This window comes from Acinetobacter sp. 766875 (assembly GCF_000582055.1).
In the GTDB taxonomy this organism is placed as follows: domain Bacteria; phylum Pseudomonadota; class Gammaproteobacteria; order Pseudomonadales; family Moraxellaceae; genus Acinetobacter; species Acinetobacter nosocomialis.
The window spans coordinates 115,344-173,014 of sequence record NZ_JEXX01000004.1; the positions used below are offsets into that span (position 1 = coordinate 115,344).

The 57,671-nt window shown below is 37.5% G+C and carries 45 protein-coding genes, 1 other RNA gene and 2 pseudogenes (2 of these 48 cut by a window edge); 9 read left to right on the forward strand and 39 right to left on the reverse strand.

Translation table 11 applies throughout. The features are described 5' to 3' along the window. The 3 genes from J576_RS05810 to J576_RS05820 all read left to right on the forward strand — a co-directional run. Window position 1 carries a 1-nt sliver of a hypothetical protein gene (locus tag J576_RS05810; RefSeq protein WP_031951337.1) on the forward strand. The gene continues 470 nt to the left of window position 1, outside the view, so a 1-nt sliver of its 471-nt coding sequence is all that appears in the window; the start codon falls outside the window, past its left edge; only part of the stop codon is in view: it crosses the left edge, with 1 base visible at window position 1. Window positions 2-214: 213 nt separating this feature from the next. After that, window positions 215-1,093: a homocysteine S-methyltransferase family protein gene (locus J576_RS05815; protein ID WP_000696108.1), complete on the forward strand. Its 879-nt coding sequence runs from the start codon at window positions 215-217 to the stop codon at window positions 1,091-1,093. Window positions 1,094-1,098: 5 nt separating this feature from the next. Further along, the gene (locus J576_RS05820) at window positions 1,099-2,433 is read left to right on the forward strand and encodes a basic amino acid/polyamine antiporter (RefSeq protein WP_002054440.1); all 1,335 of its coding nucleotides are present in this window, start codon (window positions 1,099-1,101) and stop codon (window positions 2,431-2,433) included. 51 nt (window positions 2,434-2,484) lie between these two features. Here J576_RS05820 and J576_RS05825 read toward each other — a convergent pair whose 3' ends face one another. The 3 genes from J576_RS05825 to J576_RS05835 form a co-directional block, all read right to left on the reverse strand. Continuing rightward, complete coding sequence (locus tag J576_RS05825) at window positions 2,485-4,398, reverse strand: lipase family alpha/beta hydrolase (protein WP_002054326.1); 1,914 nt, start codon at window positions 4,396-4,398, stop codon at window positions 2,485-2,487. Between the two features lie 148 nt (window positions 4,399-4,546). After that, window positions 4,547-5,254, reverse strand: coding sequence for a YoaK family protein (locus J576_RS05830; RefSeq protein ID WP_002054459.1), 708 nt, complete (start codon window positions 5,252-5,254; stop codon window positions 4,547-4,549). A gap of 208 nt (window positions 5,255-5,462) precedes the next feature. Continuing rightward, on the reverse strand, window positions 5,463-6,353 hold the full coding sequence (locus J576_RS05835; RefSeq protein ID WP_002054446.1) for a LysR family transcriptional regulator: 891 nt from the start codon (window positions 6,351-6,353) through the stop codon (window positions 5,463-5,465). 187 nt (window positions 6,354-6,540) lie between these two features. Between J576_RS05835 and J576_RS05840 the strand changes: the two genes are divergently transcribed. The 3 genes from J576_RS05840 to J576_RS05850 all read left to right on the forward strand — a co-directional run bounded on the left by J576_RS05840 (window position 6,541) and on the right by J576_RS05850 (window position 10,467). After that, window positions 6,541-7,485, forward strand: a complete 945-nt coding sequence (locus tag J576_RS05840; RefSeq protein ID WP_002054347.1) for a dihydrodipicolinate synthase family protein — start codon at window positions 6,541-6,543, stop codon at window positions 7,483-7,485. Between the two features lie 172 nt (window positions 7,486-7,657). Then, window positions 7,658-9,043, forward strand: coding sequence for an MFS transporter (locus tag J576_RS05845; protein ID WP_002054372.1), 1,386 nt, complete (start codon window positions 7,658-7,660; stop codon window positions 9,041-9,043). A gap of 77 nt (window positions 9,044-9,120) precedes the next feature. Further along, window positions 9,121-10,467, forward strand: coding sequence for an OprD family outer membrane porin (locus J576_RS05850; RefSeq protein WP_002054292.1), 1,347 nt, complete (start codon window positions 9,121-9,123; stop codon window positions 10,465-10,467). Between the two features lie 59 nt (window positions 10,468-10,526). Here J576_RS05850 and J576_RS05855 read toward each other — a convergent pair whose 3' ends face one another. Next, on the reverse strand, window positions 10,527-11,351 hold the full coding sequence (locus J576_RS05855) for a hypothetical protein (RefSeq protein WP_002054423.1): 825 nt from the start codon (window positions 11,349-11,351) through the stop codon (window positions 10,527-10,529). A gap of 766 nt (window positions 11,352-12,117) precedes the next feature. Between J576_RS05855 and J576_RS19590 the strand changes: the two genes are divergently transcribed. Beyond that, window positions 12,118-12,402, forward strand: coding sequence for a hypothetical protein (locus J576_RS19590; protein WP_025468011.1), 285 nt, complete (start codon window positions 12,118-12,120; stop codon window positions 12,400-12,402). A 272-nt stretch (window positions 12,403-12,674) separates the two neighbouring features. On the opposite strand, the pseudogene J576_RS05865 reads toward J576_RS19590, so the two are convergent. From J576_RS05865 to J576_RS06025, 34 genes and pseudogenes are all read right to left on the reverse strand, one after another. Then, window positions 12,675-13,159 (reverse strand): annotated as a pseudogene (locus J576_RS05865) (NF045616 family extracytoplasmic (lipo)protein). Between the two features lie 31 nt (window positions 13,160-13,190). After that, entirely contained in the window at window positions 13,191-13,646 is a 456-nt protein-coding gene (locus tag J576_RS05870) for an NF045616 family extracytoplasmic (lipo)protein (protein ID WP_025468012.1), read from the reverse strand. Between the two features lies 1 nt (window position 13,647). Then, window positions 13,648-14,313: a hypothetical protein gene (locus J576_RS05875; RefSeq protein ID WP_002054432.1), complete on the reverse strand. Its 666-nt coding sequence runs from the start codon at window positions 14,311-14,313 to the stop codon at window positions 13,648-13,650. Further along, a complete protein-coding gene (locus J576_RS05880; RefSeq protein WP_002054342.1) occupies window positions 14,291-14,833 on the reverse strand; it encodes a PAAR domain-containing protein in 543 nt (180 codons plus the stop codon). Before J576_RS05880 ends, J576_RS05875 begins: the two co-directional genes overlap by 23 nt. 16 nt (window positions 14,834-14,849) lie before the next feature. Further along, on the reverse strand, window positions 14,850-15,278 hold the full coding sequence (locus J576_RS05885; RefSeq protein WP_002054452.1) for a PAAR domain-containing protein: 429 nt from the start codon (window positions 15,276-15,278) through the stop codon (window positions 14,850-14,852). A gap of 219 nt (window positions 15,279-15,497) precedes the next feature. Then, a complete protein-coding gene (locus tag J576_RS05890; RefSeq protein WP_002054394.1) occupies window positions 15,498-16,448 on the reverse strand; it encodes a hypothetical protein in 951 nt (316 codons plus the stop codon). Window positions 16,449-16,694: 246 nt separating this feature from the next. Continuing rightward, complete coding sequence (locus tag J576_RS05895; protein ID WP_031951342.1) at window positions 16,695-21,236, reverse strand: PDDEXK-like endonuclease domain-containing protein; 4,542 nt, start codon at window positions 21,234-21,236, stop codon at window positions 16,695-16,697. A gap of 175 nt (window positions 21,237-21,411) precedes the next feature. After that, a complete protein-coding gene (locus J576_RS05900; RefSeq protein ID WP_002054333.1) occupies window positions 21,412-21,702 on the reverse strand; it encodes a hypothetical protein in 291 nt (96 codons plus the stop codon). A 241-nt stretch (window positions 21,703-21,943) separates the two neighbouring features. After that, window positions 21,944-23,245, reverse strand: a complete 1,302-nt coding sequence (locus tag J576_RS05905) for an McrC family protein (protein WP_002049498.1) — start codon at window positions 23,243-23,245, stop codon at window positions 21,944-21,946. A gap of 11 nt (window positions 23,246-23,256) precedes the next feature. Then, window positions 23,257-25,395, reverse strand: coding sequence for an McrB family protein (locus J576_RS20400; RefSeq protein ID WP_002049509.1), 2,139 nt, complete (start codon window positions 25,393-25,395; stop codon window positions 23,257-23,259). Window positions 25,396-25,425: 30 nt separating this feature from the next. Next, window positions 25,426-28,680: a type I restriction endonuclease subunit R gene (locus J576_RS05915; protein WP_002049506.1), complete on the reverse strand. Its 3,255-nt coding sequence runs from the start codon at window positions 28,678-28,680 to the stop codon at window positions 25,426-25,428. Beyond that, the gene (locus tag J576_RS05920; RefSeq protein ID WP_002049502.1) at window positions 28,677-30,056 is read right to left on the reverse strand and encodes a restriction endonuclease subunit S; all 1,380 of its coding nucleotides are present in this window, start codon (window positions 30,054-30,056) and stop codon (window positions 28,677-28,679) included. The genes J576_RS05915 and J576_RS05920 overlap by 4 nt, the downstream gene beginning before the upstream one ends. Then, window positions 30,056-32,332 (reverse strand): type I restriction-modification system subunit M, encoded by a 2,277-nt coding sequence (locus tag J576_RS05925; protein ID WP_002049489.1) that lies wholly within the window; start codon window positions 32,330-32,332, stop codon window positions 30,056-30,058. Before J576_RS05925 ends, J576_RS05920 begins: the two co-directional genes overlap by 1 nt. Before the next feature lie 1,887 nt (window positions 32,333-34,219). After that, on the reverse strand, window positions 34,220-35,425 hold the full coding sequence (locus J576_RS05930) for a hypothetical protein (RefSeq protein WP_024432374.1): 1,206 nt from the start codon (window positions 35,423-35,425) through the stop codon (window positions 34,220-34,222). A 2-nt stretch (window positions 35,426-35,427) separates the two neighbouring features. Beyond that, a complete protein-coding gene (locus J576_RS05935) occupies window positions 35,428-36,474 on the reverse strand; it encodes a nucleoid-associated protein (protein ID WP_000027065.1) in 1,047 nt (348 codons plus the stop codon). Window positions 36,475-37,447: 973 nt separating this feature from the next. Then, window positions 37,448-38,113, reverse strand: coding sequence for a hypothetical protein (locus tag J576_RS05940; RefSeq protein WP_000515964.1), 666 nt, complete (start codon window positions 38,111-38,113; stop codon window positions 37,448-37,450). Window positions 38,114-38,168: 55 nt separating this feature from the next. Beyond that, entirely contained in the window at window positions 38,169-38,357 is a 189-nt protein-coding gene (locus tag J576_RS05945; RefSeq protein WP_000642900.1) for a hypothetical protein, read from the reverse strand. After that, on the reverse strand, window positions 38,357-39,031 hold the full coding sequence (locus J576_RS05950; RefSeq protein WP_000560650.1) for a DUF3800 domain-containing protein: 675 nt from the start codon (window positions 39,029-39,031) through the stop codon (window positions 38,357-38,359). The genes J576_RS05945 and J576_RS05950 overlap by 1 nt, the downstream gene beginning before the upstream one ends. A gap of 342 nt (window positions 39,032-39,373) precedes the next feature. Next, complete coding sequence (locus J576_RS05955; protein WP_000003532.1) at window positions 39,374-40,816, reverse strand: hypothetical protein; 1,443 nt, start codon at window positions 40,814-40,816, stop codon at window positions 39,374-39,376. A 136-nt stretch (window positions 40,817-40,952) separates the two neighbouring features. Further along, entirely contained in the window at window positions 40,953-41,156 is a 204-nt protein-coding gene (locus J576_RS05960) for a single-stranded DNA-binding protein (RefSeq protein ID WP_001984265.1), read from the reverse strand. A 332-nt stretch (window positions 41,157-41,488) separates the two neighbouring features. Further along, window positions 41,489-43,954, reverse strand: a complete 2,466-nt coding sequence (locus J576_RS05965; protein WP_001022399.1) for a DUF927 domain-containing protein — start codon at window positions 43,952-43,954, stop codon at window positions 41,489-41,491. Window positions 43,955-43,965: 11 nt separating this feature from the next. After that, window positions 43,966-44,244, reverse strand: coding sequence for a hypothetical protein (locus J576_RS05970; RefSeq protein ID WP_001064707.1), 279 nt, complete (start codon window positions 44,242-44,244; stop codon window positions 43,966-43,968). A gap of 114 nt (window positions 44,245-44,358) precedes the next feature. Then, window positions 44,359-44,661 carry a hypothetical protein gene (locus tag J576_RS05975; protein WP_000787402.1) on the reverse strand — a complete coding sequence of 101 codons (303 nt, stop codon included), beginning with the start codon at window positions 44,659-44,661 and terminating at the stop codon, window positions 44,359-44,361. 12 nt (window positions 44,662-44,673) lie between these two features. Next, on the reverse strand, window positions 44,674-45,039 hold the full coding sequence (locus tag J576_RS05980; protein ID WP_001046482.1) for a hypothetical protein: 366 nt from the start codon (window positions 45,037-45,039) through the stop codon (window positions 44,674-44,676). Further along, window positions 45,032-45,586: a BRO-N domain-containing protein gene (locus J576_RS05985; protein ID WP_002003158.1), complete on the reverse strand. Its 555-nt coding sequence runs from the start codon at window positions 45,584-45,586 to the stop codon at window positions 45,032-45,034. The genes J576_RS05980 and J576_RS05985 overlap by 8 nt, the downstream gene beginning before the upstream one ends. Beyond that, on the reverse strand, window positions 45,583-45,792 hold the full coding sequence (locus tag J576_RS05990) for a helix-turn-helix domain-containing protein (protein WP_001016479.1): 210 nt from the start codon (window positions 45,790-45,792) through the stop codon (window positions 45,583-45,585). Before J576_RS05990 ends, J576_RS05985 begins: the two co-directional genes overlap by 4 nt. Window positions 45,793-45,794: 2 nt before the next feature. Next, entirely contained in the window at window positions 45,795-46,010 is a 216-nt protein-coding gene (locus J576_RS05995) for a hypothetical protein (protein WP_000153154.1), read from the reverse strand. Between the two features lie 127 nt (window positions 46,011-46,137). Next, on the reverse strand, window positions 46,138-46,764 hold the full coding sequence (locus J576_RS06000) for a hypothetical protein (protein ID WP_000151566.1): 627 nt from the start codon (window positions 46,762-46,764) through the stop codon (window positions 46,138-46,140). 149 nt (window positions 46,765-46,913) lie between these two features. Further along, a complete protein-coding gene (locus tag J576_RS06005) occupies window positions 46,914-48,143 on the reverse strand; it encodes a tyrosine-type recombinase/integrase (protein WP_032071232.1) in 1,230 nt (409 codons plus the stop codon). Window positions 48,144-48,322: 179 nt separating this feature from the next. After that, window positions 48,323-48,682: a transfer-messenger RNA gene (gene ssrA / locus J576_RS19365) on the reverse strand. A 160-nt stretch (window positions 48,683-48,842) separates the two neighbouring features. Further along, entirely contained in the window at window positions 48,843-50,828 is a 1,986-nt protein-coding gene (ggt, locus tag J576_RS06010; protein WP_002051992.1) for a gamma-glutamyltransferase, read from the reverse strand. A 303-nt stretch (window positions 50,829-51,131) separates the two neighbouring features. After that, entirely contained in the window at window positions 51,132-52,655 is a 1,524-nt protein-coding gene (locus J576_RS06015) for a DHA2 family efflux MFS transporter permease subunit (protein WP_002051997.1), read from the reverse strand. A 6-nt stretch (window positions 52,656-52,661) separates the two neighbouring features. Continuing rightward, window positions 52,662-53,813 (reverse strand): annotated as a pseudogene (locus J576_RS06020) (EmrA/EmrK family multidrug efflux transporter periplasmic adaptor subunit). A 267-nt stretch (window positions 53,814-54,080) separates the two neighbouring features. Continuing rightward, complete coding sequence (locus J576_RS06025) at window positions 54,081-54,578, reverse strand: thioesterase family protein (protein WP_031951233.1); 498 nt, start codon at window positions 54,576-54,578, stop codon at window positions 54,081-54,083. Window positions 54,579-54,720: 142 nt separating this feature from the next. On the opposite strand from J576_RS06025, the gene hemB reads away from it, so the two are divergent. After that, entirely contained in the window at window positions 54,721-55,734 is a 1,014-nt protein-coding gene (gene hemB / locus J576_RS06030; protein WP_002052046.1) for a porphobilinogen synthase, read from the forward strand. A 25-nt stretch (window positions 55,735-55,759) separates the two neighbouring features. After that, window positions 55,760-56,875: an NAD(P)/FAD-dependent oxidoreductase gene (locus tag J576_RS06035; protein ID WP_002052038.1), complete on the forward strand. Its 1,116-nt coding sequence runs from the start codon at window positions 55,760-55,762 to the stop codon at window positions 56,873-56,875. Here the strand turns inward: J576_RS06035 and J576_RS06040 are convergent. Continuing rightward, window positions 56,867-57,671, reverse strand: partial view of a TIGR01777 family oxidoreductase gene (locus J576_RS06040; protein WP_002052044.1) — the 3' portion only. It continues 101 nt past the right edge of the window; 805 of the gene's 906 nt are visible here — the last part of the coding sequence; its start codon lies beyond the right edge, outside the window; the stop codon is at window positions 56,867-56,869. The genes J576_RS06035 and J576_RS06040 overlap by 9 nt on opposite strands.

Below are 57,671 nucleotides of genomic sequence, written 5' to 3' on the forward strand. Positions count from 1 at the left end.
AAATTATTTGGTTCTATATTTCTAAATGAAAATATTTCCATTTTCACATGAAGTTCATCAGTAAAACTGAACAGCATTTACAGAATTCCTTTTAAGAAAAAATATTCATAACAATCTAATTTATTTAGAAATATATCGAGCATATTAGCGATTGAATAGCATTTATCTACACGCTAGATTAGCTGAATTATTTTTCTCCCTTTACGTTATATTTATGAAAATTTTAGATGGCGGTTTAGGCCGTGAATTGGCCCGCCGTGGCGCTCCATTTCGTCAACCAGAATGGTCTGCGCTTGCACTCATTGAAGCACCTGAAACAGTAAAAGAAGTCCACCTTGACTTTATCAACGCTGGTGCAGAAGTCATTACCACCAATAACTATGCAGTTGTGCCATTTCATATTGGGCAAGAACGCTTTGAAACTGACGGCGTACGTTTAATTAAAGTTGCCATCGAACAAGCAAAAAATGCAGTTAAAGAAAGCGGCAAAAATGTCAAAATCGCAGGCTGCCTACCACCGTTATTTGGTTCTTACCGCGCTGACTTGTTCCAGCCAGAACAGGCTAAAAACCTTGCTGAGCCAATCATTAACACATTAGCACCAGAAGTTGATTTTTGGCTCGCTGAAACTCAATCTTGCTTAAAAGAAGTTGAAACAGTACACGCGTTATTGCCACAAGATGGTAAAGACTATTGGGTGTCATTTACGCTGCAAGATGAAATTAAACAAGAACAAGCGTTACTTCGTTCTGGTGAAAACATGCAACAAGTGGCTGACTTTATAAAGCAGTCAAATGCTAAAGCAGTATTGTTTAACTGCTGCCAACCTGAAGTGATCTTACAAGCCATTAATGAAATTAAAGGACTTATTCCTGAGTCTGTACAAATTGGTGCTTATGCCAACGCTTTTCCACCGCAAGATGAAAGCGCAACTGCTAACGATGGTCTGGATGAAATTCGTAAAGACCTAGATGCTCCAGCTTATTTAGGTTTTGCCAAGCAATGGCAGCAAGCAGGTGCAAGTTTAGTGGGCGGTTGCTGCGGTATTGGACCAGAACATATTGCTGAACTTTCTCAATTTTTTAAAGAATAAATACCATGTCTGCTGCCAAAATCGGATTACTGTCTCTTACAGCGCTGGTATTTAGTTCTATGGTGGGGTCAGGCGTATTTAGTCTTCCCCAAAATATGGCTCAAGTTGCCAACGGCTCTGCCCTTCTTGTTGCATGGCTCATTACCGGAGTCGGCATTATTTTCTTGGCTCTCTCATTGTTGCATTTAACCCGTCAACGACCAGATCTAGATGGCGGTATTTATAACTATGCACGCGAAGGCTTTGGAGACCTCATCGGGTTTTGCTCGGCGTGGGGCTATTGGTTGTGTACTACCATTGGTATTGTCGGTTATGTAGTGATTGCCTTTTCAGGCGTCGGCATGTTTACCGACAGCAAAGACCACGTTATTTTTGGTGAAGGTAATACACTCTACTCTCTGATTGGCTCAAGCATTTTTGTATGGCTGGTACATTGGTTAGTCAGCCGAGGTATTAAGGAAGCAGCCATTGTGAATTTACTGGCGACCATTGCCAAAATTATTCCAATGGTGGTCTTTATCTTCTTTACCTTTATTGCCTTTAAGTTTGATTTATTCAAACTCAACTTAAATGACTTTTCTTTAAAAGTTCCCCTTTGGCAGCAAGTAAAAGACCTGATGCTCATTACCCTTTGGGTATTTACCGGTATTGAAGGTGCGGTGGTTTTATCATCACGTGCCAAAAACCGTCATGACATTGGTAAAGCGACCATTTTAGGTGTGTTGCTGGCGTTAAGTTTTTACGTGATGGTCACGGTATTGGCTTATGGTGTGGTGAGCCGTGAAGTGCTTGCTGGCATGCATAACCCATCTATGGCGACCATTTTGCAGCAACTGATTGGTCTACCAGGTACAATCATTATTACCATTGGGCTTATTATTTCAGTTTCATCGTCTTATTTAAGCTGGACGTTATTTGCGACCGAAATTCCATATCTAGCTGCAAAAAATGGTGCATTCCCAAAACTATTTTTAAAGAATAACCAAAATAATGTGCCCATTTCATCACTATGGCTGACCACTATTGTGGTGCAAGGTTCACTCATTGCCGTGTATTTTTTCAATAAAAACTACACTCAGCTTTTATTAATTTCATCGGTGATGATTTTGCTGCCTTATTTTCTGGTATCGGCGTTTTATCTTAAAGAATCGATTCGCCATAAACGCACGCCGCATATTGCCATTGCAAGTGTCGCTTCAATTTATGCACTTTGGTTGCTCTATGCAGCAGGTTTAGACTTGCTGCTGTTGTCTGGCGTGTTGTATTTGGTCGGCTTGGTTATTTTTTCAATCAGCTACTTTGAGCATAAAAAATCGCTCAAACAAAACCAGCTTAATTAATCACTTCAACCACTGTTGAGCCATTTTCAGCAGTGGTTTTCTAAAAAAATTCTATTTTGAAAGCTGCGACTGCTTTAAATGCAACCTTAAAATACGACGTAATTCTAAAATTGCCTCAGGGCTAGTTTGAATTGAATGCCCACCTTTAATAATCAGCTCCGACTGCTCCTCACCCAAATGCGAACTTTGATACGGCACAATCCCATCACTCATTTTTGACTTATCTGTGGTGCCATTTATATTACCCATAATCGAGTGATAGACCACGTTGGAAGATGGCTGAATGGCTTGGGTCAACTGCATAAAGTTAGAAGAACGACTTAAATTACTTGCTCCGTTTTCAATTAAGCCTTTTCTGAGTTTTGTATTTTTCTCATCTCTCATTTCAACCGCAATAAAAAAGTCGGCGGGTAAACGAATAATACGGCGAGCAATTTGGGTAAACCATCGGTCAGCGTAGTCAGTACCATGATGCGGCGCCGAAACAAAAACAACCCGCTTAAAATAGGGCAAAGTTTTGAACTCAAAGCGTTCTCGAATAACAGGATTTTCTTTTAAACGCTTTAGCTGTGCTTCATTCATTTTTTGTATGGCTTGCTCTGAAACATCAGCATCGCTTACCAATAAACGGCTAATCACTCCGCCCATACTATGCCCAACCAACACTGCATCGTGCGCAGCGTAACTGTCTTTGGCGACGTTTTGAAAAGCTTGATTCAGCAAAGAGTAAATCTGAAAACGACTTTCAAAAATCGGCATATTGGTTGAATAAAACACCTGCCAAACTTGGTAGTTTTGTCTTAATTCGGCATCGCCCATAATGTCATTGGTTAGGCTCACCCACGCCTCTGGGCTGCTTGCCAGACCATGTATAAACACAATAATTTTCTTATTGGGGTTAAAGGGTTCCAGCATATATAAATGCGGCATGATTAAATTGGCTTCTTTATTAATTAAAGACCAATAACCTGCTGCCCCTAAATTATATTTCGATAACCATAGCCCATAAGGTGCCGAATAGTTGGCAGTGAGCGGATAGTCCACACCTTCAACTTTTACACGGTCCTGCCGATAAGGGTCGAACATGGAAATTTCCAAATCTGCCCCAGCAATGATCTGATCGGCTGTGGCCTTTTGTTTTGGGTAGGCAATGGCTGTGACTGGAAAGAAGCGTGGTAAATGTATATTGGGATTACTCTGGTGAGCGTAAAAAGCGTCGGGGTCTAAAATGAAACCATGATTTACATCATGCTCCTTACGCCCCACAATAAATTCAGCGCCTAACCCATCCTTACGGTTGACGGTATTAAACCCTGAAAAGTTCATGTTATAGCTAGAGCGAAAAGTATCGACTTCAATGTTTTGTACATCTACGGCATGATCAAAGTTGACTTGGTACTCATGCCCATCTGCTTTTAGTAAAGGTGGAAAATGAAGCGTATTTAAATGATTAAAATACGTGGTCATGAGCTTTGACAAAGCCACATTATAAAAAATACGCACCTGATTTTGGCGATGATCAAACACCCGATCGAATGGCGACTCCTCAGAGTCAAACAAATAAACATAGCTATAACGCAAGCTTTTATCAAACAGTGCTAACTCTTGCTCGACACAGCTATTATTTTTACTGCCAACATTACACTGACTGCTACGTCCAACATCTAAAGCTTTTGCCAAATAAATTTCGCTGAGCGCAGCATAGCGTTCTTCTCGGCTGCTATTTTCAGACAACCCCTGAATTTTATTTAAACAGACATTAAAATTTTGCAGGCAAGACGTCTCATTTTCTTTGACCAAATACAGCAGGTTTTGGGTTTGATGACTTAAAGTATTGTCAGTCAAAATACTTTCATTTTTACTTTTTAAAGCACTGCTTAAGTTACTTTCTTTTAAATGAATGACCTGACAACCGCTGAGCAGTCCCATTATAGTAAGCACTAAATAATGGCCGGATTTTGTCATTGTGCATTCCTTTCGCGAATGTATTTCCCCATTCGTCATTATGCCTGTAAAGCTGTGAACGAACAATTTCAGCTCAGCTTCAATGGTGCTTTATTGAAAAAATAAAAGCCCGAATTTATTTAAATTCAGGCTCTTTCAATCGCACTGTTTAAGCTTGTTTAAACTTCTGCTGTGAAGCCAAATAAGAAAAATAAAGGATGGGTAAAATAAACGGCGCTACACTCCAAAAGTCAAAATAGACATACAGTACCGCCCCCATCAAAGCGCCTATAACAAAGCCAATGACAATACTGGCACTTTTAAGCAAACTTGCCCGATTGGCGGCATTATTGTTTTTTAGCAAGTTAGCAATATCAATCCCAAGCTGGGTGGTGTTGCCTGTCATCATAGTACTTGGGCTAATATTTTTAATGAGTGTTTTACTTGAAGTATTACGAATAGCTAAGGCAATTAAACCGAGACCACCTGTGATTGCAACCGTAATCGCATCGGCATTTTTAAATGGCTCGAAATAAAGCCCAGCAACCATAAAGGCAAAGAGAAAAATAGCCTCAAATAAAAACAAATAAGACAGCGTTTTGTGTTTAGCCTGACTACGGTCAATTAACAGTTTGGTAATCACCACCGTCACAATAAACAATGGAATAGCCGCAAGTTTAATCCAGACACCTGTACCGCCTTTCACTAAAGCCGCTCCTGCCAGTACCAAGTTACCCGTTACGTGCGCGGTAAAAAAACCAAATAACGCAATAAAGCCAATGGTATCAATTGCCCCGCCTACCATAGTCAGTAAAACAGGATCTCGACATAGCGCCCATGTGCTTTGTGGTTCTTGTTGAATTGAGGTCTCTGGCATAAGCAGCATCCTGTTATTTTAAAGTCATTAAATTCAGTACAAAGATGTTTTAAATATTTAAAAACAAATCAAAGCTAAAGTATTTATCAAAACAAAAAAGCATGTAAAAACATAGAGTGTTTAATGTCGCAACACTGTCTTCAAAATAGCAACAATTATGATGCGCGCCATGCCATGCAACAGTATCAGTCATAAAGTTACGATTTGATTAAAGTAAATCGGCGAGATTTCTAATTTCTTCCATCACCGCCTTACACGCAGGCGTTAAATAGCCATGTTTAGAAATAGACAAAGAAATATAACGCTTGAGCGCGGGGTTAATAATTTTTGCAGCTTGAATGGGAGTGTATTGGCTAGCTTTCTTTAAGGCTTGCGGCCCCAGCATGGTATACATGCGAGACTCGGAAACCAAATGAGTTTGTAAACTAATCGAGTCGGCTTCAAACACAATATTTAGCTCTACCCCATTTTCATAAGCCATGTGGTCTAAAAAATTGCGCCAGTTACTTGGCCTGCAAAACGTGACCAACGGTAACTGACTTATCATTTTAAAGTCGACTTCATTTTCACGAGTTAACTCATCTCCTTCACAGCCGACCAAATAGGTATCGGCTTGGGTAAGGTAAACATCGCCTTGTTTAGGCGTCGGGTTAAAGCGATAAAGAATAGCTAAATCAACACTGCCATCTTCAAGCCATTTTTCTAAATGTACCCCTTGCCCTTCACGCACCGACAGTTTAATTAAGGGATATTTTTCTTGAAGCACTTTATAGAGAGTCGATAACAACGGATGTGCAGTAGACGGTAAACTGGCTATGCGCACCGTACCAATCGGAGTATCGGTCGAATGCAAAATTTCATTATTGAGTTGGTCGGTTACGTTCAGCCATGAACGAATTTTAGGAAGTAAATGCTGACCTAAATCGGTGAGTTCGACACCGCGGCCAGTTCGGTTAAATAAACGACCACCACACTGCGCTTCAAGCTCGTTCATTTGCCGACTGATTTGCGGTTGGTTGGTGTTATGCAGCATGGCGACTTTGCTTAAGCTACCTAGCTCCACCGCGTCTAAAAATATTTTCCATAATTCATAATTCATCGATTCTTCCTAAATCGTAAATAGGCAGCATTTTGAGCTATACATTTTCAGTATAACTGAAATTCAAGAATTGGTAATTCCTACATAGCTCACCTATTTCTATACTCCAATCATGTTCTCTACAACACGATTTAAGTCAGATTAAGAACCAGAGAATATTTAATTACACTGTATAGGAAGTACGATTATGAGTTTAGATTTACGTGGATTAACCCCAGCACCTGTGACTCCTTTTACCCGTGACGGACAAGTAGACCATAATGCAATTCAACGTTTAGGTTCATGGTTAGGCAGTATTGATGGTGTGAAAGGCTTGGTTGTTCTTGGGCATGCAGGTGAAGGAACATTCTTGTCGCAAAAAGAACAAATGCAGGTCATCGAAAGCTTTGTTAAATCGGTAGATGACAAAATTCCGGTAATTGCAGGGATTACGCTCGAAGGTACTTCAGTTGCAGCAGAAGAAGCAAAACGTGCAGTGAGCGCTGGTGCTTCGGCAGGTTTGATTTACCCTTCACATGGCTGGTTGCGTTTTGGCTATCAAAAAGGCGCACCACAAGACCGCTATAAAGCGATTTATGAAGAAAGTGGTTTGCCATCTATTTTATTCCAATATCCAGATGCAACGAAGGCCACTTACGACCTAGACACTCTACTCGATATTTCTGCCCAGCCAGGCGTGTTTGCCATGAAAAATGGTGTACGTAACATGCGCCGCTGGGATGTCGAAATTCCGATTATTCGCCGTGAACGCCCAGACTTACAGGTGTTGACTTGCCACGATGAATATTTGCTTCACACCATGTTTGATGTAGACGGCGCTTTGGTTGGCTATGGCAACATTGCCCCTGAACTGTTAATTGAAATGATTAAGGCAGGTAAAGCTAAAGATTACGCTAAAGCTCGTGCACTTCACGACCAATTATTACCAGTGACTCGCAATGTTTATCACCGCGGTTCACACATGGAAGGCACCGTCGCGCTTAAACATGCATTGGTTGCTCGCGGAATTTTGGACCATGCCACTGTGCGTTCGCCACTGCTTCCACTGGCAGATGGTGCTGAGCAAGAAATTCATGATGCAATGCGTCAAGCCGGAATTGGCAAGGTCGATTTAACCCAAGCCGTTGCTTAAATTCTATTCGGGCTAGCATGTACGCTAGCCTTTTTTTCCTGTACGCTGCCTGAGGCCAAACATCGGGCATGTTTCTTAAAAACAATAATAAAAAGCATGCAAACTGTGGTGAACAGGTAGTGCGAAATAGAACAACAAAACTACGAGGAATGTAGTGATAAGGAGATAGAAGATGACAAATCTAGCGGATGTAGAACAAATTAGTCATCATCAAAAAAATGCGGAAATTATTGCAAGACTTGAACGGCTACCCGTCACTGGTCGATTGCAATTTATGCGTATTACCATTGGTATAGCGACCTTTTTTGACGCTTATACTGTTCTAGCAATTGCCTTTGCTTTACCCCAACTCATTACCGAATGGCACCTGACGCCTGCCTATGTCGGTGCGATCATTGCCGCGGGCTATGTCGGGCAACTGGTCGGTGCAATCTTCTTTGGTTCTCTTGCCGAAAAAGTCGGTCGTTTAAAAGTGCTGTCTTTTACCATTTTACTGTTTGTGGCAATGGACATTTCTTGTTTGTTTGCGTGGAGCGGAATGTCGCTGTTAATTTTCCGTTTCTTACAAGGTGTTGGTACAGGTGGCGAAGTGCCTGTTGCGAGTGCCTATATTAATGAGTTTATTGGTGCAGAAAAGCGTGGTAAGTTTTTCTTGCTCTATGAAGTTTTGTTCCCACTCGGTCTTATGTTTGCAGGCATGGCGGCATTTTTCCTGATGCCAATTTACGGCTGGAAAGTCATGTTTATTGTGGGACTAATTCCATCTTTACTGGTCATTCCTTTACGGTTTTTCTTGCCTGAGTCACCACGTTGGCTTGCTTCCAAAGGCCGCTTTAAAGAAGCCGATCAAGTCGTCAAAAGCTTTGAAGACGGTGCCATCAAAAACGGTAAAACTTTGGCTGAACCTGTGGTTAAAGAAATTAACCCGCAAGGCATGGCAAAAACCGACTGGCGCGAGCTGTTCCGTGGTATTTACCGTAAACGTACTTTTACCCTGTGGGGCATGTGGTTTTGCGTTTATATGGTGAACAATGCCATGGTGACTTGGCTGCCATCTCTTTACAAACAACACTTTGGTCTGTCACTTCAAACCAGTTTAGGTTATGGCTGGATTACCTCGGGTGTGGGTGTGATTGCCTCTATTATCTGTGCGTTAATGATTGATAAAGTCGGCCGCCGCCCTTGGTACAGTGCAGCGTTTTTCTTGGCGATCATTCCACTCATGAGCCTCTCGGTTTTAGGCGCAAAATCGGCGATGGAAGTTGTAATTTTCGCAACGATTAGCTATGCCATTTTGCAAACCATTTCATTCTCTTTATACCTTTACGCTGCCGAACTTTACCCTACTCGCCTACGTGCAATGGGCATTGGTTTTAGTACTGCTTGGCTACGTGCTGGCTCTGCAATTGGACCAGTTATGGTCGGCCTCGTGGTTGGTGGCTATGGCATTCAATATGTGTTTAGTGTGCTTGCCGTTGTGGCGCTTATTGGTGGTCTAGTGACCTTCTTGTTTGCCATTGAAACCAAAGGCCAAGTGCTCGAAAAACTCTCTCCCTAATTCATCCATTTCATAAAAAGCTTGCCTAACCCAGCGTTAGGCAAAGGGCTTATTCATGCTTAAAAAAGGAATTTAAAATGAATAAATATTTGCTATGGGGCTGTATTAGTTTAGGCAGCGTGAGCAATGCGTATGCAGAGCTTCCTCTAGAATTTGGCAAGTTAGAATTAAAACTTAACACCCGTTACTGGAACGATGAAGGCACTGCCCACCCCACGCTTGCCAATCCTTCACCTTCGTCGAGTGAATATGAACAAAGTGCCTTAGGGCTTGAGTTAAATTATCAGTCACCTTACTTGTGGGACTGGCTTGGAGTAGATGGTTCACTCTATGCAGTCACCAAGTTATTTGACTCTGGCAAACCGAGTTCCCAGCTTTTAGAGGTCGAAAATAACGGCAAGCTCGATCAAAACTTTGCAACTTTAGGACAGCTCTACCTCAAAGCAAAACTCGGCGATAAAGGCGAAATTAAGTTAGGCCGTCAGTTGCAAGACTCTCTGTTACTCAAAAGTACCAATAACCGTGCGGTGCCGGATACATTTTCGGGTGCGAGTGGGCAGTTTCAACTGAATGATCAGCTACAGACTTATATTGCCTACTATGACCGCTGGAAACCGCGCAGCATGGACAGTTTTGAAAAGTTCGTGACTGAAAATGACGAACACATTGATTATGTCGGTGTGCTGGGTGCCAAGTATCAGTACAAAAACTGGAGCGTGAATGCAGAATATTTAAATAGCAAAGATTATTTAAAAAAGTATGGGGCGATTGCTCAATATAAATTGCCCCTGCACGGCCTTGTATGGACATTCAACACAGGTGCTTTTTTCTCGCGTGATGATGGCAAGCTATTTAAATGCGGTGCCGAAACCGAGCTGGACTGTGTCAAAGGTCAAGACATTAACAACCGTGGCAATGGTTATTTTGTAGATGTAAATGTGGCCAAGAATAACCTCGAAGGCGGCATTGCCGTTTCAAAGTTTGATGGTTTTTGGATAGAAGATAACTTTGCCGTACACTCCGACCGCAACTCGGTTTTGACGCAAGACCACGGCACCAATCCATTTCCAACCTCGTCGACTATTGGCCCTGACTTTACCAATAACGATGAAACTGCCATTGCCCTTCGCTTGAAATATAACTGGAAAGACTACGTGAAAGGTTTAAAAACCGAGGCGAAGTATATCTATGGCTTTGGGGCTCACCAAAGTAATATCAGTAGTGATGTTGAAGGTAAAGAGCGTTACTTTGACTTTACGGTGAGTTATGCCTTGCCGTGGGTAAAAAACTTAGATGTGCGTTATTCATTTTTGCATTATGAGTCAAAGTTTGAAAATGCAAACCTAGGTGAAAAGATAAATGGCATGACCCGTAAAGATTGGGATCAGCACCGTGTATTAATTAATTACCGATATACGTTTTAAGTTCAAGCTAAGCTCAACGCTTAGCTTTAAAACAGCCTTTCAGCTTATGGAATTAAGCTCTATACTCTTTTTTTGCATTCAAAAAATGATTTATAGGCAAATCCCTTACTAACAGCATATTTATCTATAGAGTTTTCATAAATGGGTTCATCATAGGCCTTATTTATTAAATCCATTTTATATTTTGAGTACTCAGGATATCTATAAAGATTCTGCTCATTTGAGTCTAACTGCATTGTTTTACTCACTCCAGCTTGACGTGCTTTCATAATATTTTCAGCCATCTCAAAACCAGCTTTACACAATAAATCTTTTTTTTCGATCTGGTATTTTTCTTCCTGCATTTGAAGTAGATCATCTTTAGTAGGAATTACATTGTTTGGTCCAAGATCTCTAAAAGATCTAGTAGAACTCCAGTTAATACGACTAAAAGCTACATCACTTGGGTCTCTACTGTTCTTTAATGCATCGATAAGATATTGGTCGCGGTTACCTAAGATATAAGTGTTTAAATCATTATCTAATAAAATAACTAAGATATTTTTATTAGAACTGTCATAGGCAACGTAACTTTTAAGATTTTGTCCTACAAATTTTTGATTCTTTTGCCAAAAATAGGTCGTTATCACATTGTTCTGTAAATTTCTCTTTGTTAGACAAGCGCTCATATCAAAATCCCCAGGTTTTAAAACGCCAAAGGGATGTAACCTTGCAATAAGGCCAATTGTTAAATCCTTATCTAACTTAAGCAAACTAAAACCATTGACCTCACATTCTTCAAATTGTTTATCTTTTAATTTATAGATTTCATTAATTGAAGTTAAATTTTTAGCATGTAATGTAGTACAAAACGCTATTACCCCACATAAAAGTAATCTTTTCATATCATCAAGTCCTTTAATTTCGAAATAGAATACTCATTTTTACAGAAAAAATACATGGTAAGCCTCTTAAAGGCTAAGACCAGCACCGTGTATTTATTAATTACCGTTATACATTTTAAGAGCAGGTTAAACGTTTAGTTTAACTTTATTATATTTATTAATTCACCGATTTAAATCGATAAACTTTTGAGTTTAATTAAAATATAAATTTATATTTTAATTTTTTATAATATTTTATTTAAATTGAATTGACCTGTTAAAAACTTATGATTATTATGGTCTCGCTGGCCTACATTGCCAGTCGGTTTTGACAGACCGTTTTACATACAGCACATCAGATTTATCCTTCTGAGGGAGAAATCTGTGTGAAAACCACCGTCCCCCTAATGTTACGGTAGGGCGGAAGGGGGACACCTTCGGGTGTGCTGGTTCTGTATGTCCGGTCTGTCAACCCTCTTTCGTTCTACCACCCTAATCAATTGACGGTGATTTTCGGTGGTAGGACTCCATACATTCTAAGGAGTTGACCATGCCACTATATAAACTTATCCCCTCTCCCCTATAAACTTTTTATTTATTTAAAACTTAGGTTTTCTATTATCTAATCTTTTAAATCTATAAATTATTTTTATTTTAAAATTTTAATCATTTTATTTTCCTTATTTTATAGGCGGATTAATTACATCCTAAAAAAATGATTTTAAAACTTTAAATATAACGATTTATTTTTTCTCATTGATATATCCCCAAGCATCACGAGAATAATATGAACTTTTATAAAACTATTTTGGTTTTAGGCCTTATTATAGGTGATTACAGTGTTTCAGGTTGTGATATACACACTCAGATCGAGTTTGAAAAAATTTGCCTGTCGGGTGGACACACCCAAACCAGTTGCGAGTGTATATACCAACGGCTTGAACAAATGTATTCGTCTAAGCTTATGCAAGGTCTAGAACATGTCAGTTTGCAAAGTCCTGCTCTCCCACAGGACTTTGCCCCTACTTTTTTTAATGTTATACGGCGGTGCGATAAAAACGACATGGGCTAAGCGTTTGGCTTAGCTCCCTTATCTCTGTGCCGCAATGGTGGATGACTTTAAATCAGCGCAAAAAATTAAAGTTCTGTTGTGGCACGGGGGCCTGCTTATAAGAGAGTTTAGTGCAATTGTATCTGTCTCCCATTTCGACTACTCGAAATGAACTAGATTCGATCAATTGTGTCAGACTATAGAATAAAAAAACTCTTCACTTGTGGAAATGAAGAGCTATAACTGAATCCATGTATCGTATATAAAGTATACATGACCTCTTTAAAAGTGTTTTAATTAAAAAAATTAATGAACCAATAATAGAGATTTTTTAATTTAGTCCAAAGACCATTACTAGAGTAATCATATTGATTAGTGCCACAATATATACCTTTAACAAGGTCTGCTTTAGCTTCTAATAATACAGTTTTTCCTTCATTAGTCCTATTTACGCAAATGCTTTGCGCATATGATCGGCCTGTTTCAAGAACAATATCATATGGAAAAGGCTCTTTAAATTCAGAAGATTTAATTTAATGCAGTTTTCTTCAGTAATAGGCATTTTAAGATTCAAATAAGTTTTTGAATATGAAGAATGAAAGGCATTAATTCCATCTACTTTACCCATATAAATTAAGGTCTGATTCTCATATGCTTTGTCATAGTCTACTTTTGTAAATACACACACATCATTGTCTTTAATTTTTACATATAGGCTGGCATATGGAGAGGCGTTAACAGCACTACTAATAAAAAGTAATAAATATAATAATTTCATGGCATTTCTATCTCATTTTAATAAAAACTTATTAAAAGCCAAGTAAATTAAGAATTTTTTCCCACCAAGATAAGTTTTTTACTTTACAGGTGTCTGTGAAATCTTGAATAGTTTTAGTTGCTGAATCAACACAAAAATTTTTACCAAAGCTAAACCTATTGGTTTCTAAAACCACCAAATATGGAGTGTTATTTTTATACTTAAAATTATCTTTTATTTCATTTGTTGTAATACATTTTTCTTTGTCTGGATATCTTTTCGAGGCTAATATTGATGAAATACTATTAACTTTATAAAGACCCGAATTGATATTTCGTTCATAAAGTGTAATGTCATAATCTCCGCTTATGTTTTTATTATTTATATAAAAACAAGGAGAATTATCTTTTATTGTTATGTAGACTTCTCCACCTGAATATTCTTTGCTCATTGCAAAAATTTGCTGCGAAAAGCATAAGCTAATGAGTATAAAAAGAGATTTATTCATATTATTTAAACCAGTAGTTTTCCTGACCTCTAGATAATGAAACTAATTGTTTATTATCTGGATTGATTAAAAATTCAGATAAAACTTGCCGAAGATTAGGTAGATTCATAACATTTTGTTTATGAAGACGTGGACTATTGTGAATAGTTTGGTATGTATGCGTAGCATCAAAATAGTGTGAAACTATTTCAGCTTGTTGCTCCATATTGTATTCATTAAACTTTTTACTTTTGTCAGCTAAGCTATACTCATAAGCTAAACTTCTCTGTGTATAGCCTCCATTAATTCCTGTGTTAATTCCTGCACGTGCATTATTAAAACCATGTTGGTATTGCCATACATGTGTCATTTCATGAATAAACCAAATTTTTAGTGTTGCATCAACATTATCCAACCCAAAATCTTTTGTGGCATTGTAATCTTCACTAGGTAGATGAATACTTCCAAAAGGAGTCATAGCATTCTTACTAGCATTTGGCATTCCTAATAGACCACCATTAATAATTTTTACTTTTGAATAGTCAATGGAATCTTTAAAGACTTCCCGTGCAAGTGTAATTTCACGAGCAGTTAAAGAACGTTGAGAACTAACTTTAACTTGTTTGACCTGATACTCATCTCCTATTTTTCTTGGCAATTTGCTTTTATCCTTTGCAACAATAGCCATTATGGTCTCCTTCTTCAGAATGTATAACTATTTCAATTTCTTCTTCATTTTTACTTGTAACTATTTCTGTATATCCTTGATCATCAGTTTTACCGTGAGTACAAAGAGCACCTGATTTATAAATTTCATAGCATACATTGCTTAGAGGAGTTTCTGTTATTTCATCAATCAGTAAATATCTTTGACCATAGTCGTGTAAGTCAACAAAATTATCCTTATTATTAGGTTGTGAGGTTACGCGAGAATAAGGACTACCACTCTCTCCTACAACATGAGACTGTTGTGGTTGAATCGTTGCGCCACATGATAATTTATCACCCACATATGCTACTGGTTTACCATCAAAAATCACATGGTCATGACTTTTAATAACTACCGACCAACACCTGCATTTAGGGCACATATGACCATCACCAGCTCTAACAAACAAATTCCCCATTTGAGAGCTTATTGCTTGCGTAGATGGAATAACTCCACCATGATCTGTAATAGCATTATGAATTGCAAAACCTTTAGCCATGATTTACTCCTTAAAATTAGTCATGACTTAAAAAGTTTTTAGGCTTTGGTTGATCTTTGTAAATTCTAATCGCAATAGTATTATTCGGACTCTCAATAATTTCATCCCCATTTTCTAAGCGACTGCCCACTAGAGCTACTGGTGCCCCATCAACAATACATGCTGTACCAGCACCAGAGATGATTTTGGAGGTTGTACCATCTGCATAAATAACATCATCTCCAACACGGGCAATAGATAATCCTTTTATTTCCGTGTTAGTAGAAGATGAATTAACTAAGCCATCATTCTGAGTTTTAGCTCCATGTACAGCTACGTAGTAGATAGCATGTGGTTTATTATTCCAATAAAGTTTTTCAGCATTAGAAATTCGTTGAATATCATTTTCTGACAGCTTTTCTAATTGTTCAATAGGAAGGTCTTGTATAAAAATAGGACTTGTCATTATGTTTCCTGTTCTAATTTTCAATACATGATATCAAAATCCTCTTAAACTAAAAAATAAGTTATATGTAATCATCTAAGATTATTAGACTAGAAGATTAATTAAAATTTCAAAAGTAAAACACTTGTATGTCAATAGAAAATTTCTTTATAAAAGACTCTCCTTCTAAGAGATATCTTTTAATTAGTTTAATTCTATTCATGTTAATAATAACTTTAATCACTCTTTAATTTTCATACTTCGCTCCACAGTAATATATTCATTAGGAATCACAATTTGTTTTTCAACATCTTTCAACTTGTAAGAAATTAAAGTATTTTTACCAATTCCTTGAAATGGAACTTCCATACCCCTAAAAATAAAAATTTGGTCTTGGCTTAGTTTTTTAGTGGTCAGTTTTGGCAATTCAATTAGATTGGCATAAGGTTCTTTGATGTATAAATTCGCTTTTTCTATTCTTACACCAGTTTTTTGCATTGTGTAATGTAAAAAAATTTTGCCCACATCTCCAATCAAAAACATAAAGATTAGTGGAGTAAGAATAAGAAATAGAGCTGATTGTATAGAGTTTTTAATCCATATTTCTAATTGCTTTAACTTTGTTTCTGCAAAAGTTTTTAGATTTTCACTTGCTTTAGGATCATCCATAATATCTCTTAAATTTTCAAACTTTAAACGATATTCTTTGACTCTCTTCTGATTAACGTAAAAAGCATAATAAAATAAAGAAATTAGACTTACTGTAATACCGATATAAGCATTAATTTTCCAATCTAATAAAAATAAAGCACGAATAATATATAGAAGGTAAATAGATACTCCCAATGTGATAATACTAATCTTTGGAAAAGGAAGTTTTTGTCCAATTCTTACATGAGATGGCAAATATTTATCAACTACACTTAAGATGAACCAAGTTACTGGCATTAAAGAGATACCAAAGAAAAATAGCATCATGCAGAACGCAGTATAGACAATAGAAAATGCTGCAAAAATCAGTAAAAAAATGAGCGTATCACCAAAGCTAATTTCCGAAGGGATGTAGCTAATTGTTAAAAGATAAGCAACCAAGCACAACACCCCTATTGCAACTATCGCTTTAGTAATCGTCAATGCTACGTCATGCCACTGCCCCAGATTATTTAAAAATCTCGTTATTAAGTCATTCATTTGATCTAACCAAATCTTATAAATTATTTAAAAATCGATGATTACCCTTTCTTAAACCGCTCCCCAGCGGAGTAATCATCTTTTGACATTTCCCCAAATTTCAGAGTATGTTTTCACATACTGTTCAATAATGTTCTCTCTTTAGTACACTTATCCCTGCTATATAATGCTTTGGGTAAAAAAAATAAATAAAATAAAAGTGGTTACTTTGATGAACCACTTTTATTGAATAATACTATGAAAAACTTATTCCATTACTAACTCATTTTCCTGAGTATCAATCATAGGGGTACATTCTAATTCTGAATCTAGCCAAACTTTATACTCAACATCCTGAATCAAACTACTCATTCCATGTGTAGGTTTTATACCCATTGAACCAAGCTTTTCCTTTAATGAAATAACCATGTTCTCACGCTCAATTGACCAACTCGATGCAAAACATCTCCAGAACGTCCAACCTGCTCGTTCTAATGCCCTTTGACGCGTCATATCATCATGCCATTGTTCTGGTCCATGATAGCTATCTCCATCACATTCAACAGCTAAACGCTGATCACCATCAGATTCAACGACCAAATCGATTCGATAGCTACCAACTTTAACTTGAGGAGTAACGGTGTATCCCATTTCATGCAATACATTAAATACAGATTTTTCAAACTCCGATTCACATAACTCTAACTTTTCTTCGAGTGATACTTTTTGATCTTCTTGCACATCATAAAAATGGTTAAGTAAATTCAATCTTAAATCTTTTGGAGATATATGATCACGACTTACAGAGTGTACAAGATACATACGTTCACGTGCACGGCTCGCAGCAACATTAAATCTCTGTTCATGATCAGATCGACTTAAAGCATGACAATTCTCAGGATCAGCTACCATAGATAAGAAAATAATATCTCTTTCTGCACCTTGAAATGCTGATGCATCTCCACATGCAAACTGTACTTGCGTAAGAACACCTGCACCAAATTCATTCAAAGCTTCTAATTGAATAAATTCAGCTTGTGCTGGTCCTAATAAAGAAATGACACCAATGGATCGGTTAACATATCTTTCATCTTTCAGAATTAGCTTCATCTCTTCAATAATTGCTTTCGCTTCTATCCGATTAATATGTTTACTATTCTTGGACTCTCTGCATCCTTGTGGCGTATAAATTGCAACAAGAGCTGGGTTTAATTGCTCAGACTTCTTTGATAATCGCATTGGCTTAATACGGTTATCATAAAAGTTCTTATTACTATAGCTAATGATTGCAGGATGACAACGAAAATGCTCAAGTAGCATTACACTTGACTCATAAATCGAAGAAGCCATATCGTACAATGACATATCTGGTGTTAAATATGCTGCATGTGGCTGGCCATGTAGATAACGATTACGCAGTACATCAATTTGAGCACTTGCAAGACCTACATTGCTTGGAGAAACTTGCTTATTATCTCCTACAACTAATAACTTTTTAGCGCGCATTAAAACAGGTAATACGTCAATTGATGACTGTGATGCCTCATCTACAATAACTAAATCGAAAAGTCCCAATTCAGCGGGCATAGACTCTGATACCTGAAGATGTGACATTACCCAACAAGGAATAGCTGCTGTTGCCTCTTTCAAAGCCACTTGTGCATCTTTTCTATAGCGTGGAGCATTCTTACCAGTTCCTTTGCCATAGTGCTGAACAGCAATTTTATAGCGCTGTAATGCAACTAATATCTTATCTGAAGCATTTTCCTTTAGCGCTAACCATGTTCTATTTGCTGACAATTGTGCATAATTTTGAGAAAGATTCTTCTCGTAAATACGACGACGCGTGTAAAAATTTTCAATTCGACTTGTATTACTAATTGTAATTACATAAGTCTCAAGACGCTTCCACTCCCAAGCCTCAATTAATGTATTACGTAATACAGGATCCTCTATTTCTTCAACATAAGGAACTTCTAGAATATCTTTACTAAGGATCACAGCATTTGTTTGACTAAGTTTAATACTCGCAGATTTAAGTCGATCAAAATCCTCACCTAGATCTTTTAAATGTGCCAATTGCTTTAATAAATCTGCATAATTTTTCAGTTCATTTTCACTTAATGAACCTGTATTAATCTGTGATATAAGACTTTTTAAATGAACCGATATTTTATTATCGAACTCTGTTAGATAGAGAATTTGATCAGACAACTGTATTTGATAAATCTCTAAATTAAATATTATTAGCTTCTGATCCAACAACTGTATCAAGTCATCAATATTTTTAGATAATCCATAAAAATCAAAAGTTTTAGCCCTATTAAAAACTTTTAGATAGTTAGTATTAAATACATCTAAATACTTGTGTTTCAGATCTAAGCATTTTTGAGTTCTATTAATAAGATGCGTAAATTCTTTTAATATTTCATCTATACCACGATTATTTAATTCAATTAAAGGAATGTCTAATTGAGCAGCAATACTATTCCATTTGCTCATAAAAATATTAAGGGTCTGCTTTCTATCAACATAATCCTTAATTTTTTTCCATTCTTCTGACGTATCAGGATATTTTCCAGAAACTTTAACTGACTTAAACAAGTTTTGTAATTCAGAAGTTCCAAAATGATACCAACTAAATGGCTTTCCTGTCTCAACAGCGCGTTGAACAGCTTCGTATTCTTTAGAGTTTGGCTGTATTTCGAACTTTAACTCTATAGGGTCTATTAATAGAGTTTTTCGGTATTCCAATAAAGGTTGAACTTCTTTGATAAGGTTTGTATAGATATCTAACTCCATACCCTTATCTTCTAAATTTATTTTCTTAAAATAACCCAATAGCCATGCTTCTGCATGATCCAAAATGAGGTTGAAATCTTCCAAATAAATTCTTAACCAATCTTTCAGAGCAGTAATTTCTGTTTCAGAAATATTATCCTTAAAACGATGTTGGTCGTTTTGTTTTAAAAACTCTTCAATCGTATCTTTCTCTTTTAAAGACTCATTTAGTTTTTTGAGACTGGTCGAATCTAACAACTTTTCAGGAGCAGGTAGAGGACCATAATTTATATATATTAAGTCTTTACCTATTTTCTTTCTTGAATCTCTCAATTGAATCAGTTCAACTTGAGAAAAAGGAAATCTATCTTTTTCCTCCAGAGTTAATTGATCTGTAAACCATGAGTAGGATCTTCTACTATCTAATACCTTCTGTACGATATCCATAGGTAATTTTTTATTACCATCTACTTCAATATTCTGATAATGCTTCTCAGCAAAGTTATATATTTCTCTATCAATCAGAGCCATTTCGTGATGATTTTGATCTATTTGTTGTTTTAGAGCTTCAATTGTTTTCCGTACTTCTGAAACATTCATTTGGGTAATTTTTTGCACAATTAAATCGATAGAAGATTCAAGCTGATTTTTACTTTCTTTACTTGAACCTATTCGACTAACCACCAAAGGTTTTAACTCATCAGGAATTTTTTCATGTACTGTTTTTAGAACATGGGATTGTTGTGCCGTTACTAGTACCTTTTTACCATTAGCCAAATAGTGACAGATAATATTAGCAATGCTATGTGTTTTACCTGTGCCTGGAGGACCTTGTACTACAACACCACTACTTGTTAGCAAATTTTGAACAATAGTGATTTGCTCTTTATTGTAAGGAAGAGGGAAATAAAGTTCTTCAACTTTTGATCCAAATCCTTCTACGCCAGAACGTCCCCTAAAACTGTAAATCTCTTTTTCAGTGCTCTCGTTATTTAACTCAGTTACTAATGATAAAGGTTGCTCAGGTATTGCTACTAAAGGATCACTGAGTTTAGTTTTTAATAGTTCAATATCATCACTTAAAATGGAATTCCTTTTAGGACGACTAAACAATACGGATGTTAAGTTGACTACTAAATTCTTAGAAGGTATCGCTCTATTTTCCGGCTCAACAATTATTCCTTTTGAGTATATATTTGTAGTAAAAGCTTCAACTAGATCAGAGTAAGTCTCACTTGCAAATAGTTGCAATGAGCGGCCATTATTTAAATTTTCTTTTAAAGCTAATTTCACCTTTCCTGAGGTAGGCAAATCATCTTCTAACAGGATGGCATCCATTTCTATATTAGCTTGTGTATCTTTAGCGCCTACACGTATCAATCCGTTTTTTTCTATTTCCATTTCTAATGGAATAGTAATTAATGGATATGAGTAAGATTTATGAGTAGTTGGAAGCACCCAATCAACTAAACCAAAGCCTGCAACAATTTCTTCACTATCGGCTGTACCACCTAAGTTAATCGCGGTATTCCATGAGAATAATTTATCATAAACAAGAATAGATTTTTTAATTTCATCATTGTCTTGTTTCCATTGTTTCCAAGTATTTTTATAGTCTTCGAATTCCTTGAATAGCTTATGAATTATTTCAATTTTAATAACTAAATCATGTGCCACAAGGTGATATGGCAATGGGAATTGATGAACTTTTTTAAGTAATAGTATTTTGTTTATATTATAAAAATTAAGAGTTGGCTCAGCTTCGATATCAACTAAAAGGTGGGAAGTTAACAATTCAGAGGGAATAGGCATAACCGAGAGCTGCAAACGTTCAATTTGGAACCACCAATCGTCGTCATTTAGTACTTTCAAACCACGTAACTGTTTTAACTCATGAGAATAAAATTTACTGCCATTAACTTCATATTGGATTTTTTGTGTATCTTTAGCTTGATGAGATACGTAATCTAACAACTGAACCAGTTTGTTTTTAGCAATATTGTTCAATTCACTTTCACAGTTCATCATTGATCTTTCTGAATTATGATTTGAAGATATTATAGCCAAAGAATAAAAATGTTTTTAATATTTTAGAAATTAAATTTATATTGATTAAATAATAAAAGCTTTTTTGTGAATAAATTATTAATTAAAAGAGTATAACGTTAACACAGCCCATGCCAACGTTATTTTTAACTTCAAATTAATTGGTATACTGCCATCTAACAACTTGATCAAACTCATCTTTATCTTGATAGTCTTCACGATCGGTGAGCGTTTTAGTAGTGTTAAATGGAACCTTTCCAGACAAATAAATTGAAATTATTTCGAAACCATCAGCATCAACGCCTTGTATTTCAACAGTGACATCTTCATCGGAATATTCACTATCTTTAAAATTAGTAATATCAGCTTTGATCGCAAATGAAACTTCATTATCCTCAAGATTAACTTTTAAAACCTTAGTAGCAATGTTATCAACCTTTACAGACATACTCCCTCCAATTTAGATAGTATTGATTAAAATTCATATTTTACCATCCATTTATCATTTTAATATAATAAGTTTTTCGCTTCTTTTTATAGATAGATAGTTTTTTTCATATTTAACACTTATAGAATTTACAAAATATATTTCACAAAGTTCAAACCACAGTATAAAGCAAGCCAACTATTAATAAATACTAAATGTTCATAAATATCTAAAACTACCCCTCCTATTTTATAAACTAAACTTAAGTCAAAATAGAAAATAATTTATTCCATTGATAGCCCTTATCCAGATCAAAAGGGATAACTCTCAATGATGCTGGTGTATCTTTTAGATTAAAACTGAAGGATAGTTCCTCTGAGAATTTCCGCTCTTGTCTTGGATAAACTAAAATCACTTCACTTGCATGATCTAAATAATAATAGCTATAGGCAAACATCTGTTGTATATCACTATCTTTCAACCCGAAACGGCGAGTTTGATTATTTTGATCTAATAATTTCCATTTAGTATCTAAAATAATTTTTTTTCTAGTTTTCTTATGTTGAATTTGGATATCAGGTTTTAATCTAAAAATTGGCCTACTCTCATAAAGACAAATATGCTGACTTGATAGCTGTGTTTTTACTTCCCAATCGTTTAATTCTCGACATAAATGATAAGCAACATAATGTTCAAAAAGTTTTTCCATAGGAAATAGTAAGCTCATTCCACGCCAACCACCATGAGTAGATACAGGCATATATTCACTTAAAATCAACTCAGTCCATGGTTTTATCTCTGCATATAGTGCGAGTAAACGCCCAGACTGCCACTGCTTGAAATCTTGAACTATATTTCGACTCTTTGGAATTTCTCCAGTCATTAAGCGAAGCTCTTGCGCAAGTTTCCAGTTTGTAGAACTTCGTGTTTTTTTACAAACGACTTCTAATGCTGTTTTGATTAATCTATTTTCAGGGCGATCAACTTCATAGATGTCATGCTCAATCGGGAAAATATGCTTTCTTGCTGGGGATTGTCGCATATGTTTGACATGGTGTAATTGCCCTCTCAAGTACTTTTGTTCTTCCTGAACGCGTTGATAATCAAAGCGTAAACCGCGTTGAATTAGTTTTTCAAAATTACAAAGAAACTGATCTATGATCCACTCATGTATAGGTTGTTTAAAACGACTTAGGTTAGCCTCCCCAGCATCACGATATGGTAAATGTAAAGATACTTTGAGCATCTTTTTTAAGAGCTCACGTTCTTTTTCAATCGCAGTTTCATTGGATTCATTAAGATTGATATCAACATGCTTGGGCAATATTTCAATACGCGTACCACATTTGGTTTCGATGACTCCAACATATTGATCTAGTCTGAGCTTTCTACGCCCAGCTAATTCAAATACTTTTGCACCATGTTTAGAAAATGAAGCCGAAAGTTCACATAAATGGTCAAAAGCAGATGCTGAAATATAAGCATGGTCTATCGTTGATTCAGGACATCCAGTACGTGCAATGCTAATGTATGCATATTCTCTGACAGTTATCAGATCAGACATTTTCGCCCCTATCAGTACTGAATAATCTTTTTGAAACTTTCAATAGAGTTAAATGAAGTCGGTACCAATTCCCAAATTTTTTTATCTTCAAAGTACCCTAATTCTTCAGAATCTACATTTGGGAATATTGCTGATGTTTCCACAGGCTTTGGCTTAAGCATTCCATTACCATTTAAAACTAAATTAATCTTTGCCCAATCATCAAAAAAATATTCTTGAAGCTGTGGAATAACTTTCTGCTTAAAAATGTTTGAGAGATTTTCTAAAGTTGGCTGTTGCTCTAGGCTCATAAAATTAGCGTGACCTAGGCAATGATCCCGATCAAGTAATATTTCAATACGTTGATTGATAACGGTTAATAATTTTTGGATATTAACCTCATCAACCGTTACTTTTGCTAATAACTCTGGTTTCGGCGGCATTTCAATGAAGGTAAAACGACGACGTAAGGCAATATCAAGACCTGTCAACGAACGATCTGAACTATTCATTGTTCCTATAATATAAAGATTTTTTGGTACACTAAAGGGCTTCCTAGAATATGGTAAAATTATAGAAAGAGACTCTTTTGCCCCTTGTCGTTTGGAGTCTTCAATTAAAGTAATTAGTTCACCAAAAATACGTGAAATATTACCACGGTTAATTTCATCAATAATCAAAACGTGATTCTGATCATTTTTATTGATTTGGACTGGTTTTATTTTAGGTTTTAAAAACTCAGCAACTGCTTTTATATAACTTCTATTATAGGCATTCTCAATTTGCTCACCTGAAAGCAAACTTTTAATTTTACTTATATTTGCATAATAAGTAGCCTTCATTTCGGAAGCTAATGGTTGACATTGGAGGGTTACACCACTACCAACATAACTTACTTTGAACTTTTTATTTTGTTGAGTATAGAGTTCTAATGGAGTTTCAGTAATCTCATCGAGAAATTTTTCTACTATTTCATCTATAGATTCTGCTTGTTGAGAAACCCCTGTAGCATTTTTACATATATCTTTAAAAACTCCAGATTTTTCGTTGTATGTTAAATTCCCTTGATCATCATTTTTAGCTTGAATTCCTTCCACAAAATCTTCATAACTAAAACTTTGATGAAAAGTGACAAACTTTATTTGCCCTTGGTTTTTATAATTATCAAACCGATTCTTTAACTCTTCACGGGTCTCAGCTTCTAGCTCTTCCAATGATTTATCTTCAATAATCGAAAGTGCATGATTGATTGTATTAAAAGTTTTCCCCGTCCCAGCAGCACCAAATAAGATACGATTTAATGGTTGTACCATCTTATTCGACATTTCTTTATCTTCCCTTGAATTACTGTTGTCTAATGATCGATGTGTATCTAATTCATACCATTCACAAAATTTTTCTAAATCATTTAAATTATTTATCTCAATGTAATATGCTTTATTACCCTTATACAAACTAGGAGCATGAGACTTCAAACCATTATGACGCCCTTCGTTTTCATCATATTTACCGAATATTTTCGAATTATTATCAATAAAATTAAATTTAAAGTATTGGTTGTCTTCTGGATCTACACCTATAAACAAAGAAGGTCTAGAGTTTTCTAAAATCAAAGTTAACTCTCGATTAGAATTATTTCTAAATCCAACTATTTTTCTGGTTGCTTCCTTAGTTTTCTGATACTTTGTTTTTAAAAAATTGTAAGCTTCTAAAGTTGTAAAATAGTCTTCTACTTCATAATTTACAGGGTATAAATCTTCACCTGAGTAGTCTAAGTCAAACTCCTCTGTGAATGTCTTTACCTTATCTAACCAGCCTTTTAAATTTAATTCTTTTTGTATAGATTGAACATAAGCTTGTGGTAGTACGCCCTCATCAACACGTAATAATCTATATGTTTGATCTGTAATGTACGGCATAAAACTTCCATTCTTTTCCAAATGAAGTACAAATAAGAAATCTTCTACTCTCTTCGCTTGAACTTTCTTTCTTCCAAACCCTAAATATCCATATTTAGACGAACCTGCATGATAAATATCTATTTCAGGAAATACTTGCTTAATTTCCGATAATAATTCCCAGAACCATTTTTTTTGTTCTTGAGATAAAAGTGCAACATATTCACTAATACGAGGCAAATTAAATTTTTGCTTAAACTCTTCTAATTCCATGAATTAAATAACCTTATGCCTTATCTATTGTCATCTTGTTTTTTGCTGACTCACTAAAACATCATAAATAATATTTGCAAACTGGCGCATCTTAGCTGGATCACTCATTAACTGTATAGTCTGCTCATTATGTGCAGTATTACTATCTAAAACAGCATCATCTAAAGCACTATCAAACTCACCCAACATTGCTTGTTCACGAGTATTATTTTCAATTTGCTTCATCATTTTAGTGTTTTCAGACATCTTGTCTGCTACCGTATATACATAATTAAGCATGTCCTGATCTGTCAGTTTATCGGTAATAAATACTTCATTTACACGCTGCAAGATGACTGATAAAAATTCTTCATTTTTATTTTTTGGCTTTGCCGTACCCAAATCATTAGCTGGTTCTAATTTATGTTCAGTACTATTGGCTTTAAGTTGGATATCCTGCTGCCGAATCTTAGAGAGTCGATAATGACTCATAGCAACATTACTTAAGTCAATCACATCTTCATCAGCTACTTGCTCACGCAATAACGGTCGTAAGTTACGAGCAAACAAACTGATTTTTTCGAGCTCTTTATCGTTATATTCTACAATCTGTGACATAAATTCATAAAAGCGCGTAAAACTACCTAAATCCTTTTTAAAGATTTCGAGTGCATCACGCGCTTTTTTCGCTTCGGCAAATTCATTTTCAGCATTGGCAATTAAAACGGGTTCGCCTGTTCGCTTAGTAATTTCCAAACGATTTTTTGTCACATCATAATCATTGATTGCTTTCGTATAACTTTGCTGCCAACGTTGCATTGCAGGTTTACAAATATTGGCGAGTGCAGCATTGGATTTATTTTTGCTATAGAAAGCATCAACAAATTGTTCAACTTCGGTCATTAAGAAAATACGTGCTGCTTTAAGTTTTTCAGCTAAGTCATAGACAATATCAGGGTTTGAGACATCTGCTAGTTCAGCTGTTTGGTAGTAGGGTTGGAACGCATCCAAAATATCCTGCGGATCGTTAAAAAAATCCAGTACAAATGTGCCGGACTCTGCCTTACCAGGATAGATACGATTTAAGCGTGATAAGGTTTGTACGCATTCCACACCACCTAATTTTTTATCGACGTACATCGCACAAAGTTTTGGTTGATCAAAACCTGTTTGGAACTTATTTGCCACAATCATTACTTGAAAGTCATCACTGTCAAATGCCTTACGCATTTCACGGCCTTTCAAGTTCAAATTCATATTGCTTTCAGTAAATTTTTGCCCAAGTAAATGACGGCTGTCCGCATCATTTTCAGCAAATTCTACTTCACCTGAAAATGCCACCATCGCTTGAATATTGGCATAATTTTGTTCAGCCACATATTTATCAAAGGCTTGCTTATAGCGTACAGCTTCTTTACGTGAACTCGTTACCACCATCGCCTTTGCTTGGCCACCCAATAGGCCCATTACATTCTTTTTAAAATGCTCAATGATCACACGTACTTTTTGAGAAATATTATGGTCATGTAAACGTACCCATTGATTTAGTTTAATCTTGGCTTTTTTTGCATCGACCTGATCGTCTTTTTCTTCAATTTTCTGCTTTAACTTATATATGACTTTATAGTTTGTATAGTTTTTTAAGACATCCAAAATAAAGCCTTCCTCAATTGCTTGGCGCATTGAATAGACATGATAAGCTTCAGGTTTATTGGTTTTAGATGGTGGTAAACTTGGATTGGGCAAACGTCCAAATAGCTGTAGCGTTTTATCTTTTGGCGTTGCAGTAAAGGCATAATAACTTAAATTATAATTACCAATTCGAGCTGCCATTGTTTCTGAAATTTTTTCATTTGTAGATTTATCTTCATCAAATTCATCAGACATTAATACTTTTTTTAGTTCAACTGATGTCTTACCACTTTGAGAAGAATGTGCCTCATCAGCAATTACAGCATATTTGCGTTCTTTTAAACTAGTACTATTTTCAATTGCATCAAGTACGAAAGGGAAAGTTTGAATAGTCACAATAATAATTGGCTGCGCCATTTCCAATGCTTTTGCCAATTTCTCAGATTTGGAACCATCACCCTCTTTATTGTTGATTCGTCCGACCACACCGTCAGCATGTTCAAACTGATAAATCGTATCTTGTAACTGCGCATCGAGAATAGTTCGGTCAGTCACTACAATCACTGAATCGAACATCTTTTTATTGTTAGCATCATATAGGCTAGACAGTTGATGTGCGGTCCATGCAATTGAATTAGATTTACCTGAACCTGCACTATGCTGGATCAGATATTTTTGTCCTGTGCCTTTTGCCAAGGAGTCTTCGATTAATTTCGTCACAACTTTCCACTGGTGATAACGTGGAAAAATCAGGCTTTCTTTTTTATATTTACGTCCTTCCCAATCTTCTTTTTCTTCAATCTGTAAATGAATAAAGTTACCAATAATATTAAGCAAGCTATCTGGGGTTAGAACTTCATTCCACAGATAACCTGTGGCATATTCACTCACATCTTCAGGTACGTCATTACCTGCCCCCTGTTCTTTGGTGCCTTTGTTAAATGGCAAGAAATAGGTATTGTCACCATTGAGGTGAGTTGCCATATAGACTTCATACTGGCTCACCGCAAAATGTACCAATGCGCCTCGTTTAAAGGTCAATAACGGTTCTGGTTTATTGGTTTCAGGGTCTTTTGGCAGACGTGTTTTTTTATACTGTGCCATGGCATTTTGCACGGCTTGTTTAAATTCTGACTTAAGTTCTAGCGTTGCGACTGGAAAACCATTAATAAACAGGACTAAATCGATGCGCCATTTTTTTGCTTGTTTACCTGTCGCTTCGAGTTCGGCTTTGTTGGCATATGGGCTATATACTAATTCAGGTACAACACGACAAATATTCTGTTTATAAATTTCATTTAAGTGTGGGTTTAAACCATGTTCAGGTTTAAACTGGCAAAATGAAAAGCGTGTACCTCGGGTTTTCAGTCCATGACGCAATACGCCCAAAGTCCCGTAACTGCGGGATTCAATATCGGTGGCGTTAATATCCGCTTTCTTAAGCTGTGCCACTACGGTATCTAAAAAATGACGCTCCGTATCATTGGGAAAAATACTTTTAAATTTTTGCCATTCGAAGTCTTGGGTCTTTTGTACAAAGTCTAAAACATCTTGTTCGTATATGGCTTTTTCACGGTTGTAGCCCTGCGCTGAACCCACCAGCCAACCGTGGCTTTGCATTTGTTCAATAATGTCTTTCTGAAAAATCGTTTCTAAAGTTGCATCCGATCTCATGCACTTAACTCCATGTTATCTTGATTATTATTTTTATTTGGGCTTTGCCAATGACGAACGTCAATTTTTCCTGTTACGGCTGCGGAAATAAGCGCTGTACGGCGTTCTTGCATCAATTGAATTGCGGATTCAGCTTTTAAAATTAATGTGTCAATTTTAGCGGTTTCTTGGTCTAGGAATTTGACGATTTCAAACTGCTCAGCAAGCTCAGGAATAGGAATATAAAATTTATTCAAATCAGCTTGGAATAAATGAGGCACTCCCATTCCTCCCTTAATTCTTTGAATGGTATTTACCATAAAACTACTTGTAAGTAGATAAAGTAAGAATTCACTTGTTAAATTTTTATAAGGCGTAATTACCGCAATAGAACTATTGACAGTAGCAGGTTTTGGCAAATCACGGACGATATTAACTGTGCCCAATGTAGAGCCATCTTTTGTTAATAATATATCTCCAATATTTAATTTTATTTCTGGTGACTCCTCATAACGTTGCTTATTAATATAGTTAACATTATTAAAGTCTATCTGTTTTCCTTTTATATTAGGTGTAGCAAGGAATATATAGCCATCATCTACATATTCATCAGCTTTCAAGCCTTTCCAACCAAGTCTTGCTCTAATCCACGTTTCATATCCCAAGCGAGAAACCATCCACTCCAGAGGTACTTGCCCTAACCACTCTACACCTGAATCTTTCATGGCTACTTTGGGGTTTAAACCTTTAGTCACGGCATGGCTAATCACCGTCTGACGTTTTTCTTTTAGCAGTTCAATCAGCTTTTCTTGCTTGGCAATGAGGTTGTCGATTTTTGTGGTTTCATGGTCGAGGAAATTTGCAATTTTTTTAATTTCTTCATCATTAGGTAATGGACAATCCATATCTCCAAGATGCTCTAAATTAAGACCATCTCTTAAATCTCCCCCAGCCATATTTCGGATGTTTTGATAGTTTGAGGTTATCCACCAAAATAAATAACGGGCGTAACTTAAATCATTAGGAATAATCGCTCCCATTGATTGATTACAAGTAGTATTTATACCCAGTTGAGCAACCATACCTTTAGTTTTTCCTTGCCCAGCCAATGCCATGACTAAAGCTTTTTGAGGAATCCATTTAGCACTGCTATTCTCATAAGCAGTTTGAGTAATATATGTTGACGGTTCTAAAATATACGTCTGATTTACTGCCCCTGAATTAATCCAAGGTATTGTTCCATTTTCCCAATAGCTTTCGATAGTTTTAGATGGTGTTCCACCTGCATAAATTGTCGATATCCATTTCAAATGAACACTATTCCAATGTATAGGTAATTTATCCGTCCATTCACAGCCTGAATCTTTATATTCAACATATTTCTGATACTTTGCCATTATGAATGCACCTCTTGGAGAAGCGCCATAATTTCACGGCTCACTGCATCCAAATCTGCATCAATTTCGGCTAAATCACGTGGCGGTTGATATACATAAAAATGACGATTAAACGGAATCTCATAACCGACTATGCCAATCTCGCCATCCTGTGCATCACGCTTATCGGCATTAATCCATGCATCAGACACATGCGGTTGTACTTCGCGTTTAAAGTAAGACTCAATTAAATCAGTTGTACTTTGACTTGGATCCAGTGCAATATTTTCCGCATCACGCAAATCACCATCCTGTACAAACTCAACTATTTTGCCTTTATAGCTAAACTGACCATATAGCGGATTTTCTTTCGCTTTAACAACTTTATTAATTACAGGTTCAGCTTCAGGATTTTTCCAAGTGATGGCATCCAAGAACTGCTTTTTCTCTTTCGCTTCGAGTTTAATACTGGTGTCTTTTAAAGCCTGTTTGAGCAGCTCATCAAAGGCATTAAAATCGTTATGCTGCGCTATACCTATCTTGGTTTGTAAGCTTTGTACTTTACGCATTAAAGCCCGTTGCTCTAACCAGAGTTTTGGCTCAAGTACAGTTTTAATATCTTTTTCCTTCAATTCGCTAAATTCAGCTTTGATCAATGTACGAATTTCAACGTGTTGATCTTCACTCAACTGTCCATAGCTTGTTTCATTCCAATCTTTGCCATAGCTTTCATAGACTTTTTGCATCACGGCATTAAATGGCTTAGGTGCAAAACGTAAAGTTGCAATTCGGTCATCAGACAGTTGCGCTGATAAACGTAACGGACGTTCAATGGTCACACGGCGATAGCCAAACTCATAGCTGTTAAAAATTTTGCTTGAGAATGGTTTTTGCTGTTCACCTTCACCATCTAAAGTCAGTGTATCTACCGCTTCAAACGCTCCATAGTTTTGGGTAATTGTCTTAATTTCTGATTCTGTTAGATAGTTACGCTTTGAACCAAGTGACTTACGCATTTTCGAGCTGAGGTTCGATGCATTAATTAAATGCACTTTGCCTTTACGTTCAATATCTTTCTTATTGCTGAGTACCCAAACATAGGTCGCAATGCCTGTGTTATAGAACATGTCTGTAGGTAAGGCGATAATTGCTTCAAGCAAATCCGCTTCTAAAATATAACGGCGGATTTCACTTTCACCACTGCCTGCACTACCTGTAAACAAAGGTGAACCATTTAAGATGATACCAATTCGACTGCCTTGACCAGTGCTATCCACATCACGCATCTTGCTAATCAAATGCATCAAGAATAACAGTGAACCATCAGACACACGGGGTAAACCAGCTCCAAAACGACCATTAAAGCCTTTTTGTTCGTGCTCATCTTTAATTTCATCTTCGATCTTTTTCCAGTCCACACCAAATGGCGGATTTGACAGCATATAGTCAAATTTTTCATAAGTGAGCTGATCGTTAGATAATGTATTTCCTAGCTTAATATTACGGACATCTTGTCCTTTAATTAGCATATCTGCTTTACAAATAGCATAGGACTCTGGATTAAGTTCCTGACCAAAAACACGCATCACTGCTTCAGGATTATGCTCATAAACATATTCCGTACCCGAAGATAAGAAACCACCTGTCCCAGCAGTTGGGTCATAAATGGTCCGAATCACTCCTTCTTTATTTAAGGCATCATCATCTTGGCTAAAAATGAGGCCAGTGGTGAGTCGTACAATATCTCGTGGAGTAAAGTGCTCCCCTGCGGTTTCATTCGAACTTTCAGCAAAACGTCGAATAAGCTCTTCAAATACTAAGCCCATATCATGATTAGAAATATTTTCTGGACTTAAATCGGTTGAAGCAAATTTCTGAATGACTTTATAAAGTAAGTTTGCATCATCCAATAAACCCGTAAATTCATCAAACTTAAAATGTTCAAAGATTTCACGCGCATCTTTTGAAAAGTGTTGGATGTAATTACCGAGATTTACCCGAATATTCTTTTGCCCTAAACTACTCAAATCAAGCTCTGAGGTATTAAAAAATGACAGGCCCTTTGTTGCCTTTAATAACATTTTTTCTTTTGCTTCTTCTGGTAAAGGCATCGCCTTCACTTTCTCATTTGTCTCTAAGACACTGGTTTTACTACTCTCAAACACACATTCTAAACGACGTAGTAATGTAAAAGGTAAAATTACTCTCCCATATTGGGACTGCTTAAAATCTCCTCGTAATAGGTCAGCAACAGACCAAATAAAAGCAGCAACCTGAGAAAAGTTCGTATTTGTCATGTTTACTAAAACCTTGTGTACAACTGTTAATTTTAATTCGTCAATAAAAAAGCCCCAAATAATTAATATTTGGGGCTTTTCGAATCTTGGTGGGATGGCGTCAATTGAACAAATATAATAATATACTGATTTATATTAATTAATTTTTATAAAAAAATCCCAGTGTACATAATAGTGTACAAATTATATGTTGCTGGCCTATTTCCTTCGGGTTTGGTTGCTATATACGGAGTACAACTCATGTATTAAACACCTTACTGGCAATCCAGTAACACTACCCTACTCCACCACTTACACGGCATCACTTCGACATCTCGTCAACGCAATTTTGCGTTCGGCTTTGTTTTCAAAGGTTTATCCAGAATTGGACGCACCTAAAACCCGATAAAACCCTATCAACTCTTAGCATTAGCTCTTAATAAAACGTAGTCTTTTATCCAGGTAGCTACTACGAATTTCTCGTAGTAAGGCACTGTATTTGAAACGTGGAATTGTTTTTTAACTTTTGCCAGTGATGAAGCTTAATAGACATGTTTCCCTTGATGTACCTTGATGAAATGAGATTCCTTAAAATAGCGATAAACCTTGTTGTGTATAGCTTCAAGGTCATTTTAATAGTCTTTCTACTGGTGTCCTATCAAGGATAGCTGAATAAACGTTGTAAAGAATAATTTAAGGCCGTTTTGTTTTACGTAGTTTTACGAAATCAATTTCATTAAATTCCTGTATGCCTTGCTATGACTGGCATAGATGGCATTTTTCATAAATACGCCGTAAAGCAAAAATTAATTAGATGAAATAAGCCATTCACGTTGATGGAATAGAAAACTATCCATGTTTTTAGGCATGTTTTTTAATTGATTACTGGGGAATATTGCATGCCCCTAGAACGACAAATCCGCTTTACTTGTTGGACGTAGTTGGACAAAACAAGGTTCTATTTGAATCGCTATACTCCCTATATAGCTTAGATTTGAGTTGGTTTTTTAAGGGCTTTTTAGTTTGCCTTGTCCAACAAGATTTAAGGCTATTTTGTGATACGTAATGCTATAGATTAAGAGATATAGAAATCTCCCTATTAGATTTCAAATCTATAAGGGTGAATTTCCGATTCAACAATCTAAATTTGTTATACGTAGTTATACGGATTTACCTTGACGTACCTTGACGAAATATCACTTTTAAAACTTTACTAAAATTGACTGTGCTTCATTATTGATAAGGCCTTTAGCTGAATAGGCAGGCTGTTTTAAATATCGGTCTGTCAAGGTAAATTGCTTGTATCTTGTATAACAAGATTTAATCTCTTTTTTCCTATCTTGCTGTACGTAGCTGTACGGATTTACTTGGACGTACTTGGACAAAACTTCATTTTATAGCCCTCTCTAAAATCCCCTTGATGCTCGGTCTATAAGGCTTTCCACTAAATTTGGATGTGGTTTAAAACATAAAGTTGTCCAAGTAAATTGCACCTGTCTTGTACAACAAAATACATGGCTATTTTTACCATTATTTTTAGACGGATTGGTGGAAATGGCACACAACTTGAAGCAATTTAAAATGTGGCCAAGTTTTGCTAGACGTAGCTAGACGAAATCATTTTTTAGGTTGACAGAACGGGGATTTATCAAAATTAGCTAAAGCCTTGCTATACATGGGTTTGATTGAAATTTAAAGTCTAATTACTACCAAAGGCCGTCTATCTAAATTTAAATAGCCACACTTTTTATCGCTAAAATTGTCACTTGTTTACACTTTAAAAGTGGCATTTAGAGGGAAAATTCTAGTTTCACAATCTGGTTACATCATATTTTAATTTTCAAATAGTGGATTTCTCTTTTTATAAATACTGATCTATAAAAAAGCCCTTTCAGGGCTTTTTTATTTCTAGACAATACTACTTTGATAAAAAAGGTATGCCGTATACACACCTAATGCAACACAAATAATAATCGCCACATAAATGTAAGACATTACTCTATCGAACTTATCATTTACTTCACCTTTTATTGTTCTAATTTCTGCATCTACATCTTCAAATTTTTTTTCTAATTCATCAAAAATATCTAAATACTCTTCTTTCACTTGATTAAGTGTATTACGTTGCCCATGTACATTAAGAATCATAATAAATATCATTGATAAAACGGTCATTAATACAATGAAGTTTTTGGTATATATAAAACTACTAATAGTTTTCATGGTAGTCATTTGGGCTGTAGCGAACCAAATACCTGCTGGTATTGCAAACATTTTTGTAGCGACAGAATCGAAAGTATCATTCAATTTTTTGATGTATTCAGTTTTCTTTTCTTTATACTCTTTTCTCACCTTATCAAAGGTATAATCCTCTACATAGCTTTGATAACTATGATTGATATTCGTAATCAAGGGATTCAAGTTACGAATAAGATAGCTAAATCTAACATCTTCAATTTCGTCTTTAACAAAAGACGTTAATTCTTTGCACATCAGATTAATAATAGCCTCTCGGTGCATATCTTGATGTTTGAACTTACCTAAGCTTTTAGTATCAATCGGATAATTTAAATCATCTTCACAAGCTTTAATTTTAAACTTATAACTACGATTATAAAAAATACAATCTTTGTCTGCATTAGACTCCTCAGACAAAAATTTAATGAATGAATATAGTTCACCCATGGCAAGATAATTTTTATATTTACTATCACTAGAGTCAATATCAAAATAATCTTCGACATCTGTTAAAAAAATTTTCTTTATAGGATTCTTTATATAATGTTCGTATTTAAGAACTGTATTCCAGCTATCACAAACAATGAAATCGTGTCCCAAATTAATATTAGTTTTATTTAATTTAACTTCAAAAATGTATTTACTATTAAATTGACTGCTTTGAATTCTCTCTAAATCTACGCCTGATCCACGTTGCTTCCCTTCAACTTTTACATCAAGGCTGCCAGCAGCCAATGAGTATGCATTTAAAGCTTTTAGAGAAGCAAGTTTGTCTGCATCTAGTTCCATCCAGCTTACAAATTGGTCACAACTTTCCTGTCTGTCTTGCATAGACAGAAAGATGTCACGATAAATTTGTACTGGATTCATAGTCATTTCTATTCATCTGAATTGCTTGCTGTTGTAGCTGCTTTAAGTTCTGCTACCAAACTATCCGACAGTAATGAGCTGTCGATCTTGAGTATATCATTTTCAAATTTAATTTTATCGTTCAGCAAAGCTTTTGCAAAAGTAATTGAAAGGTCCTTTCGGCTACTACTAAATTTCTTAAATCCCTTTAATTCTGTTTTACTTATTTGCAAAATTCCTGACAAATTATGCCCTTCGCTTGCATATTCAAAAAACTCATTACTATCAGCAGGAAAAACATGTTTTGCTACATTCGACAAAACAACATCGTCACCTTTGGTTATACAATCATTAATATATGAGTGGGCTAAAGCAAGATAGTCATCTGCAGCAGTTTGGGATAGTTTAAGTTTCTCAGTAGCAAAGGATTCAATAGCTTCTTTTAATTTCTTTGTTTCTTCATTTGCAGCTTGTTTATCGACTTCACAACCAATAAATTTTTGAAAATAATCAGTTACCTGTTCTGACTGACCATTTTTAAAACGAATATATCGTTCCGAAAACTCATCACGCCACTCTGTAATATTGATTGTTGCACCCAAATGCAATTTATCTAGATCCAGAATTTCTTTGGCAATAAAATTAAGATCAGGATTAATGTCAGTCGCATTCGATTTATTAATTACAGCAACTGCTAACTTGGTATGTTCATCACCTTTAAACTCAAAAAAAACAAGAAAACCACCAGTAATACTTTTATTTTCAACAAGAAAAGTTTTAAAGTATTCTGCCAACTCTCTTGTCATTTCAACAAAGTCTAGACAATTTTCACCAGAATAAAAATTATCTAACCCTTGTTCAAAGGCTGGTTTCTTTTCTGTATCATTCCCAATAGAAAACTGTCCTACCATTAAACTAGAACTAGAAAAAAGTTTTAATAATTTTGCTGCTAATTCACCATTTAATGATCTTAAATCATTCTCTGTATCTTTGATCTTAGCAATTAATGTTTCTGTACTTTTTTTTTCTTCTTTAACGCGTCGAATTTCGTGAACAATAATATGTTGGATAGACATGATACATCTCTAGAGTAAATAATTAGATTCAGTGAAAGTTCTTTAAATCAATAGATGGAATAACCCCCCTACCCTATAGGGAATTCAGCCATAGGTATTACATGCTTTAATAGAAACTCGATATATCTTTAGATGTTCAACCATTCATGAGCCCCCTCATATGTTTGATCTTAAATAATTCTTATAAGGCCTCTTTAAAGGAGTACTCCAATATTCTTCAGAAGCTATAAAGCCCATTCACTAGGGCTAAATAAGGTTTAACACTATAAGAGTGTTAACTTTTTATCCTATTGTATTCACTTGTGAATATATTTCAATTAGTGAATACAAAAATATGAACTAATATGCACCAATATGGTCTAATAAAAATAATCCAAACAATTGCAATACATCCGCCCGAATCTCTGTTACCTCTCGATCTATGCCATTTTTAGTCTTTCCACTTCCCAGTACACAATGAACCCTCAATATATGCCTTACTGCCATTCTTGAGATATTTGCTAAACGTCCGTTGCTGCTGATTCTGTGCCATTAAAGTTATCTCTTTTTGTTATACATGGTCATACAAAATTAAAAAATGAATGGAAAAATTTAGTCAGCCTTCAAAGGAGAATTTAAAGACATTTACTCTTACGTAGTCTTACGAGATAGTATTTGCCAAAAAAGTCGTAAAGCTTGTGCTATATAGGTTAGAACCTATTTCACCTTTGTTCAAAGATAAAGTTGCTTTCTGTAGGGGGCGTCAAGGTAAATTGAAGATAGGCTGTCTAGCAAAATCATACAGTGTTTTTACACCATTTAAGATGAATTTAGGTTGACGTAGGTTGACAGAATGGGGATTTATCAAAAAGGGCTAAAGCCTTTCTATACATAGGTTTGAGTGGTATTTATTGCCTAATTTCTATCGTATGCCGTCAACCTAAATTCAAGGTGCCTGAAACTTAATTATTCAATAGCCTTTAATCAGACACTATTAATCGAAGATAGGTAAACTCCCTTTAAAAAAAGGGAATTCAAAAAGTGCTATTTCTCTTATTTCTTGTGCCAAAGCATCATCGCCATCGCTATGATTCCCAACATTTAAGTAATAATTTTTCCCATTGCAATGATGGTAAATAATCCACTCACCAGTTAACTTTCCATCATTAATTCTATCTATATATTGCTTCCCAGAACACAAGTATCCTAAGGCTTCAATTCTTTTATCCTGAGGAATTTCAGAGTTATTGAATATATCGCAAAATTCTTTAAAAAAAGTATTATTGAATATCTTCTGCTGCTTATTATTCAATCCCATCTGCTGCTTAATATTCATTGCCATAGATTTAAGCCCGACCTGCTCATAATGCTTATGCCATAACCCTTCTAGGGGCTGTTTAATGAATTTCGTTGCAGGCTTCATTCGTTTATAATGTTTACTTGGTTTTTCTAATTCCCTAATTTCATTAATAATACTATCTAGGTGAGCTCCACACATAAATGCATATAACATTTTTATGATAAAAACAGTTGTGAATCTTGATTCTGTAATTATTTCTAAATTGCTCATTAATAGCCAATTGAAAAAAAAATGAACCTCTTGCGGCAGGTTTTCATTATTAGTTTTTAAATTTTCATAAATTTTTTCTATTTTGCCCATAGATACCTTCTAAGTGATTTTCTTAATTTGCTATTTGTTGATTTTGTTTGGAGGGTTAATTTTCTCTTTTACTAATAGCTCTAGCATAAGCACTATTAATCTCATCCGCAGAATAACGGCGATTCAAGATATCTTGCTGGATACTTGTTGGTAGGCTCAATACATCCGCCCTTTTCCCATCAATCATGTTCTGATTTGCTTTACGGATAGGGGCAAGGCTCACACTTCTAAAAAATGCTTTCATTATTGATACTCAAAGAACATCAATTGATTAGATGGATTTGCGACATCAAAATATTGATCTACACGCTCGTCTTTAAACTCATATTTACTCCAAACAAGCCCCGCATAGAAGTCTATGAATTGAAGTTCTTTCGTTACTCGGCTATCGAATGGTTTAACATTCAAAGTTTCATTTAGAACATCATCTAATTGCGAACGCTCTGCAATCATCTGTTTTAAATATATTTCTAAATTCCAGCCTACATTGACTTTTTCACATCGAGAATCAGGAATGAAGTCTATATGCTTATGATTGCATAAATGGTTTAAGAGCATATTTTTAACCATATAGTTATATAGGGCATTAGGGTCATTTCTTAATTTTGTTTTTACCCGTTTTTTGTTTACGGTTATGGATAGCAATTTTATATCTGGGTGGTTTGAATGCAATTTGATAATTTGTTGAACAAATTGTTCTTTTTCTTTTGAGCTAAGATCATATGATTTTAATTCATTATTGAGAGGGCGTTTTCTAGCTTTATAAAATCCGGTCACAATTCGATTAAGATGCTTTGTCTTATCTCTTGGGCAAATCACACATGCTATTGTGAGAGTTCTACTTGACCCACCTTTCCCGTATGGGGCTGTAAAAGTCCAACCTAAATCACCGCTTTCATCTAAATAGATGGCAATCATATAATCCCCAGAAAGACAAAAAGCCCACGAATGGGCTTTAAGATACGGCGTGTAACCTAGTATTGGCGAACTTACAGAACGCTTACGATCATAACGGCATTTATCGCAATTGCTCTAGGCTGATTATTTATAACATCTCCGTTACTACAAGCATATTATTAATCATATGGGGCTTATTTGCAATTGGATGATACAAAAATATGCACTGATATAGACTAATACGGACTTATACGGACTAATCAAAGCAACTGCAACACATCTGCCCTAATCTCTGTTACTTACCAATCTGGTGCTTAAGTACAATATTAATATCCAAATACAATTTTTCTCGTGAGAATTTCTCTAATCCGGAGCTAACCAAGCATTCAATGGACCCACATACTTGTTGATTCCATATGCAAATGATTCTTGTTGATAAGGTGCTCCTTGATAGAGAATATAATCATTTGTTACTTCCAACTCTTTATAAACTTTATTATCTGTAGCACAACTATACAATAGAGCTATACCAATTTCTTTACCAAGCTTTGATGCTCTTACTGTTATATATCCACCAGATTTAACAGGTTGCCCAAAAGAATGACATTGCCATCCATTATCTCTAAGTCTTTTAACTATTTCATCATTCATTTTAGTTGATAAAGTTGCAGAGCGACCTAACCAACCATCATCTGAAGCTGTTGGGTTGAAAGGTAAGCACCCATCGATTTGTAATTGCTGCAAAAGAGTATTTTTGATGACTTGTAAATTTAAGCAAGCAAAAACATCGTTACGAAAAGATTCTGATCTTATATCTGGAGTTGGTGGGAAAATTGATAACTTAGACTCTTTCATGGCAAAACATTCAATAAATGCCAATGCTTGAATTAGACCCATGGCGCGAAAAAAATTAGACTGATTTTGCCAAATTTCAGATTTAGCATGAGCAAAAAAATGTCGATTAAATCCTGAAGTATTTTGGTAGTTTTCGGTATTCTCATAAAAACTATTTTTAAGCCAATTACCTATTAGTTCAATAATTCTAATACGCACATTCATTACTTTCAGCACATCATCTTGAACATACTCTTCGGGAATCCAATCTGCACCTAATATATGATCATGTTTTATATTGTGTTTAGCACGTTTTATGCATCGATCAACTTTAGTTTTTAAATCAAGATTCTCAAAGGAATCCTCAATGATAGTATTTAAAATATCTTCGATCATCGGAATTAAGGATGCTATAGAAGCTACTCTCATTCCGCTATAAAAAGCTAAAATTGATTCTTTAATTAATGGTACATGCTTTGATATAGCTATTGAGTCTGAAAAAGTTTGTACAGTGATGGGAATAATGTTGGAGAAATTATATACAGTCGGGAAAAACTCTTGAAAACGTTTTTGTAACTCCTCTTTAGGCAAAAACTCGTGGTAACCAATTTTCAAATTAGCTACTTTAAAGCCTTCACCTATTTGTTCTCGATTCATAAAGACTGGTGGGAACCAGTCTACTTTAGCCCAGAATTCTTCTTGTTTTTGGAATGGTATAATATTGTTCTGATAAATTTGAATTTCTGATAGTTTCTGTCGAGGTAATAAAGCCGTTACATTGTTTACAATTGAAATCTTAATTGCTGGAATGCTTTGGTTAAAACCAAAAGTACATTCTTCAATCTCAATAATCTCTATCCCCCTTTTTATACAACATATACGCATCTCATCAAGGGTAACCGTTGACATTCTATTTTGATTGTTAAATTTACACCAAATTCCCTTAACTTTTCTTAATTGCTGTTCTGACATAACTAACCTTGATATAAAAGTTGAGTTTATTAATTTAAGCTAAACCTACTAATTGAATTTAAGAATAGCACTTCAACTTTACCCCCTTAACTTTCATTTGTAAGAAATTAGCCTGCCCCTTCCCTTAATATAAACCTTACGGCCTTTGGCAACACTCTTTAAACGATTGTTGATACAGATTTATGCTATTAGCCTCTTTACGCTCACCTGTGGTCTTGTCTTTCCAAAACTCAGTAGTTGCAACGCTGAATGTCGTAACGCTGCCACCGTTGGAAAATTGTTTAGTTTCAGGGTTAAGACCTAACACACCCATGACAGTAACTTTCTTTACGTTTGGCATTGTTCAATCTCTTAATATGCTTATACTTGTATATGTGTAATTTTAGGTGGACATGGTGGATAAAGTGGACATTCACTTCTATATGCATGATTTTAAATAATTAAATCTGTCCACCCATAGGAAAAACAACATATAAAAAAAGTGGACATTAAAATCATAGTAGGTGGACAAGATATATTTACCTTGAATCATGTCCACCTTATGTCCACCTATTAAAATATGTATATTTATATAAAGTGGACATAATAATATCTATATATAGCAATACATTAACTATAAATATTTTCTTTATGTCCACTATGTCCACATCGTCCACCCTATAAAATCTATTTTCAGATTTCACTATCTGAGTTCTGCATGGCCTCAGTGCTAAAGTGCATCATTCTCGGCCGTGTGCCGTCAGGTAGATTGACGCTAGACTTTTTCACATATAGTTTCTTGCCTCCCTCGATAAACTCTTTAATCCAGCCATGTTTGATTAAGACTTTTTTAACATTCGCCTCGTTCATGCCTATGCACATTTCCTTTTTAAACATGGTCGGCGATACAAGATAGACTTTATCATCAGGATCGTAATACCCAACGCGGTTATGAGTGCGCGGACGGATTACTTCGCCGTCTGCCTGTCTGATTACAGTTAAGTCTTCAAAACGGCTCGTTCCGTTGGATTCAAAAAAGGCTTTGATATGTTCAAGAATCTTTGTTTCTTCCATATTCTCGCCACCGCCTAGACTATTTAGCCAAGTATTAAAGCATTGCGCTACGGCTTCAAATGCGCGTCCTTGCTGCCACTCTGTAATGCCTGCCAGCGTTGCCAGCTCTCCAGCCACCGCCACCAATGCAAAACGGCGTAAAACGCGGTTAGCTTGTCCGTTCTTTGCTTGGGTGTGCTGCTCAATAAAGCTGTCTAGTAATTTCTGGGCCTGCTGCATTACTACATCTTTATCACTGGTCAGATACTCAAGCCATTTGATGCCTGCATATCCGTAATGCTTCGCAGCAAGCTCATTAATGCGGTTGCCCAAGTCGCTTGAATTGCTGCCATAGTTGACACATTCAAATACGCCGTATCCTTTGCCTGCATCACTAGGGATATGGGCGAACCTAAGCAATAAACCTGCATCTAGCTCGATACCGCCACGCCGTAAATGTTCCTCGAGGGTGACTTCGCCAGTGGACGTATACATCAAGTTGAATTGCTTAGAATCCCTATTTTTGCCTGTCTTGCTGCTTCGTGATTTACCTTGCCCACCAGTAAGCATATAAACAATATCCGACACGGCCTTAGGGGGCGCCTGTCGCAATTCATCAAGATTTAGAAAGCTATCGTTTCTTAATTCGGCTTCGTTCTCCAGGGCATTGTCTGTGGTGCGCCATTGTTTCGATACTTCTCTAGGATTGCCCCACACGCTACACGCTGCTTTTGTAATGGTACTTTTTCCATCGGTAGATGAGCCATAGATATGAAAGCCACCACTCTCTAAGTTTAATGGCGCAACCAATTGTCCCGAAAATGCACAAGAAAACGCCAGTACACCCAGTGCATGGGGCTCTATCAAGCGGCTTAGTTCTTGCCATCCTGCAAGGCTGCCATGCACGGCGTAGGGGTTTTTCATTTCACTATTAAATAAAAGTTCTTCTCCGCTAGAATCGCCATATGTTTTGCTTGGCGTAACGTATGAATGACCATGCCATCCGGTACGGTCAACACATCGAAAACGCTTTTCTATTGGATAGTCCTGAATGTAGTTAATAAATACATTCTTCTTATTTGGTTGTCGTGGTGGCATTAATCCATGATTGGCAATGATCTTTAATGCTTCTTGTGCTTCACCCATGAAATGCTCATAGGGAATGAGTAACGTATGCTGAACATTGTCTTTATCATTAAACTGGATTACACGCTTCCAGTTATTATTATTCAAGCTTCTGGCTTCACCTAATATAATTGCTGAATCAGATATTCTGGTTCTAGTACGTTTAATACCGCCTTCTCCATCATCATGTTCCTTCACTAGATATAAGCCATCCATAAGGATATTTAAATATTCGCCTTCCTTGATCTTAAATGGTTTAGCTAAGTGTCCTTTTGCCAGGCTCTTGGCTTGATCTATCGCCACCTTAATCATGCTGTCTAGCTCATCTTGAAGCATAGCAATGTTTGGAGGTTCAGGAATAAATGCCATTTTGACATCCATACCACTGTAACGCCGTTGTATAGCATCTTGCTGATGGACTGGGGCTATCACACATAGATCAGCATGTGCTTGCATCAATGTCTTGAGGGTATAAGCATTAATCTTATCTGATTGATACGGTGCATAGATTGGATACGCTGTTTTAAATGCAAGATGAATGTCATCCGTCACAATCAAAGGTAATTCATTCAACTTTGACCGGTTGAAATACAAACCGCCATGGCCGAAAACAATATCCTTAAAACCTTTAATAGTTGGGTTAGTGAATACTGCACCTGTAGGCTGTAAATGCTCGTTGTATAGATCAAATACGGCTAAACCATATAGGGCATTATCATCAGCTTCTCCATATTGGGTGGCTTTCTCAATCACTGAACGGCGGATTTCTACAGGACAACCACCCACCATTTCAGCCATTGCACCGTGTAGTGGATTATTGTTAAATAATGGGACTGTATGTTCTTCAAGTGCTTCAATTATTGAATGACTTGCACCATTGCCCACTTCCTCCAGTGGGCTTTGTTGTGTTTGCGGGGTAATATTTGAAATGCTGCCCTCAAACATATCAGGCTTGGTATTCCAAGCGGGTTTAATGTTCATTGCCCCCCTCCTTACCCATGCCATTCTTTTTTATATTTCTCTGCCTGCTCTGCATGATAGCTGTGACGTTTTTCGGCAATATACTGGTACATATCAATGACATTTTCCAAAGCATAAAAGCCCAAAACATCCTTACCACCAAGTTCGGCTTTTATTTCTTTTAAACGGTTTTTAATATCTGAAATTGCTACTTCCATCCAGTTCATATCAAATTCAGCTAATGATTGAATGTCCCATAAATCGCCTGCATCATAAGTTTTAGGCGTGTTTTTAGCGTTTTGGTTATTCATAGTAATTACACTCCCCATACTTTTTTAAGCATTAAAGAAATGCGTTTAACCAATCCTTGCTTTTGTGCAAAGTCTGCTGACTGGATACGCTGGCGTGTAATTTGATGGATATTTTTAGGCATGAGAATGCGCTCCTTGTAGTTTTAGAGCTTTACCATTCACGACCAAGTGAGGGTGGCAAAGCTGAAAAGGGTTGGTCGACAGGTCTACAAGGTTCCCTGCACACTCGAAAGTGTCCCTCTCCAGCTTCACCATAATATGCGAACGCATAGAGATATTACGCACAAAAAAAGTCCTTGCGGACTGTGCGCCTCGTAGAATATAGCCGACCAAAGCTAACTTTGAGATTTTGCTCAAAGCCCGATTAATATAACTATACTTTGGCATGGTGGCAATATTGAATGATTCATTTTTCATTATTTGCCCTTACTACACACGGTTGATATGGATATTCGAATCAATCAAAACGCCGTCATTTGATAATCCGACTTGCTGGCGGTTATCCATCATCTGCAATAAACACTGTTCTGCTTCTTCAAAGCTAATGCCGAAATGCTTTGCAATGTCCTCTAACTGGTACATGGGTTCGCCGTCATCCGTATAACCGCTTGGCGGTGGCAATAGGTTTAATTCCTTCGCCTTTTGGTGCATTTCCACTTTGATATGCTCAGGCGTGTAGTGCATTGTCAAAATGAGGGCCTGCTCAGTGATGGGGTGATGTTCCCCATACTGGGCCAGCATTGCTTTGTAATGGTCAAAGGCTTTGAAAAATTCAGGGTTTACATACTTATTCATGGTGTAACCCATCAAAAGCAATCTGTAAATTTGCTTTGCATGTTTGGATACGCTTGGCGTTTAAATGCTTTTCATATTTACGGCGGTGCATACCTAAACTATGAAATGTACCTTTATCCTTAGATACTTTCTCTTGCATACATAAACGGTTCAATTCTTCATAAGCTGACTGTCTAGCAGAATATGAACCGGTTTTTCTAATTGACGGCAATACCTCAGCAAATACCCAGTTTTGGAAATTCAACGCTTCGGTTTTATTAGATCGAAAGATGATGCGATATAAATTCGGCTCATTAATAAATTTGAGTTTTTGAATACCGCCATTTGTAGGGGTGTGGTAATCCGCCACACCCTTTGAATCTAATGCGCCATTTCGCTTAGGGGTTTCGTTTTTAACGTCCCCCCTTTGAATCTGTAATAAATCAGATGATCTTGAAATGTCCAAAGCCTTACATACATCGGTTAAACAAAACCACGGTTCTTGATTATCATCTAGGACAATACGAACAGATCTGGATTTAAAATCGAAATGGGTTATGGCGTTCATGCTGTCACCTCTTTTAATTCGTATCGGGCATGAGTGCCTTTGCTGTTTAGGTTTGGCTCTTGATGGGTCACAATGTTATGACCTAATAGGCGTAAACGCTGAATAACAGCACTTAGGCGGTAACAATCGCATAACTCTATGGCTTCGGCTTGGCTTAGGGTCTTGCCTTGTTTGAGATAATCTAGGATGACGGTTTGATGGTTCATGGTTATGCCTCCATAGCTGCAAGGCTTTGTTTTTGGTTGTTATGCCACTCTACAAGCTCGGCATAGTCGAAATAGACTGGAGCCTGTTTGGTAGTACCTATTTTTATTGCTTTCGGGAAAGTTTCATCTGTACGCTGAATGTGACGCAATGATTCGCGGCTTATGTCCAATAGTTCACAAGCGGTTTTGAATTGAACGCGGATAGGTTTAATAGTCATAAAAAAGCCCATATATGAAAGAATATGGGCTTATTATGATATTGATTTTTATATTGAAAATATTTGTTCTAGCATAATACCCATTATGCTAGAACAATGGGAATTGTGCTTCCATCTTGGGTGACTTTTAAGATTTGCTATATTTTTTTGATAGCCATAGCTCTATTGTTTTTGGGTTTAAATCAAATTTGCTAGAAAAATCTCTCGCACACCTAGAATAACTGTGAAATGCACCTTTCTCCCATTCTCTAAAAATTTCACTTTTATAAGTATCATATTTTTTGGCTCTAGTTCTTCCGCCTAACGATTGTATTTTGTTAAAAACATTAAGGTCACTTACTATATGAGAATAAACTATCCCTATATCTTTATAAATTCTATCAAACGAATCCATTGCAAAGCCTACATCTTCATTCGTTGGCGGTGTTTCTTTATTAAAAATATAAGAACATACTTGATACGTCGTATAAGCATCGGATAAGGAAATATAGGCGTAATCTTCCATTTTTATCTTAGATGCATCTCTAATTTTTTCTATAATTTCATTTTCATTCTTTTCAAAAATACTTACCACTTGAGGGGTTATTTTATTTTCATAAATATTAGTCATACATTCATGTAATAGTTGTATATCTTGAATACCTATCAAATCAACAAGATTAAGAATATCATTTGCTATTCTACTATCTGACTTGTACGTTTCTCTAAAGTAGCGGCTAAGTTCATAATCAAATTCATCATATTCTATAGTCATGTATACCTCCCACAGCATCCCCAAAATGATGCTAAGTCAATCGGATTGGGTGTCCAACTTTCGGGAGCTAACCTAGACTTAGCAATCTATATATAATCTATATTTACCTATATTTGTGCATTTATTGGCTAGTAGTGCGACATATATTGTCATTTAGCCTTTTTAAACTGAATAATGCTTTGATCTGCAATTTCTTCTAAATGATTCGCATACCATTGCAGCATGATTTTTCTATCATCTAAATATTGAGCCTTGTTATATACGCCTGCCACGCCATCCTTTACGTGTGCCAGTGCTGCTTCAATATGACGTTCATCAAAACCACGATTGTTTAACAAGGTGCTGGCAATGTGCCTAAATCCGTGCGGTGTTTGTCTACCTTCATACCCCATACGGCGCAAGGCCATAATAAAAACTGTGTCCGACTTTGGCTTGCTCTTGTCTGATCTGCTCGGAAATAAATACTCAGAATTGGTTTCGTAAGTTTTTAACTCATTTAGTATGGCAATAGCTTGCCTAGGTAAAGGCACTACATGCTCACGGCGTTTCTTCATGCGCTCGGCTGGTATATTCCATATCCCTTGATTCAAGTCGAACTCCTGCCACTTGGCTTCCCTTAGCTCGGTAGGTCGACAGAACAACATGGCCAAAAGCTGCAAGCCCATCCGAACGTCCATAGTTGGGTAGCTATTAATGGCCCTCAATAGTGCTGGTAACTCCTGTTCACTCACATGTGACATATTTTGTTTTACGCCCTGCTGTAGGAACTTTTGCAGCCCCTCTAATGGGTTGTAATCAATACGGCCTGTCACCTTTGCAAAATCGTATATATCACGACACATGGCCCGAACTCGGTTTACCTGTTCATATATTCCTTGATGTTGCTGAATACCTTTTAAATGATTCATCCATTCAATCGGCTTAATGCTGGTGTACAAGCGTTTACCAAAAATGGGAAATATATGTTTTTCCAATGCACCCTTGTTTCGGGTCATGGTGTCCTTTACCCAAGTATTTGCTTTGGTATCCAGCCATTCACGGGCCAATACTTCAAAGGTGGCATTATTTTGCTCAAGCTCTTGGCGTTTACGTTCTTGCTTGGTAATGATTGGATTATCACCTTGTGATATATCCTTGATTATCTCTCTAGCCTTCTTCCTTGCACCTGCTCCTGATAATTCAGGATAAGTACCGATACCCAGCCATGACCATTTACCATCTGCTTTTTTATATCTGAATAGCCATGCTTTTTTACCATCAGGCTTTACACGGAAATATAAGCCTTCGCCGTCCAGCTCCCGATATTCTTTTGATTCCGGTTCAAGGTTAGCTAGTACGGTATCTGATAACGGTCTACGTTTGATTTCTGTTCTTTTCATGGCTTGTACACCAGCGAGTTCAACAAAATGTGCAATGTACAAGGCAGTGTACACGGTGCATGTACACTATGGCTAGTTATATTTAGTTATGTTCAGGCAAGAAAAAAGGCTCAATCCCTTTAGAATCAAGCCTTTTCGTTTTAAAACTTGGCATATTTTGCCATGTTTTGTTAGGTATTTGGTGGAGATGGCGGGAGTTGAACCCGCGTCCGCCAGCACTACGCTCGAGAATACTACATGCTTAGATATCGTCTATTGTTTTAACACCAAGTGACCCGACGAACAGGGTACAAGGTGCGATCCTCTAAGTTTGGTATAAAGCCCCGAGGCTTGACTCTATACGGACTTGTGTGCGTGCGCTACGGTCGGGTTCCTAAACCACAAGTATTCTAGGAAGCGGACAAACTGCCCTTAGGCAGCTAGAGCGTAAGTTTCGTCGTTTGCGACTATTTAAATGCAAATTTTATTTACGAGAGAAAATGCGCTCTCGGCATGCATCTATGAGTTTCATCACCGGCGTCGAAGCCAATAACATCCCCATGAATGTCTGAACATCATAGCATAACTAAAATAAAATGCTGTGCATTTTATCAACAGTCTGCTACTGATGAACATATTTACATAATGGAGAGCCTTTTGTTTTTTTCAAGGGCCCCATAAAAAAGCTGCCAAAAATGACAGCTTTTTTTAAAGCTTGCTCTATAAAGCACCATTGCCTAACACGATCCCTTCACGGCGTGGGTCTACCCCACCTGCGTATTTACTTTGATTATTAATATTTACTTTCATAATCGTAGAAATACCGCTGGTTTGCGCAGTGTTGGCAACGCCATGCCCTTTTGCTTTTAAGCCTTCAATCAAATCAAGCATAGAAAGCTGCACATTCGAGCTATCAATATTGGTGGTTGGGCTATTGGTCGCGCCAAAGTTAACAAGCGAAGTGGCCTGCTGTGCATTTAAGTTCCAGTCCAATGCACCCACCAAAGTTTTAACCACATATTGAATGATGGTACCGCCACCTGGTGAACCTGTTGCCATATAAAACTCATCTGGCGTGGTGCCTTTAAACACTAAGGTTGGCGCCATGGTACTACGTGGGCGTTTGCCACCTTCCACACGGTTAGCAACCAGCGCCCCAGTGCTGTCATAAGGGTTCGCGCTAAAGTCAGTTAACTGATTTGACAGCAAGAAGCCATCCACCATGTGGAATGAACCCATGCTCGATTCAACAGTCGATGTCATTGAAACGACATTGCCATAGGCATCTACTATCGTGAACTGAGTTGTGCCATGTTCAACAGTGGTGTCTACACCTGCCGCTGTATTGAAATTACCTGCTGGTGCTACGCCCATACTTTGGTTCGGGTTAATCAGTGCGGCACGTTGTTTTAAGTAATTTTTATCAATAAAACTTGGAATACCCTGTGCTGGCAAACGAACAAAGTCAGTATCTGCCACATATTTGTCGCGGTCAGCATAGGCCAAACGCTCTGCTTCAGACACTAAATGCACGCCCATAACATCAGGCACACCACCTTCATTTTCAGGGTTTTTAGGTGGATACAGCGACATATCAAAGTTTTCTAAAATACCCAGTGTTTGCGCAACCGCAATCCCTCCCGAAGATGGAGGTGGCATAGTACAAACATAGTAACGGTCACGGTACGTCGTACAAATCGGGTCGCGTTTTTTCACCTGATAGTTCGATAAATCCTGCAAGGTCATCAAACTTGGGGTAATTGGAGTCCGTGCTGGGTCATCCCCCACAGTTTGGCCTGCTTTTGCCACAATAGCTTGTGCAATAGGTCCGGTGTGCAGTGCATTTGCCCCTTGTGAAGCAAGTGCTTCAAGCGTTCTGGCATAGGCTTTATTGGTCATGGTCTCACCGACTTTACGTGGTGATCCATCTGGGTAGAAATAGGTTGCCATTGCATTTGCATCGAGGGCTAAGCTGCTTGCATTACTTGTAATCGCATCTGCCAAACGTCCCGGTATACGGAAACCGTTGTCAGCCAAACCAATCGCTTCACCAAAAAGCTGGTTCCACTTAAGTTTGCCATGTTCTTGTTGCGCTTGTTCCAGTAAACGCATCACACCCGGCACACCAATCGAGCGACCGCTACGGCGTGCACTTGGTACAGGCGCTGGTGAATTTGGGTCATATATATCTTGGCGAATTAAATAAAATTCGTTGGCTGCGGCAGGGGCAGTTTCACGTCCATCATAAGCCGTGACTTGCTTGGTTTTGGCGTCGTAATACATCATAAAACCACTGCCGGCAATGGTACTCGACTGTGGCTCGACTAAACCAAGTACTGCTTGTACTGCAACGGCTGCATCGACTGCGCTACCGCCAGCTCTTAAAACATCACAGCCTGCTTTTACCGCAAGTGGTGTGTTTGCCACCACCATATATTTATCTGCGTATTTAACTGTGTTACCAAGTTTGTAACCCGATGCACCCTCTGGCGCGGCGGGGTCACCATTTTGGTTTGAACCGACCACCACACTTGAACCGTCTTGTGCCAGTTTGCTACAACTGGTCGGATCATTATCTACAATTAAATTGGGCGGGGTTGTATTTGAATCATCCTTGGGCTGATCTGACGAGGAGTCATCTCCACATCCTTGTAATAAACCGACTGCTAATAAACTACTGAACAAAAATGAATATCTTTTATTCACGTGATAACTCCAATATATACGCCTGCCTATCCATGCAATTGCCATGCAAGCTTCTTTGTTTTCAGGTCTTCAGTTTTTTTAATCTTTGATAAAAATAAAGTTTTAATAATATTAAATGATTAAGGCTATTTACGCTGTGCCCTGTGTTATGCCTCCTTGCTTGATATCACACTCTTTTATAACTGATTTACCCAGTTCTGGCATGCTTTATTTCTTTAAATGTAGACAAAATCTGCTATTTATAAACCCACTCATTTTTTAGCAGACCTAAAAAAGCACCTCCGAAGAGATGCTTTTTGATGTTTAGTGGGAAGGCATTCCGCTGACCTGTTTGGGTTTTGGACACAACCAGATGACCAGCCCCGCAAAGACAAATACAATCGCAAACAGCAAAAACACATGGTTTGCCGACATGGTAATGGCTTCTTTATCGACAAGGTTAGAAATAATTCCTAAGGTCGAGTCAGTCGTAAAACCATTTTGCAGAAGGTTGTTTTGAACTTCAGTTGGGTTCAGGTTTGACACCATTTCACTACGAGCAACTTTGGCGTGGTCATCCCACACAGTCACTGCAATTGAAGCACCAATCGCCCCTGCCATGGTTCTTAAAAAGTTCATGAGGCCTGCAGCAGATGCAATTTCTTGCTGGAGCACTGAACCCAGTGCAATGTTGGATAGTGGAATAAAGAAGAACGGTACTGCAAAACCTTGCAAAATTTGCGGCCAAGCCAACGCCATAAAGTCGGCATCTGTAGTCCAGAATGCCCGCATTAAAGTCACTATACCCAGCAAAATTAAACCGAAACTCGCCAGTGCGCGTGGGTCATGTTTGGTCGAAAGTTTTGCCACAATCGGTGACATGGTCAAACTACCAAAGCCCATGGTTGCGGTTAAATAACCAGCCCACGTCGCGGTATAGGAAAGGTTCATTTGCAGCCACTGCGGTATCAATACAATACTGCCAAAGAATGCGCCAAAGCCAAGCGACAAGGCCAGTACCGAAATTGCAAAGCCCCTATGCCTAAAGACTTTGACATCTACCACGGGATGTTTATCGGTGAGCTCCCATATCAGGAACACCACAAAGCCAATGGCGGCAGTTAAAGCTAAAACCACAATGCTGGTGCTATTAAACCAGTCGCGTTCATGCCCCAAGTCGAGCATAAGTTGTAACGCACCAATCCACAGAATTAACAGACCTAAACCAACAGTATCGATTCTTAAAGAAATGGTTTCTGTTTCGGCTACTCTTAACAAGCGCATTGCTGCTAATACACAGACAATACCAACCGGTAAGTTAATAAAGAAAATCCAGTGCCAAGACAGATTATCACTAATCAGACCACCCAAAATTGGTCCTAAAATTGGTCCGACGACGGTAGTCATTGCCCATAGGCCCATTGCCTGTGCATGCTTTTCTTGAGGGAAAATACGCATAAGCAAGGTTTGGCTGAGTGGCATAAGTGGACCACCACAAAGGCCCTGCCCAATACGGAAAAACACCAACATTTCTAACGATGTTGCCAAACCGCACAGGAAAGAAAAGACCGTAAAGCCAATTAAACCAAATATAAAGACCCGCACCGTTCCAAAGCGGCCTGCAAGCCAGCCTGTTAAGGGTACACAAATCGCCTCTGCAACTGCATATGAAGTAACGACCCATGTCCCTTGTGTGCTTGAAACAGCAAGGTTACCGGTAATATGCGGTACAGAGACGTTAGCAATGGTCGTATCAAGTACGACCATAAAGTTCGACAAGGCAATAACAAACGCTGCCAGTAGTAAACGGCCACCGCTTAACTCGGCAAAAGGTGTTTGCGTTTTCATAAGCGTTTACTTCGCAGATAAGTCGACTTTTGCTTCCATCGACAAGCCAACACGCAGTGGGTGTTCAGCAAGTTCTTTCGGATCAAGTGCAATACGAACCGGTAAGCGTTGAACCACTTTAATCCAGTTACCTGTTGCGTTTTGAGCCGGAATTAAGGCAAAGGCAGAGCCTGTACCACCAGAGAAGCCTACCACTTTGCCGTGGTATTCAACGTCATCACCGTATAAATCTGAAGTCAGTGTCACGGGTTGACCCGGACGGACTTTTTTCAACTGACTTTCTTTAAAGTTAGCGTCTACATATAACTCGTTCAGCGGCACAATCATCATCATGCTGGCACCTGGTGCAACACGTTGTCCAACTTGAATATTACGACGAGTAATTACACCATCGACTGGGGCACGAATGACCGTACGTTCTAAGTCAAGCTGAGCTTGTTCAACATGGGCTTGTGCAACTTGTACATCCGGAGTCGATGTTTCACTTACACCCTGAATTAAAGCTTCGTTTGCAGCTAAAGTACTTTCAGCAGCTTTACGGCTTGAAGACGCTTGCGCTAAACCAGCTTTGGCAAGCTCTAGCCCTGCTTTAGCTGTTTCAACCGCACTTTGTGCTTTAGTCAGTTCTTCTTTAGACACCGCACCAGAGGCAGCAAGCTGCGCACGGCGGTTGAGTTCTAAAGCTGCTTTGTCGTAGTCGGCCTGTGCTTGAGCAACTTGCGCTTTAGCACTGTTAATTTCGTCAGCACGAACCACAACTTGAGAGTTTAAAGAACTACTGTTTGCCGCAGTCTGTTTGTATTGGCGTTTTGCTTTGGCAAGTTCTGCCTCGGCTTATGCCAATGCAATTTTGGCATCACGGTCATCAATACGAACCAGCACATCACCCCGATGTACTGTTTGAGTATCATTTACCAAAACCTGAGCGACCTGACCGCTCACCATTGAGGTAATTTGCGCGGTTTCTGCACCGACATAAGCATTATCTGTACTCACCGAGTGATTTAAAAATAATGCCCAAATTGCATATAAAATAGCGGCGATCAATAAAATCAGCGCAAAAAAACCAAGAAATTTTTTGCGCTTGTTTTGGTTGTTGTCATCCGAGGCAGATGTTGTTGGCACTGTTTCTTGTACATTGCTTTGTGCATCAGTCATGGTATGTTCCTAAAGATGAGTTGGCTTTGCCATCAATCTCGCACTACACCTTGTTATAGAGTTTTTATTATTCTATGAACAAGACATATCGCATTGTCAAAGCAGTCAATTTTAACGCTAAAACCTCATGATATGAGAATAAAAAAATATAACTCATGCGTTCGTTCTAATTAAATTAATGTTTATCTCAAGATTTTTATGAAAATTTTAGCTTTTTTAAACACAAAAAAAGCACCCTAGGTGCTTTTAAATTGTTCAATTCATCGCCTAATAGGCATATGAAGCGATACCCGCGGCGATGGCTTTATCTTCATCATTGACCATCGTCATACGCATAGTGCAGCCCTTACGACCTAAACGTAACACTTCCGCGCGTGCAATAAAATACTTACCGCGTCCTGGTGCCAAATAATCTACACGCATATCGACAGTTGCCAAGCGCGTAACTTGTTTAATAGTCTCAGGCAGGGTTTCGGGTGTTGAACGGCGATAGAGATGTTCCATTGCCACAATTCCACCAATACTGTCGAGTAAAGTTGCAGCTACACCACCATGTAAAACCTGAAAAGCCAAGTTACCAATCAGCTCAGGTTGCATTTCAACATAGCCTTCAATGTGCCCATCTACCACACGCATAATCATTCCACTATGCTTAAAAAAAGGACAGCTATTAAACGCCTTACATAATTGGCTGAGCACCACATTTAGGTCAGTTTTTGCACCTAATTGTATGTTCCCCGTCCAATTTTTCTTTTCATCACTCATACGTTGCCTAAATTTAAAAGCATGATAAACACCCATAATTTTGTACAAATACAGCATTATGGGGCTACAATACAGCAGTCGGTTGACAGTAATGGAATATCCGCCAACCTATCCTAGTGTAATACCGAACATCGAGATTGTTATGACTTATACGTTCAATCGTCCTGCATTTCCAGCTACTCGCATGCGCCGTATCCGTAAAAATGACCAGTTGCGTGCGATGGTCAGCGAAACACAGCTCACTACCAATCACTTGATTTATCCAGTATTTGTATTACCGGGACAAAATCAGACCCAAGATATTCCAAGTATGCCGAACATTCAGCGTTTGTCGGCAGACTTGTTACTGAAAAAAGCTGAAAGACTTCTAGAATTAGGCGTATCAAAACTGGCTCTTTTTCCAGTTACCCCGCAAGAAGATAAAAGCCTGACCGCAGAAGCTGCATGGCGTGAAGATGGTTTAGTTCAAACTACTTGTCGTTTGCTTAAAAAAGAATTGCCAGAAATGGTATTAATCACTGATGGTGCACTCGACCCATATACGACTCATGGTCAAGACGGCATTATTGATGAAACTGGCTATGTGCTCAATGACGAGACTGTAGAATGCTTGATTAAACAAGCATTGAGTCACGCAGAAGCAGGTGCCGATGTCGTTGCACCAAGTGACATGATGGATGGCCGTATTGGCGCAATTCGTCAAGCTTTAGAAGCCAATGGTCACATCTATACCAATATTATGGCCTACTCTGCAAAATATGCGTCTAGCTTCTATGGTCCGTTCCGTGATGCTGTTGGCTCTGCATCCAACCTAAAAGGTGGTAATAAATATAACTACCAGATGGACTTTGGTAACCGTGCCGAAGCTTTACACGAAGTTGCGCTAGATATTCAAGAAGGCGCCGACATGGTCATTGTAAAACCGGGCATGCCATATCTGGATGTGGTACGTGAAGTGAAAGATACCTTTGGTATTCCAACATTCATTTATCAAGTGAGTGGCGAATACGCCATGTTAGCGGGCGCAATTCAAAACGGCTGGTTATCAGAATCAGTGATTTTAGAATCACTCATGTGCTGCCGCCGCGCTGGTGCAGACGGAATCTGGACTTACTTTGCAGAAACCGCTGCTGAAAAACTCAAGGAAATGAACTAAGTTCGCAGAGAAAGGATAACACTGCATGCATATTGCAATCATTGGCGCGGGCATAAGTGGATTAATGTCTGCGCTGGAGTTGGTTGAACAAGGCTGTACCATCAGCATTTTTGATCAACAACAAGCGGGACAAGCAGCCTCTTGGGCTGGCGGAGGTATTCTCTCTCCGATGTACCCGTGGCGTTATGTGCATGCAGTGAACCAACTTGCTCAATTTGGTAAAGCCTCTTATCAAGCATGGAACCAAAAGCTCTACCCTGTTACAGGAATTGATTTTGAAATTCATGACACAGGCATGCTGATTTTTGATGAAGAAGATTTTGACATCGGGCTTTCTTACGCCGAGCAACATCAAGAGCCAATGCAGCGCTGTGAATATTTACAGCGAGATGCGCTAGAGCAAGTTAATCCGCATATTTCCGATCAGTTTCAAGAAGCGATTTATTTCCCTGAACTATCTAATATTCGTAATCCGCGTGTATTACAGTCCCTGATTCGCTATTTAAAGCAACATCCAAATGTTGAGTTTTTTGAACATGCTGCTGTTAAAAAACTAATTCAACAAGGTGATGTGATACAAGCGCTCCAAACCGAAGATGGTCGCAAACATACAGCAGACCATTTTGTAATAACTTCGGGCGCTTGGAGCCATTACTGGAACTCTCAATTACAACTTGAAATTCCAGTCGAACCTGTTCAAGGCCAAATGCTGTTATTTAAAACCCCTGCTCACTGGCTACCGACCATGTGTATGAATCGAGTCATGTATTTGATTCCACGTATGGACGGTCATATCGTGTGTGGGTCAAGTATGGCACATCGTGGTTTTGACACCTCTACCGACGAAACGACTCAGCACAATATTTTAGAAGCATGTTTAGAAATGGTGCCTGAACTGGCCGATTTCCCGATTGTACATCGCTGGGCAGGCCTCAGACCAAGTTCACCAAACGGTGTTCCATACATTGGCAAAATGCCTGAAATGGACAACCTCTGGGCAAACTTTGGTCATTTTAGAAATGGTTTGTGTATGGGCGCAGGTTCTGCACAATTGCTTCGTCAGCTTATGCTAGGTCAACCAACATTAGTTGATGCCAAAGCATATTCACCAGAGCGTTTGCAAAATAAAATCTTAGCCTGACGCGAGTATATTTTCTAAAGCCATTTTCAATTGAGGATAAGTAAACTCAAATCCTTCTGCTTGTAAGGCTGTGGGTTTAACGTATTGACCATTCAAAATCAATTGCGACTGTTCTCCTAACAAATAGCGAAAAACCGTGCTTGGTGCTGATAATATTGGTTTCTTATTTAAAACCTCTGCTGCTTGTTCAATAAATACCTTTTGAGTCACGTTTTCTGGTGCCACCACATTATGAGTTTGAGCAGATTGAGGATGTTTAAATATAAACTCGATCGCATTTAACACATCTTCAATATGTACCCAAACCACAGGCTGACGACCATGACCAATTTGACCGACTAAATTAAGTCGTATAGGAAATAACATTTTAGGCAAAATGCCACCGCCCTGCCCAAACACTACACCTAAGCGAATAATTTTAGTATTTTGCTGAGTATCTGCTAAAGCTGCTTGTTCCCACTCTTGGCAAAGTCGAGACATAAAAATAGGCTGTGGCGAGCTTTGTTCAGTGCACTCCTCTACCCACTTTTCTTGAACATCAATCCCGTAATAGCCAATGGCCGAGCCAGAAACAATCACTTCTGGAAAAATTTCAGATTGTTTGAGCCACGCATACAATTTTCGGGTCGTATTTACACGGCTTTCAATGAGTTGTTTTTTACGTGACTCGGTCCAGCGTTTCTCACCAATATTTGCACCAGCCAAATTCACCACATAGTCAATTTGACGGGTCGTAATATCTTCAAACTTTTGTACCCACTGTAAGGCAGGATGGTCAGATTCCTTTCCAGCCTGC

Coding starts and splice junctions, on each gene's coding strand:
- J576_RS05830 (WP_002054459.1), bottom strand. CDS start 5,254: ATGCCAGAGACCTCAATTCAACAAGAACCACAAAGCACATGGGCGCTA.
- J576_RS05920 (WP_002049502.1), bottom strand. CDS start 30,056: ATGGCAAAGTATCAGAAATATGTTGAATATAAAGATTCAGGCTGTGAA.
- J576_RS05935 (WP_000027065.1), bottom strand. CDS start 36,474: ATGTCTATCCAACATATTATTGTTCACGAAATTCGACGCGTTAAAGAA.
- J576_RS06000 (WP_000151566.1), bottom strand. CDS start 46,764: ATGACTATAGAATATGATGAATTTGATTATGAACTTAGCCGCTACTTT.
- J576_RS05895 (WP_031951342.1), bottom strand. CDS start 21,236: ATGATGAACTGTGAAAGTGAATTGAACAATATTGCTAAAAACAAACTG.
- J576_RS06015 (WP_002051997.1), bottom strand. CDS start 52,655: ATGAAAACGCAAACACCTTTTGCCGAGTTAAGCGGTGGCCGTTTACTA.
- J576_RS05840 (WP_002054347.1), top strand. CDS start 6,541: ATGAGTTTAGATTTACGTGGATTAACCCCAGCACCTGTGACTCCTTTT.
- J576_RS20400 (WP_002049509.1), bottom strand. CDS start 25,395: ATGGAATTAGAAGAGTTTAAGCAAAAATTTAATTTGCCTCGTATTAGT.
- J576_RS05950 (WP_000560650.1), bottom strand. CDS start 39,031: ATGATTGCCATCTATTTAGATGAAAGCGGTGATTTAGGTTGGACTTTT.
- J576_RS05990 (WP_001016479.1), bottom strand. CDS start 45,792: ATGAACCATCAAACCGTCATCCTAGATTATCTCAAACAAGGCAAGACC.
- J576_RS05905 (WP_002049498.1), bottom strand. CDS start 23,245: ATGTCTGATCTGATAACTGTCAGAGAATATGCATACATTAGCATTGCA.
- J576_RS05940 (WP_000515964.1), bottom strand. CDS start 38,113: ATGGGCAAAATAGAAAAAATTTATGAAAATTTAAAAACTAATAATGAA.
- J576_RS05960 (WP_001984265.1), bottom strand. CDS start 41,156: ATGCCAAACGTAAAGAAAGTTACTGTCATGGGTGTGTTAGGTCTTAAC.
- J576_RS05845 (WP_002054372.1), top strand. CDS start 7,658: ATGACAAATCTAGCGGATGTAGAACAAATTAGTCATCATCAAAAAAAT.
- J576_RS05970 (WP_001064707.1), bottom strand. CDS start 44,244: ATGAATAACCAAAACGCTAAAAACACGCCTAAAACTTATGATGCAGGC.
- J576_RS05915 (WP_002049506.1), bottom strand. CDS start 28,680: ATGAGATCGGATGCAACTTTAGAAACGATTTTTCAGAAAGACATTATT.
- J576_RS05995 (WP_000153154.1), bottom strand. CDS start 46,010: ATGACTATTAAACCTATCCGCGTTCAATTCAAAACCGCTTGTGAACTA.
- J576_RS05885 (WP_002054452.1), bottom strand. CDS start 15,278: ATGACAAGTCCTATTTTTATACAAGACCTTCCTATTGAACAATTAGAA.
- J576_RS05870 (WP_025468012.1), bottom strand. CDS start 13,646: ATGAATAAATCTCTTTTTATACTCATTAGCTTATGCTTTTCGCAGCAA.
- J576_RS05945 (WP_000642900.1), bottom strand. CDS start 38,357: ATGAAAGCATTTTTTAGAAGTGTGAGCCTTGCCCCTATCCGTAAAGCA.
- J576_RS05925 (WP_002049489.1), bottom strand. CDS start 32,332: ATGACAAATACGAACTTTTCTCAGGTTGCTGCTTTTATTTGGTCTGTT.
- J576_RS05825 (WP_002054326.1), bottom strand. CDS start 4,398: ATGACAAAATCCGGCCATTATTTAGTGCTTACTATAATGGGACTGCTC.
- J576_RS05875 (WP_002054432.1), bottom strand. CDS start 14,313: ATGGCTATTGTTGCAAAGGATAAAAGCAAATTGCCAAGAAAAATAGGA.
- J576_RS05965 (WP_001022399.1), bottom strand. CDS start 43,954: ATGAACATTAAACCCGCTTGGAATACCAAGCCTGATATGTTTGAGGGC.
- J576_RS06025 (WP_031951233.1), bottom strand. CDS start 54,578: ATGAGTGATGAAAAGAAAAATTGGACGGGGAACATACAATTAGGTGCA.
- J576_RS05815 (WP_000696108.1), top strand. CDS start 215: ATGAAAATTTTAGATGGCGGTTTAGGCCGTGAATTGGCCCGCCGTGGC.
- J576_RS05955 (WP_000003532.1), bottom strand. CDS start 40,816: ATGTCAGAACAGCAATTAAGAAAAGTTAAGGGAATTTGGTGTAAATTT.
- J576_RS05880 (WP_002054342.1), bottom strand. CDS start 14,833: ATGGCTAAAGGTTTTGCAATTCATAATGCTATTACAGATCATGGTGGA.
- J576_RS06005 (WP_032071232.1), bottom strand. CDS start 48,143: ATGAAAAGAACAGAAATCAAACGTAGACCGTTATCAGATACCGTACTA.
- J576_RS05850 (WP_002054292.1), top strand. CDS start 9,121: ATGAATAAATATTTGCTATGGGGCTGTATTAGTTTAGGCAGCGTGAGC.
- J576_RS05890 (WP_002054394.1), bottom strand. CDS start 16,448: ATGAATGACTTAATAACGAGATTTTTAAATAATCTGGGGCAGTGGCAT.
- J576_RS19590 (WP_025468011.1), top strand. CDS start 12,118: ATGAACTTTTATAAAACTATTTTGGTTTTAGGCCTTATTATAGGTGAT.
- J576_RS05930 (WP_024432374.1), bottom strand. CDS start 35,425: ATGACTATGAATCCAGTACAAATTTATCGTGACATCTTTCTGTCTATG.
- J576_RS05855 (WP_002054423.1), bottom strand. CDS start 11,351: ATGAAAAGATTACTTTTATGTGGGGTAATAGCGTTTTGTACTACATTA.
- J576_RS05900 (WP_002054333.1), bottom strand. CDS start 21,702: ATGTCTGTAAAGGTTGATAACATTGCTACTAAGGTTTTAAAAGTTAAT.
- J576_RS05980 (WP_001046482.1), bottom strand. CDS start 45,039: ATGAATAAGTATGTAAACCCTGAATTTTTCAAAGCCTTTGACCATTAC.
- J576_RS05835 (WP_002054446.1), bottom strand. CDS start 6,353: ATGAATTATGAATTATGGAAAATATTTTTAGACGCGGTGGAGCTAGGT.
- J576_RS05975 (WP_000787402.1), bottom strand. CDS start 44,661: ATGAAAAATGAATCATTCAATATTGCCACCATGCCAAAGTATAGTTAT.
- J576_RS06035 (WP_002052038.1), top strand. CDS start 55,760: ATGCATATTGCAATCATTGGCGCGGGCATAAGTGGATTAATGTCTGCG.
- hemB (WP_002052046.1), top strand. CDS start 54,721: ATGACTTATACGTTCAATCGTCCTGCATTTCCAGCTACTCGCATGCGC.
- J576_RS05985 (WP_002003158.1), bottom strand. CDS start 45,586: ATGAACGCCATAACCCATTTCGATTTTAAATCCAGATCTGTTCGTATT.
- J576_RS05820 (WP_002054440.1), top strand. CDS start 1,099: ATGTCTGCTGCCAAAATCGGATTACTGTCTCTTACAGCGCTGGTATTT.